This window comes from Nocardia sp. NPDC055029, assembly GCF_053608525.1.
Map to the genome: position 1 here is coordinate 1 of NZ_JBSGVQ010000042.1, position 57,671 is coordinate 57,671.

The window sequence follows — 57,671 nt, forward strand, 5'->3', positions numbered from 1 at the left end:
CGCGCCCCCCCGGTGTTTCTGGTGCGTTGTGTTCCGCTACCACGCACAAGCAACGGTGCCTGACCGACGGGACAGGAGGGGCCGCGAACTCGAGCACGCCAGTGCTCCAGTTGCACAGTATATTTCCCGCAATCGACCTACTCTGGATCTCATGCGCAGGTCGTCTCTTCCGGCGGTCGCATGCCGCGTCGCCGATACCCTCATCGCCCGCGGGCATCACGGCGTCATCGTTTCCCCCGAGACGCCAGCCCCCACCGCGGCCGATGCCGCTCGGGCCATGGGCGCCCACCCCACCGCGATCATCACTTCCCAGGTCTTCCTCCTCGACAACGACCCGGTCCTGATCCTGGTCGCCTGCCATCACCAGGTCGATCTGAGCCGCACCGGCAAACGCCTGGAAGGCACCCTGATCCCCGCCCCCACCGCCCTGGTGGAGCGCATCACCGGCCAGCACATCGACGGCACCGCCCCCGTCGGCCACCCGACGAACCTCCCCACCTGGGTCGACACCGCCCTCGCCGCCCACCCGGAGGTCTGGGCCGCAGGCGGCCACCCGAACACGGTGTTCCGCACCAACTTCCGCGAACTCGTCCGCATCACCGCCGGCCTGCCGATCGAGATCGACTGAGGTCGGCCGCGCGCGATGTGCGTCAACCGGGCAGAAGGGCCCCTGTGCGAGGCTGCGGCGCGGGCGTAGTTTGGGGCGGTGAGTGAAGTGCGACGAACCCCGGCCGAGCTGGTGGTCCCCGATGATCTGAGCGGGATCACCGCCGAGCAGTACCGGGAATCGATGCGGCACTATCCGGCCGGAGTCACCGTGGTGACCATCGGCGCCGAGACCGGCCCGGTGGGCTTCACGGCGACGTCGTTCGCCTCACTCTCCCTGGAACCACCCCTGGTGTCGTTCAACATCGCCCACACCTCGTCGAGCATCGACGCACTACGCGCCGCCGACTCGGTCGTCATCCACTTCCTCGGCGAACACCAGCACCACCTCGCCCACCGCTTCTCCCGCACCGCCGCCGACCGCTTCACCGACCGCTCCCTGTGGACCACCCTCGACACCGGCGAACCAGTCCTGCACGGCACCCCCCTCTGGCTCCGCACCACCCTCCACCAACTCATCGACATCGGCGACCACACCCTCGCGGTCGGCCTCGTCACCCGAGTCCACGACCAAACCCACGAAACCCCCACCGCCGCCCCCCTCCTCTACTACAACGGCAAATACCACCGCCCCACCGCCCTCGACACCTGATCGGACAACCCGTGACCATGAGCGAGTTCCGTGTGACCAACGTCTTTACCGTCAGCTACCAGCAGAACCCGCACGTTGTCGGCCATGTCACCGGCTCGTTCGACCTCGGTGATCCGGTCGAGCTCACACGAGCAGAAACCGTTGTCGCGCACGGCGTCGTGGAATCGATCGGATTCCACAGGTCGCCCGCCGGCGAGTTCTCGTTCACCTTCTCGAACAAGATCTCCGTGCACGTCCAGGCAGGCGATGCCATTCGCGCGATGGATACGACGGACTATCTTGTCGCCACACATGGTGGCCTGCGGCTGCTCGAGTCCGCCCGTGATGCGCGCGAAGGAAAGTTCGTAGCACAGAGCTCGGCGGGTGGGCACTTCGACGAGTAGCCCGCCGCAATGAGCGGGACGGCGCTCTATTCGCAGGCCACGCCGTCGTTGTCGCGGTCGAGATCTGAGCGGTAGCCGGGTTCGCCGCGGTGAAGAGGGGCTGCGCCGGCTGCGCGGGCGGCGGCGCAGTTCCTGTAATAGGCGCTGGGGGCGGGCGGCGCATCCGGTTCGGGGACCGCCTCGATACGCGGTGCTGGTACCGGCACTGTCGTCGTCGGTGCAGGGGCGACCACCGGCGGTGGAGGTGGCAGTTCGACCGTAGTCGTCGGGGCGATCGGGGCCGCCGGGATGTCGACGGTGGTGGTCGCCAGGGGCACGACGGTGGTTGTCGTAGCGGTAGGCGGCGGGGTTGTTGTCGTCGAAGTGATTGTAGTTGTGGATGTTTCGGCGATGCGGGTAGTCGAGGTAGCCGAGCTACGCACCTCGGGCGCAGACTCGTCCTCAGCAAGACCGCCGATCGCGGCTAGACCAAGCACTCCGACAACTCCGATCCCGGCCACCACGGGCCAGCGGCGCTTCTTGTCCTGTGGCCTGGGCGGACGAGCCCACGGATCAGGCGGCTGATTCGGTCGAGTCACTATTTCCCCTAAGGTGTCTGAGCACTTCTGCGGGGCTTCATCGCGACTGGCCAGAGGCCCGTTACCCAGTTCTGCGGCGCGTCAAACATTCTCGAGGACGGCGTGCCGAAGCGGGCGGGCCGTTGGGCCCGCCGCGACGGTGGCTCGGTTCAGCCGATGAGGCAGGGGGCGGCGCCTGCGGGGGAATCGGCGGTGAGGGGGCGGGTTTCGGGGGGGGGGTTCCAGAGGCCTTCGGTGGTGGCGTAGGTCCAGGTCGGGCCGGATTCGGTGAGGGTGGCGATGGCCGTGATCAGGCGGTCTACGTCGGTGGCGGTGGTGCCGAGGCCGATGCTGGCGCGGAGGGCGGCGTCGAGGCCGAGGCGGGTGAGGAGGGGGTGGGCGCAGAAGCGGCCGTCGCGGATGCCGATGGCGTGTTCGGCGGAGAGGTAGGCGGCGACCTGGCCGGGGGCGTAGCCGGCGACGGTGAAGGCGACGATGCCGACGCAGTCGGGGCTGTCGGACCAGATGCGGACGATGTCGACGCCGGGAATCGCGGCCAAACCGTCGCGCAGACGGTCGGCCAAAAAGCGTTCGCCGGCAACGAGTTCGGTGGGATCGATGGCGGCCAGCGCGTCACAGGCGGCGGCGATGGCGGCCGCGCCGAGCACGTTCGGCGAGCCCGCCTCGTGCCGCTGCGGTGCCGCGGCCCACTCGACCTGTTCCACACCGACTTCGCGCACCGCGCCACCACCGGCCAGGTACGGCTCGCCCGCGTCGAGCCAGTCCCGCCTGCCGACCAGCACACCGGCGCCGAACGGCGCGTACAGCTTGTGCCCGGAGAAGGCGAGATAGTCGATCCCGTTCTCACGCAGCGAAATCCGGCGATGCGGGGCCAACTGCGCCGCGTCGACGAGAATCCGCGCGCCGCACAGGTGGGCGATGGTGGCCAGCCGCTCCAGCGGCAGCACCTCACCGGTGACATTGGACGCCCCGGTCACCGCGAGCAATGCGGCGGGCTTGCTGCACAATTCGGCGACGACCCGCCGGATCGTCTCCTCGACGGTGTCGGCGGCCTGCACGACCCGACGACCGTGCGCGGTCCACGGCAGGAAGTTCGCGTGATGCTCGATATCGAGCACGACGGTCTCCCCGGGCACGCAGCCTGCCAGCAGGTTCAGCGAATCGGTGGTGTTGCGGGTGAACACGACGACCTGGTCGTCACACGCGTCGACGAACCGGGCGACGGCGCCACGCGAGGCCTCGTAGCACTCGGTGGAGATCCGCGAGGCGTAGCCCGCGCCGCGGTGCACGCTGGCGTAGTACGGCAGCAGCTGCGAGATCCGGTCGGTGACCTGCCGCAACGCGGGCGCGCTCGCCGCGTAGTCGAAGTTGGCGTAGGTGCTTGTGCCGCCCTGCACGAGCGGAACCTGCAGGTCGGCGCCGGACACGGCGGCCAGGGCACAGGTGGGGTCGATTACTGCGGTCATGACGAAATCCCGTCGGCTCAGGGACTCGTTCCCGAAAAGGGTGCTGCGAGTCCGCGCTTGCCGCGCCCACTGCGGACGGCGGCCTGGTCGTCACCCGGAGCACCCCACCGCGGAGGAGGGTTGCCGACCAGCTAGCCGGGGCTTGTCGCTGGTACTCGTGACCTGTTGACGAGAGTGACAGACGATCCAGGGAGCTGTCAACCACCACCATCGGCACGCCCGAACCGACAGGAATCGCCGACGCCGGGTCGCCACGCAACTAGCATCCGACGAAGGCGACGGCTACGCCGACGACTCGGCAGATCAACGTGGCGCTGCGGGTGGGTTCTGATGTCAAACCGGTACACAAGGGGTGAACTTTGCCCGCGATGGACGCCGTACGATCGAGTGAACCGAAATCAGTCCATGCCTTCGATCGGAAGAACACCATGTCACACGCCCTGAGCTCCACACCGGCGGACGTGAACGCCGATCTAGCAGACGAATTCGTCCACCTTGCTCGGTTGGCGATGGCAGGCCGCGAACAGGACGTCACGATGTTCGTCCGCCGCGCCGCGCGCCGGCATCGCACCGACTGCCCCGAGCTCGCCGAGGCCCTGATCGGACTGCTCAGGCAGAACCCGACGCGGGCCAATCCGCTACGCGCCGAACTCGATACGCCGATCCCCGTCGACGGCGACAGCCGCCTGCCGCTGCTGCGGGTCGTGCCGCCCGGCGCCACCGCGGAGGTGCCGATCCTGCCCGCCGAGACCTACCGGGTGCTCACCCAGATCGTCGACGAACGCAAGCAGGCCGACCGTCTCGCCGCCGCCGACCTCACCCCGGCGCGCAGCCTGCTCTTCGTCGGTCCGCCCGGCGTCGGAAAGACCATGGCCGCGGCCTGGCTCGCCCATCAGCTGGAGTTGCCGCTGGTGGTGCTCGACCTGGCCACGATCATGAGCAGCCTGCTCGGCAAGACCGGCACCAACCTGCGCCACGCCATCGACTACGCCAAGCAACGACCCTGCGTGCTGCTGCTCGACGAACTCGACGCGATCGCCAAGCGCCGCGACGACGACCGCGATGTGGGCGAACTCAAACGCCTGGTCACGGTGCTGCTGCAGCAGATCGACGACTGGCCGTCGGGCGCCGGTCTGGTGATCGGCGCGACCAACCACGCCGAGCTCCTCGACCCGGCCGTGTGGCGGCGCTTCGACGTCACCGTCTGCTTCGAGCTGCCGGAGACGACGCAGCGCGGTGAGGCGATCCGCCGCTTCGCCGGCCAACCGCTACCCGATGCCGCCGTTGACGCCGTCGCCATCGCGTCGAAAGGCTTGTCGTTCAACGATATCGAGCGCACGATGCTGCGGTTGCGGCGTCGTTGCGTGCTCGATGACCAGCCGCTGCCGGACTTGATGGCCGAGCATTCCGCGCGTCTGGTAGCTGAACTTTCGCGGACCGATCGGTTACAGCTGGCACAGACCCTGGTCGGCATGTCAGGCTTGTCTCAGCGCCAGATCAGCGCGCTGACGGGGGTGTCGCGCGATACCCTCCGTGGCTTCACGCACCGACGGCAATAACGTGCTCGCTGGGGGGATTTCGGGTGGCCGGACCGCGATTTCTGATCGGCTTCGGTGAGCGGCTGACCGCGCCGATCGTCCCCGGCAGAGGCGGTGATTCGCCGCAGCCGCCGTATACGGTCGCGCAGGCGCGGGTCCGGCTCGCGCCGATGGTGCGCGCGGCGAGCGAGAGCGCGGTGGCGCTGCCCAGGGTCGCTTGCCCGGACGACGAGACCGTCACCGCGGTCACTCTGCATCCGCAGTATGTGTCCACAAGCGGTTATCCCACCAGGCTTCTCGCGTCGATGGAGTTCGACCCGCTGGGCAGCAGGCCGGTGACGGTCGTGCCGGACGGCCATGCGCCGCGAGCCAGCACGCTGCTGTTCCTCGCGACGACCCGCGCCAACCTGCGGCTGCTCGCCACTCGCATCTGCGCCGAGACTCCGTTGCGCGCCGCCGAACACGGCATCGTCAGCTTGGCCGAGTTCCGCCTCAACTCCTCCACCGACCGGCTGAGACTGACTGCCGCCCAGCCGGATTCGGAGACCGTGGCCGAGCTGGTCCTGCACTCCGGCCGTGACATCGCCCTGCAGGGCCTGCTCGACTACTCCCGCGATCTGGATCTCGACGTCGCGATCGACCGCAGACTCGACAACGGCGGTCTCGCCTTCGTCCCGGTCACCGGCACCCACGCGGCCGTCGCCGAGCTGGCAGGCTATTCGTTCACCAGGGTGATCCGCCGCATGCCACGAATGCGGACCCAGCTCGGCCGCGATACCCGCTCCACCGCAACACTTTCGCGCTTCCGCCCTGACCTGCCGACCGCCGAGCCGACCGACCGCGAGCTCACCATCGCCGTGTTCGACGGCGGGTTGCCCGCGCGCACCCCGCTGACCCGCTGGGTCGACGCGCACACCTTCGCCGACAGCGCGGCGCCGCATCGCAACTACCTCGACCACGGCCACCGGGTCACCTCGGCACTGCTGTTCGGCAGCGTCGACCCCGCGCATCCGGTGCCGGTTCCCTACGGCTACATCGACCACTACCAGGTGCTCGACGAGGACACCGACGACGACCAGTGCGAGCTGTACGCGGCCATCGACCGCATCGACAGCGTCCTGCGCCAGCGCAAATACGAGTTCGTCAATGTCAGCATCGGCCCCGAACTGCCGATCGAGGATGACGAAGTGCACGCGTGGACCGCGTTCTGGGACGACTACCTCAGCGACGGCACCACCCTGGCCACCATCGCCGTCGGCAACAACGGGGAGGCTGATCGGCCCAGTGGCAATGCGCGCGTGCAGGTTCCGGCCGACAGCGTCAACGCGCTGGCGATCGGATCGTCGGATCGCAGTGGCGCGCTGTGGAATCGGGCGCCGTATTCGGCGATCGGGCCCGGTCGTGCGCCCGGCACGGTGAAACCCGATCTGCTCGCGTTCGGCGGCAGCGACGACGAACCGTTTCATGTCGTCGGCCCGGACGGCACGGCGATCCCCGATTCCGGGACCAGCTTCGCCGCGCCGATGGCCCTGCGCGCCGCATTGGGCGCGCGCACCCTGTTCGGCCCGAAGCTGGGCGCGCTCGACCTGAAGGCCCTGCTCGTACACACCGCCGAACGGCGAAGCAGCTCACCGGATTCCGATTCCGGACACGGCCGCATCGCCGCGACCCTGGCCCAGCTGGTGCTGTGCGGCGACGGCGAGGCGCGGGTCCTGTACCAGGGCGAACTGACCCCGGCGAAGTACCTGCGCGCCCAGATCCCGCTGCCCGCCGCACTGCCTGCGGGCATGGTGCGGATCAGGGCGACGCTGGTCTACGCGACACCGGTCGACCCCGCCGACCCTGGCAGCTACACCCGCAGCGGCCTCGACGTCACTTTCCGCCCGCACGACGAGAAGTTCGCCGAACCGACCAGGATCCATCCGGATTCGGCCCCGTTCTTCCGCGCCACCGACCTCGACACCGAGTCCGTCCTTCGCCGCACCGCGCACAAGTGGGACACGGTGCTGCACGCCGAGCGCAGCAAACGGGTCAACAGCCTGCGCAATCCGGTGTTCGACATCCACCACACCGCGCGCCGGTCGAGCCATGCCGCCACTGCGGCGCGGCCGATCCGGTACTCGATGGTGATCACGGTGCGCCACGCCAAGGTCGACGATCTGTACGAGCGGGTGCTCAGCGCGTACGTCACCCAGCTGGAGGCCTTGCGCCCGACCGTGGACATTCCGCTCGATGTCTGAGTTCCCTGCCGAGATCTTCGTCGACCCGATCGCGGCACGACGGCTGAGCTGCCAGAGCGTGTACCGGCTGCAACACCTCGGCGCACGGAAGTTCCCCTGGCAGGAGGAGACGTTCACCGAGATCCTGCTCGGGCACCTGACCGGCGTCGATTACCGCATCGACGCGGCCTGCCCCGATTGCGTGCCACCCCAGCGCTGTTCGACGTGGGGTTCCGCGACGCGCGCACCGGCGGGCTCGCGGCTGCTGACCCGGTCCGAGGAGGGCGGCGACCGATCCCGCGCCAGGCGTGGGGTCCGGCTGCTCACCCGGCCCGAGGAGGGCGGCAACCGGGCACGCGGTAGACGCGGCGTAGGCGCCGACTTCATCTACTGCGTGCAGGATCCCTCGGGCGCGCGCGAGGTACGGCTGCTCGTCCAGGCCAAGCGGGCCAGGCGCGGTCAGCCGATCAAAGCGGCAGCGCTACCCGCCGCGCAGCGGGCCGATCTACTCGACGCCGCAACACATTTCGGTGCGACGGCCTACTACTTGTTCTACGCCGAGTCGGTGTCGGCGCACGTCGGGCAGGTGACCCGCTGCGCGGAGCACACCAGCCCGTCCGACACCTCGATCGTGATCGTGCCCGCCCAAGTCTTGCGCCGCGTGTTCGACGAGGAAGGCGCGGGCTCGATCGCGGCGGCCGCGGTGTTCGAACAGGGCCGCACGCTGCTGTGCCTGGACGGCTGCACGCCCGAACCGGGGCTGTCCGCATTCGATCGTGCGCTCGAATTCGTGCGGGACGACAACCCCGCTTATCGGCCGGTCGACATCGCCGGCGGTCCGGCACGCAGCAGCTGGGCGTATGCCACGGGAGCCCATGCCGCGGAAGTGGCCACCAGCCCACCACCTCGACCCGCAACCCCCGACATCCCCACCGTCACCGTCCTCGGCAAACGCGCCAAACCCCCGCGCCGACCCCCGTCCGGCCGGGTGACCCGCGGTGGGCACCACGTGCGCGAAGGCGAGATCCTGTGGGTCGACCTGGGTGACTGGGTACCGGTCGAATCACCGGAACGCGCCGGATACGGCTGGTACCCGGGCATCACCGCGGACCGCCTGCGCGATTCCGCACGGAGGTACTGGCGACTCGCGGTCGGCCGCGCTGTCGACGTCCGATACGTCGCGGCCTGGGCGCACGGCGAGATCCGCGGCGTCTTCCAGGTGCTCGACGATTCACTCGTCATCCACCACGACCACGACGGCAAAGTCTCCTTCGACCTGGTCGAACTCGATCCGGAATCCAGCGCCTACGCCCAGGTCGTGCGCCGCACCGACGCCTACCTCGCAGCCCGAAATCCCCGCGCCCGCAACGTCGTCGGCTACCCGTAGCCGCCCTGCGCGATTGCCCACCGGTTGCCCCGCGAAGGCGCACCGCCCAACCATCTGCCAAATCCATGGTGGATACCCCAAATGATTGAGTCCCCCCACTATTTGTTAGAGTGGCCGTCATGTCCACGAACACGAACTCCGTCCGCGGCCTGCCGCGCTACCCGGTGTACGCGCTCGGACGGCTCACCAAGGCACTGCACGCCGAGATCGACGTGCCGCTGCGCGATCACTGGGTGCTCACCTTCATCGAGGAGAACGCCGACCTGACGCAGAAGAAAGTCGGCGACGCGCTCGGTATCGACCGCAGCGAAGTCGTCCGGCTGGTCGACGCGCTCGAACGCGCAGGCCTGGTAGAGCGCACTCGCGACGGCAAGGACCGCCGCAAGTACCGGCTGCGGATCACCGATGCCGGGCGCAAGCAGTGCAAGCGCACCGACCGCCTCATCGCCGACGCCACCGCGCGGGTGCTCGAGCGGCTCGACGCCGAGGAGCAGCGCACGCTGCACCGGCTGGTGCTCACCGCGCTCGGCGAGATCCCCGAATCGCCGTCGTGATCCGCGCCGCGGCACGCCTCGCGGTGGCCGTTGCGCCACTCCTTCTCCGAGTACCGTTGGCACCTGGTGACCATCCCGTTTGCCCTCCGGTAACCCGACCGTGAAACAACAGACGACACCGATGGGGGTCAACCGATGAGAGGTGGACTGAGCGCCATGCTCGAGCCACGCACTGAGGACCCGGCGAGCCGGTTGCGTGACCCACTGTTGCGCGCCGACCTGGCCGCGCCGCCGCGCACCCTGGTGGACATCCTGACCGACACCGCCCTGGCCCACCCCGACGCACCCGCCATCGACGACGGCATTGTCGTGCTCAGCTATATGGAGCTGATCGCCGCGATCGAGGCCAGGATGGCCGAGCTCACCGCGGCGGGCGTGCGACCGGGCGACCGGGTCGGCGTGCGGATGCCCTCGGGCAGCGCGGCGCTGTACGTGACGATCCTGGCCGTCCTCTACTGCGGCGCCGCCTACGTGCCCGTCGACGCCGACGACCCGGAGGAACGGGCCAGGCTGGTGTTCGGCGAGGCCAGGGTGAGCGCGCTGGCCACCGCCGAGGGCATCGAGTCGGCCACCGCCGCCGCGGGCCGCGCACCGGCCTCGGACTGGAACACCCTGCCGACCCCCGCCGACGACGCCTGGATCATCTTCACCTCCGGCTCCACCGGCACACCCAAGGGCGTCGCGGTCACCCACCGCAATGCCGCCGCCTTCGTCGACGCCGAGGCCAGGCTGTTCCTGCAGAACGCGCCGATCGGCCCCGGCGACCGCGTGCTGGCCGGCCTGTCGGTCGCCTTCGACGCCTCCTGCGAGGAGATGTGGCTGGCCTGGCGGCACGGCGCCTGCCTGGTCCCTGCCCCGCGCGATTTGGTCCGCACCGGCGCCGACCTCGGCCCGTGGCTCATGCGCCGGGAGATCAGCATCGTCTCCACCGTCCCGACCCTGGCCGCGACGTGGCCCGCCGTGGCCCTGGACTCGGTGCGGCTGCTCATCTTCGGCGGCGAGGCCGTCCCGCCGGAGCTGGCCGAACGACTCGCCGGCGGCGCCGACCGCGAGGTGTGGAACACCTACGGCCCCACCGAGGCCACGGTCGTCGCCTGTGCCGCGCTGCTCGACGGGAACATGCCGATCCGCATCGGCCTGCCGCTGGACGGCTGGGACCTCACCGTCGTCGACCCGCAGGGCAACCCGGTGCCCGAAGGCGAGACCGGCGAACTCGTCATCGGCGGCGTCGGCCTTGCCCGCTACCTCGACCCGGCCAAGGACGCCGAGAAGTACGCCCCGCTACCCTCGCTCGGCTGGGAACGCGCCTACCGCAGCGGTGACCTGGTCCGCAACGACCGCGACGGCCTGATCTTCCTCGGCCGCGCCGACGACCAGATCAAGATCGGCGGCAGGCGCATCGAACTCGGCGAGATCGACAACGCCCTGCAGCACCTGCCCGGCGTCAGCGGCGCGGCGGCCGCGATCCGGACGACCAAGGCGGGCAACAAGATCCTGGTCGGCTACCTCACCGGCGCCGGACCCGACTTCGACGTCAAGCAGGCCAGGAAGATACTGGCCGAACAACTTCCGGCCCCGCTGGTGCCGCGCCTCGCGGTCGTCCCCGACCTGCCGACGCGCACCTCCGGCAAGGTCGACCGCAATGCCCTGCCCTGGCCGCTGCCGAGCACCGACGAACCCACCGAATCCGGCGGCCTCGGCGGCACCGCGGCCTGGGTGGCCGGGCTGTGGGACGCCATTCTCGGCGCCGAAGCCACCGATCTCGATGCCGATTTCTTCGATCTGGGCGGCGGCTCGCTGGCGGCGGCCCAGCTGGTCGGCGCGCTGCGCGAGCGGTATCCGCACATCACCGTCGCCGACCTCTACGACCATCCGCGCCTCGGCTCGCTCGTCGAACTGCTCGACGGCAGCGCGCCGGTCGCCGCCGTCGACGCGCGAGTCGTCGCGCCGACTCCGCTGCGCGCGCAGATCACCCAGGTGCTGGCCACGATTCCGCTGACCACCCTCACCGGCCTGCAGTGGGTCACCTGGCTGGCCGTGGTGTCGGCGATCGCCGGCTGGTCCGGCTCGCTGCCGTGGCTGCCGCGGCTGTCCTGGTGGTGGATCGTGCTGGCGTTCGTGCTGTTCATCTCGCCGATCGGCCGGATGACGCTGTGCGTGGCGGGCGCGCGGGTTCTGCTGGCGGGACTGCGGCCGGGTACGTACCCACGCGGCTCGTCGGTCCACCTGCGACTGTGGGCGGCCGTGCGGCTGTCCGAGGCCAGCGGTGCCGAAAGCCTGTCCGGCGCACCGCTGATGGTGCCGTTCGCCCGTGCGCTCGGCGCGCGGATCGGCAAGGGCGTCGACCTGCACACCCTGCCGCCGGTGACCGGCATGCTCGATCTCGGCGACGGCGCCAGCGTCGAACCCGAGGTGGATCTGTCCGGCTACTGGGTCGACGGCGATGTCGTGCACATCGGCGGCATCACCGTCGGCGACGGCGCGGTGATCGGCGCCCGTTCGATCCTGCTGCCCGGCACCAAGATCGGTAAGAAGGCCGAGATCGCCCCCGGCTCCGCGGTATCGGGCAAGGTCAAGGCCGAACAGGAATGGGCGGGTTCGCCCGCGACGAAGACCGGCAAGGCGCCGCGCCGCTGGCCCGACCACGCACCGGAACGCGCCAGGCACTGGCTGCTGGTGTTCGGCCTGTCGTCGATGGCGCTGGCCGCCATGCCCGTCCTCGGTCTCGCGGTCGGCGGCACCTTCATCGCCTGGTGGGTCCGCGAGGAGACCACCATCGGCGCCGCCGCGCTGCGCGGCTTCGCGATCCTGCCGGTCGCGACCCTGCTCAGCCTCGGCGTGTACGCCGCGGCCACCGTGATCGCCGTGCGCCTGCTCGGCATCGGCCTGCGCGAGGGCTACCACCCGGTGCGCAGCCGGACCGGCTGGCAGGTGTGGGCGACCGAACGCCTGCTCGACTCGGCACGCACCTTCCTGTTCCCGCTCTACGCCAGCCTGCTCACCCCACTGTGGCTGCGCCTGCTCGGCGCGCGGATCGGCAAGAACGTCGAAGCCTCCACGGTGCTGTTGCTGCCCAAGTTCACCGTTGTCGCCGACGGCGCCTTCCTGGCCGACGACACCATGATCGCCAGTTACGAACTCGGCGGCGGCTGGCTGCGGATCGGCGAGGCCAAGGTCGGCAAGCGCGCCTTCCTCGGCAACTCCGGCATGACCGCGGTCGGGCGCCGGGTGCCCAAGAACGGCCTGGTCGCGGTGCTCTCGGCCGCGCCGAGCAAGGCCAAGGCCGGCTCGTCCTGGCTGGGCAGCCCGCCGGTGCGCCTGCGCCGCGCGGCCGAATCCAGCGACACCTCACGCACTTTCGATCCGCCGCTGCGGCTGAAGCTGGCCCGCGCCTTCGTCGAGACCTGCCGGTTGATCCCGGTGATGGTGACCTTCGCCATCGGCCTCGGCGTGCTGTTCGTGCTTGCCCTGATCGCCCAGCACTCCGACTACCTCGTCGCCGCCCTGCTCTCCGGCCTGGTCCTGATGGCGGCGGGCGCGCTGGCGGGGGCACTCGCGGTCGGCGCGAAGTGGTTGCTGGTCGGGCGGATTCGCGCCGTCGAGCACCCGCTGTGGAGCTCGTTCGTGTGGCGCAACGAGGTCTCCGACGCCTTCGTCGAGACCGTCGCCGCGCCCTGGTTCGCGCGCGCGGCGACGGGTACACCCGTGATGAATCTGTGGCTTCGCGGACTCGGTGCCAAGATCGGCCGCGGGGTATGGTGCGAGTCCTATTGGCTACCGGAGGCAGACCTCGTGACACTCGGTGACGGCGCGACCGTGGAACGCGGCTGCGTGGTGCAGACCCATCTGTTCCACGACCGCATCATGTCCATGGACACGGTGACGCTGGACGCGGGCGCCACCCTCGGCCCGCACTGTGTCGCCCTGCCCGCCGCCCACATCGGCGCGGGCGCCACCATCGGACCGGCGTCGCTGGTGATGCGCGGCGACGTGGTTCCGCCGTCGACCCGCTGGTGGGGCAACCCCATCTCACCGTGGACCGGCACCGCCTCGATGTCGGAGTCGAGGCAGCGCGGAGCCGCCTGATGCGGAGCAAGTTCTACGAGGATCCGATCGATACCTACCTGCCGCAGAACGGCAATCGCGGCTACCGCGTGTCCAGGTACGAGCTGGAGCTGAGCTACAAGCCCGCCAGCAACCGGCTGACCGGGCGCGCGGTGATCATCGCGGTCACCACCACGGTGCGGGCCTGGTTCACGCTCGATCTGTCGCAGGCGCTGACGGTGTCGAAGGTGTTCGTCAACGGGGCCAAGGCCGCGAAGTTCAGCCATCAGCAGAGCAAGCTCGCGGTCACCCCGCAGCAGAAGATCCCCGCGGGCGGTGTCCTGGAGATCACCGTCCACTACTCTGGTACTCCCAAACCGGTGCGCGGGCCGTGGGGCGAGGTCGGCTGGGAGGAGCTCACCGAGGGCGCGCTCGTTGCCAGTCAGCCCAACGGCGCGGCCTCCTGGTTCCCGTGCGACGACCACCCGAGTTCCAAAGCGTCCTACCGGATCTCGATCACCACCGACAGTCCGTTCTACGCCGTCGCCAACGGCACCCTGATGCGCAAGCAGGCCAAGGCCAGCCAGACGACGTGGGTGTACGAGGCGCCGGAGCCGATGGCCTGCTACCTGGCGACGATCCAGATCGGCAACTACCGCAAGCACCGGATCGGGGCGCCCGGCGAGCCGGTGCCGATGCAGGCCGTCGTGCCACCGCGGCTGCGCGTGAACTTCGACCACGACTTCGCCCGCCAACCCGAGATGATGGCGCTGTTCACCGAGAAGTTCGGTCCGTACCCGTTCGAGAACTACACCGTGGTCGTCACCGACGACGAGCTCGACATCCCGATCGAGGCGCAGGGCATATCGGTGTTCGGCGCCAATCACTGTGACGGCAAACGCGGTTCGGAACGGCTGGTCGCGCACGAGCTGGCCCACCAGTGGTTCGGCAACAGCCTGACCCTGAAGCAGTGGCGCGATATCTGGCTGCACGAGGGCTTCGCCTGCTACGCCGAGTGGATCTGGTCGGAGGCCTCCGGTGGCCCGACCGCCGACCAGCTGGCCAGGGCGGCGCGGGCCAATCTGGCCCGCCAGCCGCAGGACATCATCGTCGGCGACCCTGGCCCCAAGGACATGTTCGACGACCGGGTCTACAAGCGCGGCGCGCTCACCCTGCACACATTGCGCCTGGAATTGCGCGACCATCTGTTCTTCGAACTGATCCGGGAATGGACCGCGCGCTATCGCCACGCCTCGGTCACCACCGAGGAATTCGTGGATCTGGCAGGCCATTACAGCGTGGCGCCGCTGCGCGGGTTGTTCGCGGTCTGGCTCGGTACCAAGCCATTGCCGCAGCTACCGCCGCTGGGCGGACAGGGACATCAGAACACCAGGTAACGCTGCGCGAGTTCCTCGACGAGGGGATCGTCGGACGGCACCATCTCGAGCGCCTCGAGGTCATCGGCCACGGAGATGCTGCGTGCGTCGTCACGCTCGGGGTCGGGGCCGTCCTCGGCGAGCTGGCGCAACAACTTCTGTCGGACTCGATCCTTCAGTGAATCGCGCATGCCTCCAGATTGCCCGCACAACGGCGCGGACACCAGTATCAGACGGGCGTGAGCCAGGTTCCCCACGGCGTGTTGCGCAAAACGGTATAGACAGCGAGCAGGCCGAAGAACGACCACACGAGCACCGGGTTCAGCCCCGGCAGTCGCCAGCGTCGGCCACGCCGGGCGCGCACCAGCCAGTCGACGACGAACACCGCGAACGCGAGGACCAGCGGCACGACGAGCACATTGCTCTGCAGCGAATCGAGGATCCGGCCGTCGGTGAGATTGTGCATCGCCCGCATCCCGCCGCAGCCGGGGCAGTACACCCCGAACAGCGCGTACACCGGGCACAGTCCGTAGGAACCCTCGACGTGCGGGTCGCGGAAGTGCAGCACCGCCAGCGTGCCGACGCCGAGGCCGGCGGCGATCAGCGGCGGGGCCATCCGCTGCCACAACGGACGCGCCGGTTCCCGGTGCGGTGCGCCGGAGAATTCGGCCATGACGGGCGTGCTGTCCACGCTCCTACGGTAGCCGGGGCCGGTCGAGGCCGCCAGCACGCTCGCATCGCGGTGACTCGCTGTAATTTTCCGGCGATTTCGTGCGATTTCACAGTGTCCGCGCGTCAGGTAACCCAGTTCACAACAAATGGGACACTGTGACCCGCTAACACTAGCTAGCACCCGAGCTCGCACTGTACGGTGGCCTACGACACAAAGGAGTGCCGACATGCTTGCGAAGTCGATGATGACGGTAGGCGCACTGACAGCACAGTTCCGTGCCGGGCTGCGTACCCGCAGTTTCGCGACAGCGAAACTCAACACCCCCGCCGTCGAGCACCGGGTCGTCCCGGTGACCACCGCCGACGGCGCCGACCTCAGGGTCCACGTCTACGGTCCCGACACCGCCCCCGCCCTGGTTCTCATCCACGGCTGGGCGTGCAGCATCGAATACTGGAACCCGCAGATCAGCGCCTTCGCTGGCGAGTACCGCGTGGTCAGCTACGACCAGCGCGGACACGGCGAGTCCACCCTCGGCACCATCGCGCCCAGCGAACACACCCTGGCCGACGACCTCGCCACCGTCCTGGACGCGACGCTGCGCCCGGGCGAGAAGGCCGTCCTGGCCGGGCACAGCATGGGTGGTCTGACCATCCAGGCCTGGGCCAAGCACCACCCCGAGCAGGTATCCGAGCGCGCCGCCGCCGTGCTGCTCGCCAACACCGCCAACGGCGGCATCCGCGAGGAAACCGATCTGCTGCCGCTGTTGAACAAGCAGCTCACCCTCGCCGAATACCCGGTCACATTCCTCGGCGCTCCGATCCGGATGCCGCAGCCGGTCAGCGAGTCGCTGCTGTTCGCGCCGCTGCCGATCCCCGGCGGCTGGTTCACCGAGCAGGTGTTCCGCAACCGCATCATGACCCCGGAGGCCTCCGACGACGAGGTCGAATTCGCGGTCGGCATCATCCGCTCCTGCCGTCCGCTCGCCCGCGGCCGCCACGCCGCCGCGATGGCCGACATGGATCTGTCGGAAGGCACCGCCAACCTGACCGTGCCGACGACCGTGATCGCGGGCGCCCAGGACCGGTTGCTCCCGCAGCGCATGTCCCGCCCGATCGTCGATATCCTGCGCCGCACCGGCCACCTGGCCGATGTGCACGTGCTGCCGCACGGCCATCTCGGCAATATCGAGGACAGCGTCGCCTTCGACGCCATCCTGCACCAGATCCTGCTTTCCGCCACCAATTCTCGGGCCACCCGCCGCAACGTCGCCGCCCGCTGACCCGAGTCGGTTCTCCTGAGTCCGGTCAACGGCGATCGGCTCAGGAGCAACTCGAGGCCAGGCCCCCGACTACCCAGGTCGGGGGCCTTTCTCGTGCCTGGAGGGGCCCGTGGATCGGGTAGTCGACTACTCGGGACCTCGTTGATTCTTCGTGGAACAGTCGCAACCACGTTGATTCCGATGAGGAGGGTCCAATGGGTACACAAAAGCACAAAGGCGACGGCCACTACTCGGCGGCGGAGGCCGAGTCCGAGATAGACGCCCTCGTCGCTCCCCCCGCCGAGGACGCGGGCTGCGTCATCCCCTCGCTGCCGCCCCGGCTGTTGGCGCGCGCGGCAGAAGTCGCCTCGCGTCTCAATCCGGCGAATGCGCCACTCACGCAGAGCGCACCGACGGAAGGCGGCCTGCCGCAAGTGGCCGAGCTGGCGGTGCTGACTTCGAAGTACTGGGGCTTTCAGCGGCGCACGCTATCGGTCAGCTTCATGGAGGCAACTGGCGCCGACCTCAGGCAGCGCATTCTCAGCCACATGAACGCCTGGGGCATCGGCGTCACTTTCGCCCTGACGAACGGCACCGGCCAGGTGCGCATTTCCCGCGCCGGACAAGGCTATTGGTCCTATCTCGGAACGGACGTCCTACTGATCCCGACGAACCGCCCGACGATGAACCTGCAGGGGTTCACGATGAACACGAGGGAGTCCGAGTACAAGCGGGTCGTGCGCCATGAGACGGGCCACACACTCGGCTTCCCGCATGAGCATCTGCGCCGCGCTCTGGTCAATCGGCTCGATGTCGCCAAGACGATCGCCTACTTCCGGGACACCTTCGGGTGGAGCGAGCAACAGACACGATCGAACGTCTTGACGCCGTTGGAAGAACGCTCGATCACAGCGACGCCCAACGCTGATCAGGATTCGATCATGTGCTACCAGTTGCCCGGCCAGATCACCACGGACGGGCAGCCGATTCGCGGCGGCTCGGACATCAACGCCACCGACTTCGCCTTCGCACGTGCCATTTATCCGAGGTTCGGGCCCATTTGGACCCAGGGCGCGGACTGGGGCGAGGGCGAGGACGTCAGCGTGGACTCTGCGCTCGAGCTGGCAGATGCCACGGCTGGTTGATCTCCGCGCAGGTCCGGTCGGGGAGAGGCTGGAGCTGGCGCACGGTGACATCGTGCTGCTACCCGCCGCGGGAGCGCGGGTGACATCGGGCTCCGCGGTCGAGGTCGGCGTGTACCAGAACGCGACCCCGCTACCGAACGGACGTGCGCTCGCGCCCGAAGGCCCGCCGGACGTGGTGCTGCTCTCCGCGCTGACGCCCGGCACCTCGACGGTGCTGCTGATGACCGGCGACCCCTTTCATGGAGCGACGCCGCAGAACTTGTCGGTGATTGTGGAAGGTTTGACTCCCTGAACCAGTTCACCGGCAGTTCAGACCAGGCCCCCGACCATCAGGTCAGGGGCCTTCTCGTTTCTCATGGCAGCAGCAGACCCCAGTACAGCGCCCACAGCGTGAACCCGACGCCGCCGCAGACCACCAGCGCCCAGCGGGTTCGCGCCCCCGTGCCCGCTCCGGCGAGCATCCGGTCCCGACGGACTACGACGAAGCCGAGCGCGACCACCGCGCACACCGCGATCAGCTGCAACGCCACCCAGGACAGGGTGCGCCCGAACAGCAACGGGCCGAACGAGGTCGCCCGGGTCGAGGCCACGTAGAACAGCTGCGCGACCGTGCCGACGATGCCGATCCCCGCTGCCGCCAACAGAATTCGCGCGGGTAGGGCGTTCGGCAGGCGCCAGGCTCCGGCCACGCCGGTCAGCGCGTACCCGGCGAGGGCGAGCAGGGTTCCCGCCAGCAGTGCCAGCTGGGCGGCGGTCGACTCCCACCACGCCAGCGGGGTCAGGGGTGACACCGAATGCCCTTGCACCGCAGGTTCATCCGCCTGTCCGACAGCGGAGCCGGGCAGCCCGTTCACCCAATTGCCCATCAGCTGGGCGTAGCCGGGAGCCAGCTGCTCGCCCCTGTCGAATCCGTCGGTCGTCGTGAAGCCGCCGTGCTGGGCGTCCGGCAGGGTGCGCAGGGTGTAGTTCGTCTTGCCCGCGCGATCGAAGGTCTCCTGGAAGCCGCGCAGGCTGTCGCCCGGCGGAGTCAGCCGGTCCTTGTCACCCCAGATCGCGAGTACCGGTTGCTCGATCCGTGCCAGCACCGGCAGCGGATCGAAGTCGGCCTGCGCGAACTGACCCGCACCCGCGATCTGCCGGATTCCATTGCGCGCCAGCAGATCTATCATCGATCCGCGGACGCCCGCCGCCGCGAATCTGGTCTCGTTGGCCCAGGTCTGCTGCGCAGCGGGCGCACCGGAGTTGGCGCCGATGGTGATCAGGAAGGCGACATCGGCCGAGCGCGAGGTGGCGAGCGGGGCGACCCAGCCGCCTTCCGAGAGTCCCCAGAGACCGACCTGCGCGGGGTTCACCTCGGGCCGATTCCGCAGTGCGGCGATGCCCGCCAGCGCGTCGTCGGCGAGCAGGGAGAAGTCGCGGTGGGCGGGGGTGTAGTCCTCGGTGCGCTTCTCGTAGTGCAGCGCGACGATGCCCTGCCGAGCCAGCGCCTCCGCGACCTGGGCGTATTGGGGGCTGCGGGCGGTGCCCGAGCCGTGGACGAGCACGACGCCAGGTCTGCCGGTGGCGCCGGCGGGTGCGTGGATCGTGCCGGTTGTCGTCGTCCCGTCGGAACGGGTGAAGGTGATGTCGGTAGTGGTCAGGTCGTTCGCGTGCGCGAGCGGGGCGCAGATCAGCACTGCGGCGAATACGCTGGTGGCCAGGACAATTCGAAGAAGCATGATCTACTCGCTGTTCATCCCCGGCGCCGGGAAGGCGATGAATCGGGTGAGTACCCGGCGCGCCCCCGGCCTGCCCTCGGCGTGCGTGGCCTGGAAGCGTTTGAGCAGTGCGAGATAGTCCTCGCAGAAGGCGTCGAGTTCCTCCCGGGTCGCGTAGATCGCGCCGCGCGAGAACGGCATCACGTCGGCCCAATCACCCAGCTCGGCGCGCTCGGCCCGGTACCGCTGGAACATCTCGACGTCATCGGCGATGTGCTGCGCGACAAGACCTTCCAGCAGCTCACGCATTTCCGGCGACTGGTCCTTGTCCATCCGGTACCGCAGATCCTTCGGCGGCGACCGCCACCACCGCTCCTTCCCCTTGGCCAGCTCGGGCGCCTCCTCGATGAAGCCGTGCTCGGCGAGCTGGCGCAGGTGATAACTGGTCGCACCGGTGTTCTGGCCCAGTTGGGCACCCAGCGCCGTCGCCGTCGCCGGGCCCTTCTCGGCCAGTGCGCGCAGGATGCGCTGCCGGAGTGGATGCGCGAGCGCGCGGAGAGCGGCGGGATCGGTGATCTCCCTGGGCGGTACTTCGTCGGCCATACTTGCACAGTACCCTTTGCAAAGAGTTCCCTGCAAAGACAATTGTGCAACCTCCGACGGTAATGCTGGAGCCCGCTACGGACACCTCGCCACCCACCCTCCTCGACGGCCCCGCACAGAGCAAAGGCCCTTCCCGGAATCCTGGAAAGGGCCTGTCACGTTGTTGCCGGCCCCACTACCTGGCGGCGACCATCGACCAGCTGTAGTAATTAGCGATGCTGCGAGGCGCCACCGTCGCCACCGGCGTCCCCGTGCAGTCCGGTGTCGAGAACACCAGAAGCGTTCGGTCGCTTCGATTCTCGTAGGTCACCTCGCGCGGGAAACCACTCGCCCAGCATCGGTCCAGGTTCTCGATCATCCCTGTACCGTCGATGATCGCCCATTGACCCTCCGACGACCCGGTCGGCAGCGGCATCGACGACCCGGAAGGCACCGGAAGAGGAAAGGCAGCGGCCGAGGGGGCACCAACTACCGCGGCGGCGATGGCCACAGCGCCGACGAAAGACATGCTTCCACGCTTCATGAACCCGATGCTACAAAGATTCGCGAACACTGTCGTCCCCCAGAACTACCGTCACGGCCACGCAGGCATCTACTCCCCGCGAGACCGTCTGGCCCCTCCTCGGCGGCCCCCGCACAGAGCAAAGGCCCCTCCCGGAATCCGGAAAGGGCCTTTGACCTTGGAGCCGCCTGGGGGAATCGAACCCCCGACCTTTTCATTACAGAAATCACCTGCTACCAGAGGCAACTGAAGACCACAATCGACAACCCATAAATTGCTCCCCACCTGCACAAACAGGCAGCATAGACAACCATTGACAACTCAGACATACGTTCGACGACGACGTACAGCAGGCGAATAAGTTGGGAGATAGTTGGGGACCCCATGCCCACCCGGTCCGCGTGTCGGGGATGGGACACGCCGTCACCTTCTACCGGCTAGCTAACTCCCGGCAATGGGCCAGGGGGCAAACCCCGGAGGGGTGCGGCAGCTTCTCGAACGGGGGCGGCGAGGCGAGCGCACGCTAGAGGGCAGCGGTCGCAGTGCGCCGCATACCTCCGCATCGATATTTATCGTTTCCTGCTATATAACCGTCCAGGTGAGGCCGTGGAGTCCGCGTCGCCCGGGTGTCCCCGTAGCGCCAGCGGAGGGGGCACCCTAGGGCGGCGCGTTCGCGCTCTTGATGTTGTAGAGAGAAATTCGGCAAAGCTTCTCACCTGATACTCACAGAACTACCCAACTGGGTTACCGGCTACTTCTTCTTTTTTCTGTTCATCTCCGGGGACCCAGTTCCTTCCTTTCCCCGTATTCCCTTCCCTCTCAACAACCCATTCCCAAAGCTGCCCAGAACCCTCAGACCACACCAAAGGAATGCACACACTCACGCGTGACGCGCCCGGGCGACACCTCCCGCGACTCGCTGACCTCACTCGGCCTTCCAAACCTGGGCACGGAAACGGCCCGGCAGGAAATCCCTGCCGGGCCGTGCGCGTCACTGATCGTTCAGCCGATACCCAACTTCTCCATGGCCCAGTCCGCCGCGCCGCTGTCGTCGGTCGCAGCGAACTTGCGCGTGTAGTACAGCGGTGGTGTCACCCAGCGGATCGACCTCCACCCGCGATCGGGGCGGACCGCCCACCCTCCGTACTCGCGCCAGAGCGGAAAACCGGGCCGGTCACTGCGGTACAACCGCCGGTCCCGCACGGCGACGACCCGGCGGCGCAGCCACCGATACGAGCGGGTCGCAACGTGTTTCATCTCGCACGTCCTCAGCAGGTGATGATTCTGGGCGCTGACGGGAAATCGGTTTGCGTCGTCGTCCCATCCGGCGCAGTCTCCCATATCGTGGCGACACCCTTCCACGCTCCGTCCTCGCAGTCTGCGTATGCCGCGATATTGCGCCGAGGTGCAGGGGCCTGCTCCGAGGAATCGTGACCCCGCGTCACCCAGTCGCCGCCCCGCGACTTGTACCGCACGGTCAACAGGATCGAGAACACCGCCGGGGGCGTGGAGCATTCGGCGTATCCGCCGCCGATCACCGAGTCGTGCTGGGTGTAGACGGTGCCGGTGACGAACGTGAACGTGCACGACGGCGCGGCGGCGGCTGCGGTCCCGGTCCCTGGGCTGGTGATCAGTACGAGTGCGGTCGGTAGGGCGGCGGTGAGGGTCTTGAACTTCATCGTGTCTCCCCTGGTCGGTACTCGGGTGTGGGCTGTGTGGTCGCGTGAGCGGAGATCAGTGCGCGCAGAGTCGAGACGGTCGCGGGGTCGTCGGGGGTGAGGATGTGAGCGTCGAGCTGGGCGCGGGTGATCCATCCCGCGTCCAGCAACCGATCCACGAGTTGAGTCAGTTCTCGGGCCGACGACTCTCCCGTCTGCGATCTGCTCGGCTGTGCGTGGCCCGTCCGCCAGCGCGGCAAGGGCGGCGATCTGGGCGTGGGCGAATCCGCCATGAAGTCGTGAATACTGTTGCACCACAACCAGTTACGCTCCTTCTGCTTGGCGGGGTGCGGGCAGGGCGGGGCCCCCCGAAGGCTGCAGATGTGCTGGGTCCGAGCCTCCGGGGGCTCCCTCCTTCACTGCCGCGCCGTGCCGGTCCGGGGGTGTCGACCGGGTGCGGGCGGGTGAAAGGCATTCAGGTGGTTTATGGGGTGTTGCCCGTGGTGGTGGCTGTCAGGGCAACAGGTACAGCCGCTCGGTGGGCAAGCGCGGCAACCCTGCGCAGAGTCCGGACACCACCGCGACGGTGCAGGGTCGGCGCGCGCCGACTTCCTGAACGAACACGAGTGCAGCGGTGAGGCACGCGGCGAATTCGATTCGGACAGTGGCGAATTGGACGAGAAGCCGGATGTCGGGTTCCTCGGGGCACGGCGAGGCGGGCGGGGGTTTCATCGGGGTAGCGCTGCTCGTTCGGCGGTGGTGAGGCAGTGGCGTACGCAGTCGAGTACGGCGGTGCCCGAGGGGCGGTATTTGGTGGTCGGGGTCGAGACCCAGACTCGGGCCAGTTGGTGGTGTTCGGGTATCGGAGTCGGTTGCGGGGGTCGTGGTGAGGGCAACCCAATGTCGCCGTCTCGGATGACGACGACGCGCGCTCGGAACAGTCGGGCGAGGTCGGAGGGGTCGCGGCTGGCGCGCAGATCGCTGCGGATGAGAAACGTCCACATGTGGGCTCGGGGGTGTCCGATGATGGGCAGGGTGCCGCCGTGTCGGTCGCTCTCTGTGCGACGCTCGAGTTCGGTCCTGACTGCTAGGGCGAGGTCGGTCGGCATCATCACTGCCCCGATCATCGCCGCGCGCATGGTGATCCGGCCGGTCTCGGGGTCGATGACGGCGGGTAGCCCGCACTCGCGCCGGTAGAACAGGCATCGGGTGTGTGGTGTGTCCGCCTGCGGGGTGGGTTGTGTGTGGGTCACGGTGCCCCTTGGGGGTGCGGGTACTGCCGGGCGTTCGGGGTAGCTAGCCGGTGCCGGGCGTCAGGATTTGGCGATACTCGTTATGAGGGCGCGGCCGTCGATGTCACGGGTCGTGACGGTCTGGGCGAAGGTGTAGGCACCGGCGATGTGGGTGGGGTGGTACTCGGTGACCGTGACTTGCCAGCGGTGGGAATCCGCGGTGAGGTCCAGCCTTCTGATATGGACGCAATGCCGGGTGTCGGCCGGTACGGCGTCGATGCCGGTTTGGAGTCGGGCATCTGAATCGCCCCCTGCCTCTGGTGCGAGGAATCGGCGCGCAAGGGCTGCTGATCGCTGCACGTAGTAGACGTGCTGGAATCCCAAGATCGCGGCGGGGCCGTTGTCGGTGCTGCCGGGTCCTGATCCGGTGACCACCCCGGCAGTGTGCTCGTCGCGGCACATGAACTCGGTGGCGTGCGCGGGCGGGGAGGTCAACACCGCGACCGTCGCCACCGTCGCGGCCACTGCTGCGAGCGTGCACAACACGGTCAGTGCGGTCCACCGGGCACGGCTCGAGAGTGGTTGGCGGGAAGATGATTTGAAGGTGGCATACATGCGAGTTCGGTTCCTTGTTGAGGTGATTTCGGGAAGTGCGGGCAAGGCTGGGGTTGCCCCGGAGATCGCGACATCGCTGGGGAGTCGATCTCCGGGGCCGCCTTCGCGCGGCCGAGCCGGGTGAGGGGTCTCATGTCCTCACCGGGGGCAGGCGTGAAGGTCATTCAGTTGGTCGGGAGTCGCCTGCTGATTTACAGGTCAGGCAGGCGGGGCTGTACCGGGGCGCTCATAATGTCCGCCGCTTCGGTTCCCACCGATCGAGCGCGGCGAGCAGCCGCCGTATCACTTCGGGCGGCGCGACTTCTACCGGGTGTGGTCGTTTCGTGTGCGGCGTGCGCTGGGGCAGTGTCACGGGTCCCCCTGTGGGTGTCAGGTCAGAGCGCCCACCGCCGCAGAGCTTTCGCCATCGTCCCGCAGCTCGCTGCGCCCGATGTGCCGAGCAGCGTTGCCCGGCATACCCCGGCGGTGGGGCTGAGACCAAGCTTTCCGCCTACCAGTGCCAGGTAGAACCGTTCTTCGGCTACAGCGCGTCTACAACTCCATCGCACGGCTACCGTGTGTTGTATGGAATCCGGCCCACCCCCCGCAGTCGTCGGGGCACAGCTCCGCGCGGCCCGCGAAGCAGCGGGGTTCAGCCTGACCGAACTAGCCGACCGAGTGCATTTCAGCCGGGCAGCGCTAGGCCACTACGAGACCGGGCGGCGCGTCCCCACCGCCGATGTCCTGGCGGAGTACCGACGTGCATGCGGCCCGCTGGACGCGGTAACGACAGCCGAAGCACTAGGCCGCGCCGACCTGGACCGGCGGGGGTTTCTCCGCTCCGCTGCCTACAGCGCCTCACTCGCTGCCACCGCCCTACTGCCGATGCCCGAACACGCACGCCTGTCCGCCATCGGTGACGGCACCGGCACTGGCGCGGCAGACGTGGCGGCGGTACGCGGCGTGACCGATGCCCTGCTCCGATTTGATGAAGTACGCGGCGGCGGGTCCGGGCGTCTCGCCATGACGGCTTTTCTGTCGACCGACGTTTCCGCCCTGCTCCGGTCCCGATTCGCCGACGCTCACGTTCGTGCCGAAGCATTCAGCGCGGCATCGGAACTGGCCTACGCGATCGGGTTCAGTTCCCACGATGTCGGTGCGGACGGGGCAGCGCTGCGGTACTTCCTGACCGCGCTGCGATTGGCTGAGGAATCCGGCGTGCCCGGTCAGGATGGTTTCGTGCTGCGAATCATCGCCTTGCACGCGGGCGACGTGGGCATGCCGCAACACAGCATCGAGCTGGCCGAGCGCGCGGTATCGCGGGCACGCGGTCATGTCGACGTGGAGGCGATGGCGGTGTTTGATGTCGCGCTCGCTCGGATGTACGCCGAAGGCGGAGACCATCGCGCGGCGCGGGACACACTGCGCAGGATTGAACCGTGGCTCACTCCGACCACGGCGACCGAACTCCCGCGCTGGCTGTCGCTGTTCTGCCCGAACAAGGCATCGGTCAGCCGCCAGGCATCGAAGGCTTTCGCCGCACTCGGTGATCTCAATGAGTCCGAGCGGCAGTTACATATGAGCGCGGCTGCCTGGAACCCGGAGACACACACCAGGATTCGCGCGCTGAGCGAGATCGAAACTGGACTACTGCGCTGGAAACTGGGAAGGCACGAAGACGCGGCCCAACTGTGGCGGGCGGCGCTGCCTGTGGTGGCCGGTGTGGACTCGGACCGCACTCGCAAGGCGGTGGCGAAGGTCGCTGCGGTTGCCCCGGAGGTCACGATCACGGCCTGACCGCCCTTGCCAACAATGAAACTGATCAGTCCCCCTATCCATGCGGGCGCAGTTTAAACCGATCATTTTTGAGATATCAAAACTGGATCAGCTAAGGGCTTTGACCGAGCTGTGCCGTTGTGCATCGTCGTTGGGAATACTGGTCTGCGCGCGCATGTTTCGGCACTCGGCGTGCTCGAGTGGTGCTCCATACGTGTCGCGGAAAAGTTTTTGACGCAATTTGCGGCACCTGAGAAATGGCCGAATTCGGTTGCCCGCCAATAGATTTGGTACAACTTAACCATTCAACGGTCAACCCCGAGCCTTATGCACACTTGAGGTGTGCTTGACCTTGGCGGATGTGCCTGGATGATGGTAGTAGGCGTGATTCGCCGCGAAGGTTGGGGGCAACCTGACGAATCGCGCCGACTCGCTCTGAACGTGTAGCGGGAACACGGACAGAGCAGCGCGACCCTGAACCAGGGTGGCGTTTCGTTTCGGCCGTCGTGCCATTCTCCCGGTGCCTCGGCCTCTGACTAGACAGAGAGGCCACTGATGATCAACCAGACTCCGAGTTGCTGATTCGCGGCTGCCCCCTCGTGCGACCGAGGGGACAGCCTGAACGAAACAAACTCACGCGAAACCACGGGCTTCCGACCCATCGCGAGAGTCCCCATTCCATTCACGCAGAGACGGGCTCTGCCATGTCCAGAGTAGTCGAAAATTGGCTGTGGTACCGCCCCGTCGCGTGTTCTGACCTTGAAAGAGGGTGGCCGTGATGGCCGTCAAAGACACCAACGAGACGCCCGAGTTCCGGCGCAACTTCCGATTCCACCCGGCATTCGCCGACTTCTATGCCCGTGGGTTGTACCAGGTGGGACCGGTTGTGCCGGACACCGAATACACCGGTGATCCGTTGCGGCCTGGGCCTCAACGCCGTGATCCGGTGACTCACGAGCTGGTCTGGAAGATCGCGGTTCTCGATCCGGCGGAGAAAAATCCGCGCCGCAAGGCGTATGAGGTGATGTTGCTGTCCAACACCGAGCCGGTGCCGACAACCGGGGAGATCGGACCGGACATGCGTCCGATCGAGCTGACCGGGTTGATCGTCACACCGCGTGTGGCCGGACAGGGTGAGTTCAAGTACCTGTCCTGGGTTGTTCGCGCCACCGGGTACGCCCCGGGGCCGCGTACAGGGTCGGGTCCGGTCAAGTCCAGCGACTGACCACAACTCCCCTCAAGAGGTGCGGCGGTGACAGGTCCCCCCGGGCAGGTCACCGCCGCACCGCCTCTGAACCTACCGGCGCGGGCGTGCGCGGGTTTGACGACTATTCGATCGGACAAATTGTGATGGCTCGTTCTGATGACTTCTACCGAAACCAAAAACCTTCCACGGCCGGTGACGTACTCGGCTTGGACCTGATGGAACTGTTCGAGAAATCGGTGATGCTCGCCCTACGAATCATGTTGTGGGCGTTGCTATTTCCAATTCTGTCGGTGCCGATCGCTGGCGCGGTCGCTGCCGGGTACTGGTGGGGGTGGCCGGTCGGTGTCGCGGTCGGCGTAGTCGCGGTGTCGGGGTGGGGGGTGTGGGCGTGGGCCTGGCCGACCTCGTGGCAACGGTGGGTGAGCGGGCGGATACGGACCAAACATCGGGTGTGGTGGTCCTACCGGCGTCGTTGGTCGCAACTGGTCGCCATGCACGGACTGTCGAGCGTGCTCGATACCGAGGTGAAAACGCCGTACCTGACATCGGTGAAGTCCGGCCCGGCCGCCGACATCCTCGAAATCAAGATGCTCGACGGGCAGAGGCTCGAGGACTGGTCCCAGCAGGCCGACGCGCTCCGTCATGCCTTCGGCGCGGTCGGGGTCCGGATACGGCTGTTCAAACCGGGCTGGATACGGCTCGAGGTCGTACACCGTGACACCCTCGCCGAACCGATCCCGTTGCCGCGCGCCGATCCGAAAACGGTCGATCTCAACGCGTTGTCGGTCGGTGTGACCGAGCTGGGGCAACCGTGGACGGTGCGCCTTCTGGGCAACCAGGTGATGGTGGCCGGTGCGACCGGGTCGGGCAAGGGGTCGGTGGCGTGGTCGCTGCTGGCCGCGTTGGGTCCCGCGATTCGTGACGGGTCGGTGGTGGTGTGGGTCATTGATCCCAAAGGCGGACTCGAATTCGGTTATGCCCGTGACTGGTTCGCGCGATTCGCGTCCTCGAGTGGTGCGGAGGCGTTGGCGATTCTCGAGGACGCGGCGAAGCTGGTTCAGTCGCGGGGTGAGAAGTACATGACCGCTCGGGCGCGCACGATCACTCCGTCTGTGGATGAGCCGTTGGTGTTGCTGTTGATCGATGAGGCGGCGAGCTTGACCGCGTACTACACCGATCGCAAGATCCGTGACGCGATCACCCGGTGCCTGGGGGTGATCTTGACCCAGTCCCGCGCGGTCGCGGTTCCGGTGGTCGGGTGCTTGCAGGACCCCAGCAAAGAAGTACTCGAGTTGCGCCAGCTGTTCCCATACCGGGTGGGGTTGCGGCTGCGTGAGCACACCCAACCCGACATGGTGTTCGGCAAGGGCGGGCGCGACCGGGGCGCGTTGTGTGACGAGATCCCCGAGAACATGCCCGGTGTCGGGTTTGTCGAACACGAGACCTCGACCGAGATCACCCGTGTCCGTGCCTACTGGGCCACCGATGACGATATCGATTGGATCATGGCGACCTTCCCACCGTTGCCGCGTAATCCGGATGGAAAACCGTTGTACGGCAAGCAATTTGGTTCCGGTGACGGGTGGGCCGAGTTATGACCGGCAACGATGCGCGGTTGGTACTGGACTCCGGCCGCGCCGATGAGGCCGAAGCGGGGTTGCGGCTGCGGATGCCCTCGTTCGACGCTGTAGCGATCGCGGCAGCCGAACAGCACGGGGTGTGTGTGCGGCCGATGGTCCTCGAGCGCACCGACACCGAGACCGGGGCGCGGGAGCTGGTGCCGGTGCCGTGTGGGCACACCCTCGAGGTGGTGTGTGGTCCGTGCGCGCGCCAGGCCAAACGGGTGCGTGCCCAGCAGTGCCGGGTGGGTTGGCATCTGGACCGTGAACCGGAGATACCGCGTGCGCGACCGTCGTTGGATCATGTGTCGTTGATGGTGTACCGGGCTGATCTGATGGCGACGCTATCCGAAGGGGTCGACCATGAAGCCGCGGAGCTGGTCGCCGAAATCGGGTGGGCCGACAACCAACTCAAAGCGCTCGGCACCGCCGGGAAACCGCCGGCTGATTCGGAAGGCACCGATGCCGGCTGCGATCCCGCCGACAACGACAGCGGCGCCACTGAGACCGGCACCGGGTCTGGCACCGGGGTGGGGCGGGGTCGTTCTACCCGTCGCCGACAAGACATCCCGGACCTGCCGCGTCTGCCTGTTGATGACCGCACGATCGGTGGTGCCAACGCTGACGGGTCGGCGCGGGCGTCGATGTTCGTCACGATCACGATGGACTCCTACGGCAAGGTCCATCGCGAGGACTCCACCCCGATCGATCCCGAGAGCTACGACTACGCGCGGGCGGCATGGGATGCGATCTGGTGCGCGCGGGCGTTCTCGCGCTGGATTCAGAACCTGCGCCGTGCGATCGGCTGGAACATCCAGTACTTCGGGGTGGTCGAACCCCAGAAACGGGGTGCGCCGCACCTGCACATCGCGTTACGCGGTCTGGTCGATATCGAGCTGATCCGGCGGGTGACCGAGGCGACGTATCACCAGGTGTGGTGGCCGCGCCCGAAACACCTGCTCTACGGCGGTACTCATCTGCCGGTGTGGGATCGCGAGCAGAAGACCTTTGTCGATCCGGTCAGCCGGATGTCGTTGCAGTCGTGGGGCGAAGCGATGGAATCGACCTGGGCTGAGGATGCTCAGCCCGCGCACGTCGCTCGTTTCGGTCGGAAGGTGGACGCGCGCCGGTTGGTGGGTGGGTCGGACAAGGCCGAACGTGGCATCGGGTATCTGTGCAAGTACCTGACCAAATCGGTCTCCGACATCCTGGAGGCGAAAACCGCTCGGCAACGGGGCCATTACGCCCGCCTACACGCGACGCTGCGCCAGACTCCGTGCTCGGAGCGGTGTTCGGTGTGGCTGCTCTACGGCATCGTCCCCAAAGGCGCGACAGCGCGTACCCGGCCTGGGCAGTGCAAGGGGCGCGCGCATCGCCGCGAAAACCTTGGCTTGCCCGGCAATCGGGTGTTGACCTCGGAAAAGTGGACGGGCAAGACAATCGGGGACCACAAGGCCGATCGGATGGAGTTCGTGCGGGCGACGCTGGCCGCTGTCGGCATCGAGAAGCCACGACCGGACCTGCGCCGCTACACCTGGTCGAAGGTCAGTTCGGGTACCCGGATTCCTCAGCGCGGGTTCTTGCTGCTCAAAGCTGTTGCGCAACGGCGGGAATGGCGTGCGGAGTATGACCGGGCGGCGCTCGCGGTCGGGCTGCCACCTCCGCAGATGGAGAACAACCCCCCGCACATTCAGCAAACTATCAGCAACAATTCTGCTGTTGACCAGCGAGGAGACGGCCGTGTCTGCTGATCCGGCACCGCTGATGCCACCGGTTCGGCGGTGGGTGCCTACCAAGGATGCCGCCGCGCACATCTGCGTTCACCCAGAAGTCTTGCGGCGGTGGGCTCGTGAACCGGAGAAGCATCCGTGGCTTCCTCGGCCGAAGAAGATCGGAAAGGGTTTCCGTTGGGATCTAGACGCTTTGGACGCAGCACTGGAGGGCCTAGAGGACTGAATATCGGGGGGCGGTCGTGACTCGCGGCCGCCCTGCTCGCCCCCTGGGCGTCGCCGGGAAACCGATGCTTACCGTGTTGTCGCCTGGCCGCTGGTCCGCACGGGTTCTCGTGCGCGACGCTTCGGGGAAACGTCGCGACCTCGCCCGCATCTCACCCTTCAAAGTGGACGCGCGGGGCCGACCGGTGCCAGACCGCACCGGACAACGCGCGCTAGATGCCGTGCTGGCCGCTGCATCCGCCATCCGTATCGACCTGGGTGGCGAGCTGTCAGCATCGACAAAGGTTCGGCAACTGTGGGTCATCTACCGAAAGCACCTGGTAGAGCAGGATCGCGCGGGTAACACACTCGACCGGTACGACGACGTGGCGGAAATGTTCAACACCGCGTTTGGCGGGCGCGGCCTCCTGGAGGTCAGGACCTCCGCAGTTGAGGCGTTCTTGGCGGAGGTCGGCCACGCCAAGGGACCCGGCACGATGCGAATAGCGCGCAACGTCTTGTCCGGCATGTTCCGCTACGCGGTGCGCAAGGATGCGATGCCGGTCAATCCGGTCCGTGAGTCACAGATGCCCAAGAACATCGAGGCCAAGGGGCGCACCGGGGGCGCGGGCGACCTGAGCGTTGAGGATCTGCGGTTCATCCTGGCGGCGGTGCGCACATCCGCCCTCCCTTGCCCGCGCAAACTGTCAAAGGCCGAACGGAATCGCGCAAAACCGGTCAAGGCTTACACACCGCCTACCGTGGCCGAGTACTGCGAAAGCGCCGACCTGGCCGACCTTGTGACCTTGTTAGCCGGGTCGGCTCTTCGTCGTTCACAGGTCCTGGGCTTGCTGTGGTCTGACATCGACATTGACGGCCGAACACTGCGCACGACCGGGAAGATTGTGCGCCTTCCCGGGCAGGGTCTGGTCCGGGAAGAGAACGCCACCGCTGCGGACTCGAAGAACCGTGGCGGCAAGATCGCCTTGCCGCCCTTCGCGGTGGAGATGCTCAAACGGCGCAAAGCAGTCCTTGCAGCTCGCCGGTTGGCTTCACCGCCTGATCCTGATGCCGACACATTGGATCTGGTGTTTCCGTCGGCGGTGTGGACGATGCGAGATCCTCAGAATGTCGGGGCCGAGTGGAGAAGGGTCCGGGAGGCGCTCGGCATTCCGGATGACATCGTTCCGCACAGCTTCCGCCACGCGGTCGCGACCATCCTCGACGATGCCGGGCTGTCCGCTCGTGTCACCGCTGACGTGCTCGGGCATGTCGATCCGGCGATGACGCAACGGCACTACATGGCACGTGGGCGAACTCACGAAGCGGCTGCCGATGTGCTTCATCGCGCGGTGTCTGGCGACGACATTTAGTTGGGAATTAGTTGGGAAAACAGGTCAGAGCGGGCACCGGGTTCTTTCCCGATACCCGCCCTGACCTGGCGTTATGGAGCCGCCTGGGGGAATCGAACCCCCGACCTTTTCATTACGAGTGAAGCGCTCTACCGACTGAGCTAAGGCGGCGTGCCGTCAGGCGACGCGAGTCTATCGCGGGAATGGGCAGAACGCGAAAACGGGTGGTCAGGTGGACCGGGCGGCGATCAGGGTGGCGACCATGGCGGCGACGGCGAAGCGGGGTTTCACGTTGAGGTCCAGCGCTTCCCGGCATTCCAGGACGGCGTCGATGCTGCGGAGCAGGCCCTCGGGGCGGACATTGGACGCGAGTTCGGTGATCTCGTCGGCCATGTCGGGGTGGGTGAGGGTGATGGTGGCGCCGCGGCCGGCGAAGCGCATCGCGAGGGCGTCGCGGTACATGCCTGCGACGTCGATGAGGGCGCGGTCGAGCGCGTCGCGGCCGGTGCGGGTGGCGCGGGACTTCTGGCGGCGTTCGAGGTCTTTGAGCACTCCCGCCGAGCCGCGGGTGGCCGAAGCCGCGCCCTTGCCGGTGCCGCCTGCGCCGAGGGCGGTGGCGAGTTCGTCGCGTTCGCGGTCGTCGCGTTCGGCGCTCATCAGTTTGGCTTCGTCGTCGGCGGATTTCACCAGTTCGTCGGCGGCGGCGTAGGCGGCACCGGGCCGTTCCGTCGCGCTGACCAGGGCGAGTGCGCGCTGACGTCGCTTGCGCGCGTCCTCGTCGGTGGCCAGGCGACGCGCGCGGCCGACGTGGCCGCCGCTCACCGCGGCCGCCCAGTCGGCGGTTTTCGGGTCGAGCTGGTCGCGCTCGCGCAGCACCTGCGCGATGGCGGGGACGGTGGGTGTCACCAGGTGCACGTGCCTGCACCTGGAACGCAGAGTGACGGAGATGTCTTCGGGGTCGACCGTCGGCGCGCACAGCAGGAACACGGTGCGGTCCGGCGGCTCCTCGACCACCTTGAGCAGGGCGTTGGCCGCGCCCTCGGTGAGCCGGTCGGCGTCCTCGACCACCACGATCTGCCAGCGGCCGGTACTCGGCCGCCGGGAAGCGATCTGCACGATCGCGCGCATTTCCTTGGTGCTGATGCTCAGCCCCTCGGGGATGATGCGGCGCACGTCGCCGTGCGTACCGGCCATCGTGGTGGTGCAGGCGTGGCACCGACCGCAGCCGACGATGTCGGGGTCGGTGCATTGCAGGGCGGCGGCGAAGCAGAGCGCGGCGACCGACCGGCCGGAACCGGGTGGACCTGTGAACAGCCACGAATGCGTCATCGCCCCGGTGACGACGCCGGCCCGCGCCGCCGTGGCGGCAGCGGTCAGCTCGGTCTCGACCACGTCCTGGCCGACCAGTCGATCGAAGACACCTGCCACGGGAGACACCCTAGCCGCGCACTACGACAGCCTTGTCTGACGGGTTGGGCCTCCGACCCGGGCGATGTACTCACCCGGCTGCCCCGACGCCTACGCGCTCGACGAGCCGCGCCGCCACCACCCGACAGATCCCATCGGCCACCGCGGCGAAAGTTCACTATCCCGCCGATCGGTCGAAATCCGGACCATCGGAGCCTTCAGTGAATGCTCAGCGCATGCCGACGAGGCCGGTCGTCAGTCCTCGTCGCCGCCAACGCTTTTCGCTGCTGCCTTCTTCGCCGGAGCCTTCTTGGCCGGAGCCTTCTTCGCGGCGGTCTTCTTGGCAGCCGTCTTCGTGGCCGTCTTGGTCGCCGTCGACTTGGCCGCCGTCTTCTTCGCCGGCGCCTTCTTGGCCGCCTTCTTCGCGGGCGTCTTCTTGGCCGCCTTCTTCACCGGCCCACGTGCCCGGCGATCGGCCAGCAGCTCGGAGGCACGCTCGTCGGTGATCGACTCGACCTCGTCGCCCTTCCGCAGGCTCGCGTTGGTCTCACCGTCGGTGACGTACGGACCGAACCGGCCGTCCTTGATCACCATCGGCTTGTTCGTGGCCGAGTCGTTGCCCAGCTCGCGCAGCGGAGCCGCGCTGGCCGCCTGCCGCCCACGCCGCTTCGGCTCGGCGTAGAGCTTGAGCGCCTCGTCGAGGGTGACGGTGAACAACTGGTCCTCGGTCGCCAGCGACCGGGAGTCGGTGCCCTTCTTCAGGTACGGGCCGTAGCGGCCGTTCTGCGCGGTGATCTCCTCGCCCGAGGCCGGGTCGTTGCCGACCACGCGGGGCAGCGACAGCAGCTTGAGCGCGTCGTCGAGGGTGATCGTCGCCAGATCCATCGACTTGAACAGCGACCCGGTGCGCGGCTTGACCTCGGCCGCCTTCTTGGTCGTCTTCTTCGCGGGCGGCGCGGCCGGGTCGGGCGCGGGTGGCTCGGGCAGGATCTCGGTGACGTACGGGCCGAAACGTCCTTCCTTGGCGACGATTTCGTGCCCCGACACCGGATCGACGCCGAGCGCACGACCCTCCTGCGGCGTCGAGAACAGCTTCTCGGCGACCTCCGGCGTCAGCTCGTCCGGCGGCAGATCGTCGGGCAGGTTCGCCCGCTGCGACACCGGATCACCGTCCGGGTCATCGGGATTGACGACCATTCGCTCCAGGTACGGACCGAACCGGCCGACGCGGACCACGACATCGCGGCCCTCCTCGTCGACGAACATCTTGATCGAGTTCACTTCGCGGGCATCGATGTCGTCGAGCTGCTCGCCGACCATCTTCTTGAGGCCACCCGAGCGCGCCACCGAGCCCTCGGCGCCGTGATCGCCACCGAAGTAGAAGCTGGACAACCAGTTTCCGCGCTGCTCGCGTCCGCCCGCGATCGCGTCGAGGTCGTCCTCCATCGCGGCGGTGAAGTCGAAGTCGACCAGCCTGCCGAAGTACGCCTCGAGCAGACCGACCACCGCGAACGCCACCCACGACGGCACCAGCGCGCTACCGCGCTTGTAGACGTACCCGCGATCGAGAATCGTCTTGATGATCGACGAGTACGTCGACGGGCGGCCGATGCCGAGCTCTTCGAGCGTCTTGATCAGCGAGGCTTCGGTATAGCGCGCGGGTGGATTCGTGCTGTGTCCGTCCGGAGTCAGCTCGACGGCGGTGACGCCCTGTCCCTCTTCCAGTGCGGGCAAACGGGATTCGGCGTCGTCGGACTGACCGCCCGCTTCCTCGTCGACACTCTCGACGTAGGCCTTGAGGAAGCCCGGGAAGGTGATCGTGCGACCCGAGGAGGAGAACACGCACTCCTCGCCGGTCCGCGCGGTGCCGGTGATGCGCAGGGTCAGTGTGGTGCCACGCGCGTCGGCCATCTGCGAGGCGACGGTGCGCTGCCAGATCAGCTCGTAGAGCCGGAACTCGTCCTGGTCGACCTTGGCGGCCAGCTGACCGGGAGTGATGAAGGTGTCGCCCGACGGACGGATCGCCTCGTGTGCTTCCTGCGCGTTCTTGACCTTGCGCGTGTACTGCCGCGGCGTCGGCGAAACATACTCCGCGCCGTAGAGCTGCGTGGCCTGCGAACGCGCGGCGGCGATGGCCGACTCCGACAGCGTGGTCGAGTCGGTTCGCATGTAGGTGATGTAGCCGTTTTCGTACAGCCGCTGGGCGACCCGCATCGTGCGCTCGGAGGTGAAGCGCAGCTTGCGGCCCGCCTCCTGCTGCAGCGTCGAGGTCATGAACGGCGGATACGGCTTGCGCGAGTACGGCTTGGCCTCGGCGGAGGAGACCACCAGGTCGGCGCCGTCGAGCGCCTCGGCCAGCCTGCGGGCATAGGCCTCGTCCAGCACGACGACACCGGAGGCCGACTTGAGCTGACCGTCGGAGCCGAAGTCACGGCCGGACGCGACCCGGTCGCCCTGGACCTGGACCAGGCGCGCGCCGAACGTGCGCGGGTTGGTCGAATCGGAGTTCTCGTCGACGCCCGCGTCGAGCTTGGCGGCGATGTCCCAGTACTCGGCGGAACGGAACGCCATGCGCTCGCGCTCGCGCTGCACGATGACACGGGTGGCGACGGACTGCACGCGGCCCGCCGACAGCCGCGGCATGACCTTCTTCCACAGCACCGGGCTGACTTCGTAGCCGTAGAGGCGGTCCAGGATGCGGCGGGTTTCCTGGGCGTCGACCAGATCGTTGTCGAGTTCGCGCGTGTCGGCGGCGGCCGCGAGGATGGCAGGCTCGGTGATCTCGTGGAAGACCATCCGGCGAACCGGGACCTTCGGCTTGAGCGTCTCGAGCAGATGCCAGGCGATCGCCTCGCCCTCGCGGTCGGGGTCGGTGGCGAGATAGAGCTCGTCGGCGTCGGCCAGCAGGCTCTTGAGCTCGGAGACCTTGGCCTTCTTGTCCGGGCTGACGACATAGATCGGCTCGAAGTCGTGATCGACGTCGACGCCGAGGCGCGCCCAGGACTGTCCCTTGTACTTGGCAGGCACGTCGGCGGCGCCACGCGGCAAGTCGCGGATATGACCCACCGACGCCTCGACCGTGTAGTTGCGGCCCAGGTACGGCGCGATCTTGCGGGCCTTCGTCGGGGATTCGACGATCACGAGACGACGCAGGGGACGCCCCTGGTCGGCTGAACTGCGGTCTCGTGTTGCCACCGGCGAACACCTTCCTTCTAGATCCGCGCGTCGGGAGGTCCGCTCGGTGCGCGGCTGGGGCAGACGGCGCGACGTTCGGACATCGCCACCAGTGACGTTTATACCCTGCGCACTTGGGTAGCTGCGTTCATGGCAGCCGGCGACGCGGGTTCGCAACCCTCTCGAGCAGCGAAGTTCCGGGCGACTCTACCCGGAAATGGCTCGTCCCCCACCTCCGCGCAGGAGATGGGGGACGGGCGTTGATTCGATTCGCAGCTCAGGAGAGCGCGCGAACGCCGGTGGCCTGCGGGCCCTTAGTGCCCTGGCCGACCTCGAACTCGACCTTCTGGTTCTCCTCGAGGGTACGGAAGCCCGTGCCCTGGATCTCCGAGTAGTGGACGAAGACGTCAGCGGAGCCGTCCTCGGGCGCGATGAAGCCGAACCCCTTCTCCGCGTTGAACCACTTCACAGTTCCCTGTGCCATTCTGTTCCTTCTCTTTCTTACCGGAACGGCGGACAACTGGGTTCGTCCACCGGGTCCGTTCCGACCGCTGTACTGTGGGTCCCCCTGCAAGGAAAGCCTGAGCACGGCGTTCGCAACATCGATCCTGCTGATGGTTGGACTTTCGATCCGTCCCTCGAACACAGAAGCTTGCGACCAGGACCCAGTGAACCATGTCTCCGAGCAATTCAACAGTCGAGTTACCGACAATTTGCAAAATTCTTGATCTTGCGAATGCGCAGGCGAGGGACCGATTGGGTGAATCCGTACTTTCAGTCTGTTTGCTTCACGATAACCGGGAGGGCTTCCAGCAAACATGCTGTGACCCAGGTCGCTATTGGGTTACGAAATCGCAGGTAGCGCTTGCCGCACACACACGTTTCACACTTCCGGCGTGTCGCGAGAGGGCTATGAGATGAATCCGACCGAGCGGACCGAGGTCCGATCGCCGGTAGCGAGCGAGAGCTACGGTCGATCGTTGCTGAATCGTGTCCTGACAGAGGCGGCCGCAGGCGGCAACCCGTTGACCCATGTCGCCGAGCTCCCCGCCCAGCGAGCGCGCACCACAGAGTGGCCGGCGTGGGTGCCATCGGAGCTGGTCACAGCCCTGGGCGCGACGGGGATCGAGCGACCGTGGGAGCACCAGACCTCGACGGCGGGCCTCGCGGTCGCCGGGACGCACGTCGTCGTGAGCACCGGGACCGCGTCCGGCAAATCCCTTGGCTACCAATTGCCGGTGCTCACCGCCCTGCACGAGGATCAGCGCGCGACCGCGCTGTACCTGTCCCCCACCAAGGCGCTCGGCGCCGATCAGTTGCGCGCCGTCGGCGGGCTGATCCACGACAATCCCCTGCGTGAGGCCCATCCGGCCACCTATGACGGCGACACTCCCGCCGAGGTCAGGCAGTGGGTGCGGGCAAATGCGCGCTGGATATTCACCAATCCCGACATGCTGCACGTCGGGATGCTGCGGTCGCATCAGCGCTGGGCGCGGGTGCTGCGCAACCTTCGCTATGTGGTGGTCGACGAATGCCACTCCTACCGGGGAGTTTTCGGATCGCACGTCGCCCTCGTGCTGCGCAGGCTGCGCAGACTCGCCGCGTTCTACGGCGCCGACCCGGTGTTCATCCTCTGCTCGGCCACCAGCGCCGACCCCGCGGCCTCGGCGAGCAGGCTGATCGGCGCACCGGTCACCGCGGTCACCGCGGACGCGTCACCCCGCGGCGCAAGGACCGTCGCGCTGTGGGAGCCGCCGCTGAGCGCGGTGCTGACCGGGGAGAACGGCGCGCCCGTCCGCCGCACCGCGACCGGGGAGGCGGCCAAGATCATGGCCGGTCTGGTGGCCGAGGGTGCACGCACGCTGACCTTCGTCCGCTCCCGGCGCGGGGCCGAACTGATCGCGCTCGATGCCCGCCGCGTGCTCGCCGAAAGAGCACCTGAGCTGCAGGAACGGGTTGCCGCCTACCGCGCGGGGTACCTGGCGGAGGACCGCAGGGAGCTCGAACAGTCGCTGTCGGAGGGCACGCTGCTCGGCGCGGCCAGCACCAATGCCCTCGAACTCGGCGTCGACATCGCCGGTCTCGACGCCGTGGTCATCGCCGGTTTCCCTGGCACGGTCGCGTCCTTCTGGCAGCAGGCCGGGCGTGCGGGCAGACGGCTACAGGGCGCGCTCGTCGTGCTGGTGGCGACCGACGATCCGCTCGACACCTACCTGGTGCACCACCCCGCCGCGCTGCTCGACCGGCCGATCGAGGCCACCATCACCGACCCCTACAACCCCTATGTGCTGGGGCCGCAGCTGCTCTGCGCCGCCATGGAACTGCCGCTCACCGACGACGAGGTGAGCGAGCTCCGGGCCGGCGAAGTACTCGCCGACCTGGCCGGACAAGGCCTGATCCGGCGCAGGCCGGGCACGCGCGGTGCACCCGCACGCTGGCACGTCACCGCCCACACCCATCCCCACGACGCCGTCGACGTGCGTGGCGAGCTCGGAACGCCGGTCGCCATCGTCGACGCCGAATCCGGACGGCTGCTCGGCACAGCCGACGCGGGCCGGGCGCCCGCCACCCTGCACGAAGGAGCCGTGCACCTGCATCAGGGCGAGACCTATCTGGTCGACGAACTCGACCTCGACGGCGGCGTCGCCTTCGTCAACGAGGTGGACCCCGGCTTCACCACCAGCGCCCGTCAGGTCACTTCGATCACCATCGAAGCGGTGACCGAAGAGCGCGTCTTCGGGGCCGTCACCACCGCATCCGCGCAGGTCGCGGTCACCAACCAGGTCGTCGGCTACCTGCGCACCCTGGTCACCGGCGAGGTGCTCGACCAGGTCGAACTCGACCTGCCCGCCCAGACCCTGCACACCAAGGCCGTCCTCTACACCGTCACGCCCCGGCTGCTCGCCGCCGCGGGAATCTCCGAAGACGAGCTCCCCGGTGCTCTACATGCCGCCGAACACGCCGCGATCGGCATGCTGCCCCTGGTCGCCGGGTGCGACCGCTGGGACATCGGCGGCGTCTCCATCGCCGAGCATCCCGACACCGGCGCGCCGACCGTGTTCGTCTACGACGGCCAGCCAGGAGGCGCTGGGTTCGCCGAGCGCGGTTTCGCCCAGCTCGTGGAATGGCTGGCTGCCACTCTCAGCGTCATCCGCAGCTGTGGGTGCCAGGACGGCTGTCCCTCGTGCGTGCAGTCACCCAAGTGCGGAAACGGGAACAACCCCCTGGACAAGGACGCCGCAGGCCGGCTTCTGGTCGCCGTTCTGGGCGAGTTGCGTGCCCAGCCGAGCCCGGCGCCTGTTCCGTGATGCCGCAGCGGCGGTGACGTGTCCGGCGCTACACCTCACTGCGAGAATGCTGGTCGCTCGACCATATTTGCGTTGACCAGCACCGACGGGTCCGCGACCGGCTGGCCCGTGAATAAAAAGGACGACTCTTCTGTTAACTGACTCATTGCCAACGGGGCATACGAGTTGGCCACATCATTCTTTTCATTTAGTTCTCTCCTCCTAAAACAATGTTCAAGGAAATTCGGAGAATGAGTTCCAATGAATTCCGTATTAGTTCGGCGCGGAACATCCACCGACCAGTGATAACACTTCTGCGTCACGCACTATCCGCCACCGGGCCCGCGCGAGCAGCAGCGGAGACAGTGCGCACACCGAACACTCCGAATGACGCATTCGCCTCCACCGCGACCACGACGTCCCACTGCGCCACCGTGCACCGTCGCACCCGCTCGCCCATCCGCCGCGCGACCTCCACGGCCTCGGCGCACGCCGCCTCCGCCCCTTCGGCCAACACACTCGCGGCGCCAAGCGCGCCGAGGTCGGCCGCGGCCTGTGCCCGATGCCGGGCGACCACGACGACACCCATCTGCCCGATCACCATGGTCAGCGCGATCAGCCCGGCCAACGCCAAGCACGCGAACGCCGTCGCACCGCCTGCGTCCCGGGCGAGCCGCCGCGCCACCGAGCCGATCATCGACCGACCCCGGGCTCGGCGATCGCGACCGCCTCGGCACGCAACCTGAGTCCGGGAAGCAGCGGTGTGCCCGCGGCGACGGCGGCCACCACCCGATCGCCCTCGCTGCGAACATCGACCACTGCGCCGGGTGGCGCGATGGTCTTGGCCGCTGCCACCGCGTGCGCGGTGTCGCCCCGAGCGGCCAACCGGGCCGCCTCGCGAGCCGCGTCGACACAGCGCACCTGGGTCGACGCGGCCAGCAGCGCACCGATGCACAGCACCACCGCACATACCAGTGCGGCGAGGGCGATGGCGGCCTCGACCGTCACCGCACCCGCGTCGTCAGCGAGACTCCCTGCGCCGCACAGCTTTACACGCTCGTGTTGAGTGCCTTGTCGATGATCTGGGTCAGCGCGTTGACAATGCTGTCGCCCGTCACCACCCCGTAGAGCACCGCACCGAACGCCGCGGCCGCGATGGTGCCGATCGCGTACTCCGCGGTGGACATGCCGTCGTCGTCGATCAGCAAGCGCGTGATCCGCGTCTTCGCCCCTATATATACGGCGCGTACGAACGTCATCGTGATCCCCTCTCCTTCCACACCACGCGGCCGATCCGCGCGGTGACGATTCGCCTGCCTCGCCGAGGCCGGTCACAGCAGTCCGCCGTCGCCGAGGACCCGATCCGCCAGGCCGATCACGACCGGGACGATGCCGAGGCACACGAAGGCGGGCAGGAAGCACAGGCCGAGTGGCCCACCGATCAGCACGCCGGCGCGTTCGGCGCGCGCGACGGCCGCGTCTTCCACTGCTTCCCGACGCTGGTCCGCCAGTTCGCCGACGGCCGCGGCCAATGAGGAACCCGAGCGGGCAGAGCGCCGCGCCATCCTGGCCAGCGACTCGATCTCCTCGGCGCCCGCCGACCCGACCGCATCCGCCGCGGCACGCTCCCACGCCGTCGCCGCGTCAGCGCCGAGCGCCAGCAGATCGGCGGCCCGCAGCAGCGAGGCCCGCAACATCGGCGGCGCCGTCCCCGCACTTGCCCGCGCGGCCGCGGCCATCGGCAGCCCAGCCCGCAGACAAGCGGCCAGCAGATCGAACGCCGATGCCGACCCGAGCGGATCCGCCTTCGCCGACCCACTCCCTGCCTTCGCCGTGGCCGTCGGCGACCGGCCCAGCGCCCGCATCCGCCGACTCACCGCGACGCGCCCGGGCAGTAGCACCACAGCTATGGCCGCGACCAGCAGCGCGAAAGGTGACGACGTACTCACCATGTTCTGCACAGCAATCCCTCCCCATGACGTTTCGACCAATCCAGATCTTCGACCCCGGCGCCGGTCTCGCTGGCGCGCAGTGCATTGCGGTCTAGACCGCCGATCGGAAGCGTCCTCACCGACCGAAGACGCGAAACACTTCGTCACCAACCCGTACGGCCCCTATGAGCGCGCGTGTTCCGCTCCGGCGCTCTGGCCTATGCCCCTGGGGCCTGGACTTCTTGTGCCGCACCGATGTTCAGCTGGAGCGGCCTAGGTATCGAGCAGCCCGGCGATGTCGCTGCCTCGGCCTGTCTCCGCCTGCTCACCCGTATCTTCGCGGTCAGTAGTTGGCGGAGCCTCTGCCCTCCCGGAAGCGCCTCGAGGGCGTCGCCATCCCCGATCACCGCCCTGCGATAGGCATCGCGTCACACACCAGAATGCGAAATGCCTGCCGCAGCGCCGTCGGCCAGCCGATCGCAGCTACAGCTCGGCCGTGTGTGCCGTCTCGGCGCCTGTCCCATAGGTTGCGCACAGCATGGCCGGCAGCGTGCAGGCCGGGGCGCACCAGCCGATCGCAGCCACAGCTCGACCGTGTGTCCCGTCTCGACCCTGTCCCACCGGGGGTTGTGCACAGCATGGCCGGCAGCGTGCAGGCCGGGGCGCACCAGCCGATCGCAGCCAAAGCTCGACCGTGTGTCCCGTCTTTACCCTGTCCCACCGGGGTTGTGCACAGCCTGGCCGACAACGTGCAGGCCTGGGCGGAATCGAACGCCCACCGGTTCAGGCCGTTCCGCGGCGGGTGATCACATCTGTCCACAGCAGTCCACAGCAGGCGAGGGCCGCGCCGAGCGGTAGGAGAAGTTCGCCGGCGGGTGAGCCGAAGAGCACTGACAGGGGAGCTGCGCCCATGAGCTGGCCGAGGCCGATGCCTACCAGTGGGAGACCGGCCAAGACGGTGGCCGAGGCGCGGGCTCCCGCGAGAGCGGCTTCGGTTCGGTCGCGGAAGCGGATGCGGCCCAGTAGGTCGGTGCGGGCCGCGGCCAGCAGCTCGGCCAGGGCGAGGCCGTGTTCTTCGGCCACCCGCCAGGCGACGGCGATCCTCGACAACTCCTCGGCGACAATCGAATCCGGGTGGAGCCAGCCGTCGGCACCGGAACCCCCGAGCCTGCTGCGGCCCGCGCTGATCCCGAGTACCCGCGCCGCCTCTCCCCGCGACTCGGCTGCCGCGGCCTCCGCCGCCGCGCTCGGATGCGCACCCACCCGCAGTTCGCCGATGACGGCCTCGAGCCCGGCCAACAGGTGACCGCACTCCGCTCGACGGGCCCGCTCACCACGACAGCGCCGATTCCGCACCGCGACGGTGACGCCCACCATGAGCGCCGCCAGTCCCGTCCCGATCCCGAACGCGAAGGCCGTGCACGCCAGTCCGATTCCCGCACACCACTCCACAGGCATCCGCCTCGCCGCACCCACACCGCCCGCACCGAACAGCCGCCGAAAGCGCCGCCGATCGCCCGCAGCGGGAAGCATCAGCACCGCCACCGCGCAACAGAGCAGTCCGATCTCCATCGCCACCCCCGTGCCGTCTAGTAGTGGTGTGTCTCAGAATGTTTCGCGCTGATTCTGGAGCGGCTGTCGATGCGGGAGTCGGTACCACTGTCCGTGGACGGGAACCCGTCGGTGCCGCGGTCAGGACCGATTCCGCCACGAGCGCAAGGTCACTGGGTAGCGCCGCATCCACAGCAGCGAACGCCACATCGAAACCGGAACCCCCTGTACGATCTGGCGCGTCGCCCGCCGTGCCGAAGAACGACACCGGCACCGCGCTGCTGAACGGCGCCTCCCCGCCTCGCGAGCTCCCCTCGGCGAGCACCACAGTGCAAGCGCACTCGCTCGATCCCACCCATGACGATTGCCTTCGTCTGCCGCCCGACCGTCGACCATCGCTCGCCAACCTTGATCGCAGTCGCGCCCCGGTCGCCACCCGAACCACCCGTGCCAACCAGCTGCGCAGCCGAACCGATCGAATCCCACCCGCACCCGCACCGGCACCGGCACCGGCACCGGCACCTGCACCTGCACCTGCACCTGCACCTGCACCTGCACCGGGCGATCCTGCCACTGTGCGGATCTGAGCCGTGCGCCCGTAACCGCCCTGCGGCGACGCGCCGTCTCCGCCGCCCGGCATCACTCCGGTACCCACGGCAGGCTGCGCTGCCGGTGCACGGTTCCGCGTCGTGTACCGGTCGCCCGCCCGCGGTGACTCGCCATCTCGGCTGATCGGCCACACGCAAGCAGCCCGGTCACGCGACCCAGCGCCGAGGCTCCGCGCAAGGCCCCTGTCACCTAGTTGCGTGGACGCACGATTTCCGCCGACCGGCCATACACCGGCACCCCCGCGCGATACTGCCTGTGTGCGGCTCTTCGACGAGCCTCGAGCGTCGGCCTGCGGGAATGCACCCTCTCCGCGGATCGGCCATGCGCCTGCACCTGTTATTTTCATCCGAGTCGCACCTCGATCAGTCGCTCCAGCTCGGTGGCGCCGGGGGTGGGTAGGTCGTCGGAGCGCCAGGCGGGGGTGATCCGGATGCCGGCACCGTCGCGTTCGAGGAGGCCGATCTCGCGGAGGCCGCGGGTGCCGTCGGCTCGGCGGTGGACGTGGAGGACCACTTGGACGGCGGCGGCGAGTTGGCTGTGCAGGGCGGCACGGTCCATGCCGCCGAGGGCGGCGAGGGCTTCGAGGCGGGCGGGGACTTCCTGGGGGCAGTTGGCGTGGACGGTGCCCGCGCCGCCGTCGTGGCCGGTGTTGAGGGCGGTGAGCAGGTCGACGACCTCGGCGCCGCGGACCTCGCCGACGACGATGCGGTCGGGACGCATGCGCAGTGCCTGGCGGACCAGGTCGCGCACGGTGACCGCGCCGACGCCCTCGACGTTGGCGGTGCGTGCGACCAGCCGCACCACATGGGGATGAACGGGGGCGAGTTCGGCCGCGTCCTCGACGCAGATGATCCGTTCGGCCGGGTCTACGGCGGCGAGGAGCGCGGACAGCAGGGTGGTCTTGCCTGCGCCGGTACCACCGACGACGAGGAAGGCCAGCCGGGCGCGGACTATGTCGGTCAGCAGTCGGAGTGCCGCGGGAGGCACCGAACCGGCGGCGGCCAAGGCGATCAGGCCCTGGGTGGCCGGGCGAAGCACGCGCAGGGACAGGCAGGTCCCGTCGTGGGCGACCGGCGCGAGGACCGCGTGCAGGCGGACACCGAACGCATCGCCAAGTGTGGCCTCGGTGCCGATGAGCTTGCCGTCGACCCAGGGTTGGGCGTCGTCGAGCCTGCGTCCGGCGGCGAGAGCGAGTCGCTGGGCGAGCCTGCGGACCGCGGCCTCGTCGGCGAAGCGGACGTCGGTCTGTTCGAGGCCGTGACCACGGTCGATCCACACCGAGTCGGGGCCGGTGACGAGCACATCGGCGACCGCGGGATCGTGCAGTAGCGGCTCGAGCAGACCCGCCCCGGTCATCTCGGTCTGCAGCAGGCGCAGCGCCCGCAGCAGGTCGGTGTCGGCGAGCACGCCACCGGCTTCGGCCCGGATCGCGGCGGCCAGCTGCGCCGCATCGGGCACGCCCGCGTGCTCGGCGAGCCGTTCGCGGACCCGTTCGAGCAGGTCGACGGTGACGAACGTGGTCATCGCGCACCCACCATCGACAGCACCGCGTCGGCCGCGTCGCGCAGCGGCCCGCGCCTGCGGACGCTCAGCCCACCGCGTTCGAGTCGCGCCGCCAGCCCTGACTGCCCGCGCACCGCGGCCAACAGCGGCAGCCCGAGCACCTCGGCCACTTCCGCACCACGCAACCCGCCCGGCGCCGGGCCGCGAACAACCAGGCCCCGGTTGGGATTTCGCTCACCGAGATAGGCCGCCACCACCTCGGCGGCAGCGACAGCGCGCAGCCGGGCGGGGACGACCAGGACAACGAGATCAGCGGCGTCGACCATCGCATCGGCCGCGGGGCCGCGCTCCGCGGACACATCGCAGACGACCAGATCGCCTGCCGCCCTGCCGGATTCGATGACAGCACGGACAGCGGCGGGCGTCAGCTCGGCAGGTGATCGCCCCGCGCCGTGCCGCCCACAGGACAACACCGCGAGCCCGGCCGCCGCAGCGGGCAGTGCGTTGTGCAGTGCCGTCGCGGAAACCCGGCCGTCCTCGATGACCAGGTCCGGCCAGCGCAGCCCGGGGACATCCTCCATCCCGAGCACCAGGTCGATTCCACCGTCGAGCGGCGCACCGTCGATGAGCACGGTGTCGGGTCTCGACCGCCGCGCAGCCGCACGTAAGGCGATGGCGGCGGCGAGTGTCGACGCGCCGGCACCACCGCCCGCGCCCGCGACCGCGACGACCACGCCCTCCCCCGTCCGGGATTCGGCGTGCTCGGCGAACTGCTCGACCAGTTCGACCGCACAGGCAGGCAGCGCGACGACCCGCTCGGCGCCGACCGCGGTGGCAGCCTGCCAGTCGGGCACCGCGGGTTCCCCCTCGGTGACGAGCACGATCCCCGGACGCCGCGGACAGCCCTCCGCGGCCGCCGCCGTAGCGGCCGCCGTGTCGAGGATCACCATGCCCGCGCCCGACCACGCGTGCCTGCCGACCGGCATGGCCCGCTCGTCGGTGGCGCGTTCGGCGGCCGCCGCGACCCGGCGCACTTCGGCGCGCAGGCGATGGTCGCCCACGAGTACCAGCGCGGGAGCCAGTCCGACAGCGGGTGGTGCGGCGAGGAGGTTCATGCAGCTCAGCGTGGAGGAATTGCGAGCGAGCGGAAAGACGGCGAAAGCCGATTGTGGATAACTCGGGGGTGTGGAGAACTTTCTCGACCTACCCGGAAATAGAGGACGGCCCCAGCCGGGGGGGAGGAGGCTGGGGCCGTCGGGTTCAGCCCCGGGGGGTCGGGCTGAACGCGCCTGGACCATGTCCAGGTGCCAGCAATACTACACCCATCCCCCGGCGCAGGCGCAAGTAGCGTTCGCCACCATCTTTCGGCGATTCGCGGCCTCCGGCGTCCCCGGGGCAAACCCCGCGGAGGGGCCAGGACGGCCGCCTCCTGCACTCCGCGCGAGGCGTGCCTATCCTGTTGACGTGACGGCCGAACGTGACCAGACTCCGCTTCCGGACACAAGACTCGCCCATTCGGGCCGAGCGCCGGTGCCCGGCGGACGCGTCGCGGCGTTCTTCGATCTCGACAAAACGGTGATCGCGAAGTCGAGCGCGTTCGTGTTCAGCAAACCGTTCTACGCACAGGGTCTGCTCAACCGTCGCGCCGTGCTGGAGAGCAGCTACGCGCACTTTTTGTTCCTGCTTTCGGGGGCCGATCATGACCAGATGGAACGAATGCGGGCAAACCTCGCCAACATGTGCGCCGGCTGGGATGTGGAGCAGGTGAAATCCATTGTGGCCGAGACGCTTCACGATCTCGTCGACCCGCTGATCTACGCCGAGGCCGCCGATCTGATCGCCGATCACAAGATCCGCGGACACGACGTGGTGATCGTCTCGGCGTCCGGCGAGGAGATCGTCACCCCGATAGCTGAGGTACTCGGCGCTTCGCACACCGAGGCGACCAGGATGGTCGTCGAGGACGGCAAGTACACCGGCGACATCGAGTTCTACTGCTACGGCGAAGGCAAGGTCGCCGCGATCGAAAAGCTGGCCGCGGCAGAGGGTTACGACCTGTCCAGGTGCTACGCGTACTCCGATTCGATCACCGACCTGCCGATGCTGAGCGCGGTCGGCCACCCGACGGCGGTCAACCCCGACCGCGCGCTGCGCAAGGAGGCCGTCGCGCGCGGCTGGCCGGTGCTCACCTTCTCCAATCCGGTGTCGCTGTGGTCGCGATTCCAGGCGCCGTCGAGCACCACCGTCGCGGCAACGGCGGCGGTCGGATTGAGCGCGATCATCGCGGGCGCGATCAGTTACCGACTGCTGCGGAAACGTCGCTGACCTGCGACGGAGAAGCACGAATCGCCAGGCGACACGCCGAAAACAGCCGTATCCGGTGATGCCTTCGAAACCCTTGATGTGAATGCCATCACAGTGTAAGAATGGAGTTACGGAAGGACGGAAGGCCAAGACGGAGCCGGAAGAGAAGGCTTCGCCTCCCATCCCACCCTTCCCAGCACGGACGCCAGGTACCCACGCGGAGCGCGCCGCGACAAGGGCAGCAGAGTTGTGGGCCTGCGAAATTCGGGCAGTCGTCGGCGAACGCCTCGCACAGGTTGCGGGGATGAACCGGCGGGGTTCGGATGATCGCCGAGGCCACCGAACACAACCCATCGAGCACGCTTGGTAACCAGGTGTTCCGTGCTAGCGGGCGGCGAGACCGAGTAATCGGCACGCCGCCCGTTTCGATGTGTGGGGAAGCCTCAGCCCGCGGCGGCGTCGGCGATCGAGTTCGCTTCGCGGGCACCGTCTTCGAGCGCACCCGCGCAGAACAGCACCCAGCCGCCGACACCCTCGGCGGTGCCCATGCCGAACCCGGCGGCCGCGTCGAGGTAGGCCTGCCTGCGCCGGAGCCAGAACACCTCGGGCACGCCGAGGCACCGGGGATCCAGTCCGCTCGACACCGTGACCAGGCGCGACGCCGCCCGCGCGACGACACCGTCGGCGGTGCCGAACGGCCGCAGGGACAGCAACTCACCGTGCACGACCGCCGCGATGACGGGAGCGGGCGCCTTGCTCGTCTGGACGGTCTGCACCAGCAGATCCAGCCGTTCAGCGACACCGGGGGTCGATCGGGGGCGACCGAGCTCCTGTTCGTCGGAGACCAGGTCGGCGGCCGCGAGCAGATGCAGCCGGGCCAGCGCCTGCAGCGGCGCGCGCTGCCAGGTGCCGACCAGGTTCGTCAGTGCGTCACCGTCGAGCGCCTGACCCACCCGCAGCGCGCCGGCCAGGACCGGATCGCCGACCTGCCCGTCGACGGGCAGATCGGTGCTCGCGCCTTCGATGGCGGCCGAGGACCGCGCGGCGCGGACCGCCGCTTCGGCGGCGGTGGTCGCCCAGCCGCGCCGGTTCGACCTGTGCCGATGCACCGCGGCGAGCGCGTCGCGGGCCTTGTCGGCGGCTTCACGCACGCCGGGCAGGTCGACCAGGGGCTGCAGCGGATCAGTCACGGCATACGAGGCTACCGTTCGAACACCGTCTCCCCGACGGCCACGTCCAGCCCACGGATCCGCGGCCAGGTGCGGTCCGGCCACGGCACCTCGGCGAGCCGCTTCGCCGCCGGGGTCAGCGCCCGGCGCCTGCGCGATTCCAGCTCGGCCTGTCGTTCGGCATCGATCCGATCCATCGGCGTCTCCTGCCCCTGCGATCCCACCGCACCACCTCGGACGCGTCCACGGTACGCCGGTGAACTGCGCCTTCGCGGTGGATTCGGCGCGGTTATCCCGTGAGCAACTCCCGTCCGGGGATCGCTTCGAGGAGGGCCCGCGTGTAGTCCTCCCGCGGCGCGGCGAACACCTCGTCGGTCGTGGCCGATTCCACCACCCTGCCCTCCCGCATGACCAGCACGTTGTCCGCGATCTGCCGGACGACGGCCAGGTCATGGGTGATGAACAGATACGTCAGCCCCAGCTCGGCTTGCAGATCGTTGAGCAGGGTGAGGATCTGTGCCTGCACGAGGACGTCGAGCGCCGAGACCGCCTCGTCGCAGACCACCAGCTCGGGCGACAGGGCCAGCGCCCGCGCGATCGCGACCCGCTGACGCTGCCCGCCGGACAGCTCGTTGGGATAGCGCCGCAGCACCGACGACGGCAGCGACACCTTGTCGAGCAGGTCGCGCACCACCGCCTCCCGCTCCTTGGCGGTGCCGATCCTGTGCACCCGCAGCGGCTCCTCGATCGTGCGGAAGATCGAGTACATCGGGTCGAGCGAGCCGTACGGGTTCTGGAAGATCGGTTGCACCCGGCGACGGAAGGCGAACGCGCCCTTGCTGTCCAGCTTCGCGACGTCCTTGCCGTCGAAGGCCACGGTGCCCGAGGTCGGTTCCAGCAGAGCGAGCACCATCTGCGCGATGGTCGACTTGCCCGAGCCGGACTCGCCGACGATCGCGGTGGTCGTGCCGCGTTCGACGGTGAAGCTCACATCGTCGACGGCAACGAAGTCGGTGGACTGCCACGGCCGCTTGCCGCGAATCTTGAACGCCTTGGTCAGGTTCCGCGCTTCCAGGACGGTGTCACCGATCGAGTCTCCGGCCTCGGCCACCTCGACGGCCTGTGCGCGCACGGCGGCGCGCTCCCGCGAGGAGGACATCCGCTGCGCGGCCAGCGAGGGCGCCGAATTGACCAGCTTCTTGGTGTAGGCGTGTTGCGGATCGCGCAGGATCCGCAGTGCCGGCCCGGATTCCACGACCCGGCCGCGATACATCACCACCAGATGCTCGGCCCGTTCCGCGGCCAGGCCGAGGTCATGGGTGATCAGCAGCACCGCGGTGCCCAGCTCGGTGGTGAGCTGTTCGAGGTGGCCCAGGATCTGCCGCTGCACGGTGACGTCCAGCGCCGAGGTCGGTTCGTCGGCGATCAGCAGTTTCGGCCTGCACGCGAGCCCGATCGCGATGAGCGCGCGCTGGCGCATGCCGCCGGAGAACTCGTGCGGATACTGGTTCACCCGCCGCTGCGCATCCGACATCCCCGCTTCGGCCAGCAGCTCCACCGCGCGCTCGCGGGCCGCGTCACCGGTGGCGATGCCGTTGGCGATCAGCGTCTCCCTGATCTGGAAGCCGATCTTCCACACCGGGTTCAGATTCGACATGGGGTCCTGCGGCACCAGGCCGATGCCGCTGCCACGGATCGCGACGATCTCCTTGGCCGAGGCCTTGGTGAGGTCCTTGCCGTCGAAGAGGATCTGCCCGCCGGTCACCTTGCCGGTGCCGGGCAGCAGGTCGATGATCGCGTGCGCGGTCGTCGACTTGCCCGACCCCGACTCGCCGACGATGGCGACGGTCTGACCGGGAAAGACGGTGAGATTCACCCCGCGTACCGCGGGCACCGGCTTGCCGTCGGTGGTGAAGCCGACATCCAGATCGCGGATCTCCAGCAGCGGTGTGTCGTCGCTCATCGGGTGCGCTCCTTCGGATCGAGCGCGTCGCGCACCGCGTCGCCGAGCAGGATGAAGCTCAGCACGGTGACAGCCAGCGCGGCCGCCGGGTAGAACAGGATCGGCGAGGTACGGATCTCGTACTTCGCGCGGGCGATATCGGCGCCCCAGGACACGATGTCGGGCGGCAGGCCGACGCCGAGGAAGGACAACGTCGCCTCGGTGACGATGAAGACGCCGAGCCACAGCGTGGCGACCACGATCAACGGACCTGCCGCATTCGGCAGCACGTGCCGCACCAAGGTGCCCAACCGCGACACACCCAGAGCCTCGGCAGCGGTGACGTATTCGCTGTTCTTGGCCTCGATCACCGCGCCACGGGCGATGCGGGCAGCCTGCGGCCAGGTGAACGCGACGAGGATCAGGATCACCGTCAGCACCGTCGTCGGTCGCAGCAGCTGCAACAGCACGATCGCCGCCAGCACCATCGGGATGGCGAAGAAGATCTCGGCGATCCGCGAGACGATCGTGTCGAGCAGGCCGCCGAAGAAGCCGGACAGCGCCCCGAGCACCCCGCCGACCAGCAGGAACAGCATCGCCGCTCCGATGCCGACACTGACCGAGGCCCGCGCGCCGTAGATCGTGCGCGCGTAGATATCGCAGCCCTGCTTGTCGAACCCGAACGGGTGGCCGGGACGTGGGCTGTCCATGCCGAACTCGCCGAAGCACTGCTTCGGGTCCTGGCTGGTGAACAGCGACGGCCACACCACGACCAGCAGCACCAGCACGATCAGGACCACCGCGACCAGGAACACTGGATTGCGGCGCAACCGCCGCCACGCGTCGCCCCAGATGCTGGTCGGTGCGCCCTTGTCGACCACCCGGTCGGTGGCCAGCACCTCCACCTCGTCGGCGGGGGCCACGAAATGCTGTTGGCTCTCATGCATAACGGATCCTCGGGTCGAGCGCGGCGTAGAGCAGGTCGATGATCAGGTTCATCAGCAGGAACACCACCACGAGCACCGTCACGAACGACACCACCGTCGGCGGCTCGCCGCGGATGATCGCCTGGTACACGGTGCCGCCGACGCCGGGAATGTTGAAGATGCCCTCGGTGACGATGGCGCCCGCCATCAGCGCGCCGAGATCGGCGCCGAGAAAGGTGACCACCGGGATCATCGAATTCCGCAGGATATGCACGGTCACCACCCGGCGGCGACCGAGTCCCTTCGCGGTCGCCGTGCGCACATAGTCGGCGGATTTGTTCTCCGCCACGGAGTTACGGGTCAGCCGCAACACATACGCGAAGGACAGCGAGCCGAGCACGAAGGCCGGCACGAGCAACTCGCCGAGACTCCCCTTGCCCGTGACGGTGACCGGGGCGATCCCCCATTTCACGCCGAGGAAGTACTGCGCAAGATAACCGACGACGAACACCGGCAGCGCGATGATCACCAGGCTGGCGATCAGCATCGTCGAATCGAACAGCTTCCCCTTGCGCAGGCCCGCGATCAGGCCGAACACGATGCCGAAGAAGCCCTCGATGAGCACCGCGAGAAACGCCAGTTTGATGGTGATCGGAAAGGCGCGTGCGAGTTCATCGCGCACCGGCCTGCCCGAGAACGAGGTGCCGAAATCGAGGGTGAGAATTCCCTTCAGATAGTGCAGATACTGCACGATGAACGGCTGATCGAGGTGATATTGGGCGCGCAATGCGGCCTCGGCGGCGGGAGTCAGTGGTTTCTCACCGGCCAGCGCATCGATCGGGTCGCCGGGGATCAGGAAAACCATCGCGTAGATCAGCAGCGTCGCGCCTAGGAAGACCGGGATCATCTGGAGCAGGCGCCGAAGTATGTACCAAGCCATCATTCCTCCGAAAACGACTGGGGCCGAGCCACCTGACGTGGCCCGGCCCAGCTCCGAGTGCCTATTTCTCGATGTTCTCGAAGTCGAACAGACCGTTCCAGGCCAGTTCGGCCTTGGTCACCCTGTCGGACCGGCCCGCGGCGGCGACATAGTCGAACACCGGGATGTCGGCCATGTCCCTGATCATGATCGTCTGCGCCTGCGCGATCAGCTTGTAGGACTCCTCCTGGCTCGACGCGGCCATGGCCGCGTCGAAGAGGCGGTCCACCTCGGGGTTGTCGTAGTCGACATTGTTGGTCTCGGAGTAGCTGTAGTACTGCGAGGACAGGAACTGCATCATCGTGGGGTAGTCGCCCTGCCAGCCGTAGCGGAAGGCCGTGCCGATGGTCTTGGCGTTCACCGCGTCACGCACGTTCTTGAACGTCGGCACCGGGTTGGCGACCGCATCGATCCCGAGGGTGTTCTTGACGCTGTTGGCCACGGCCTCGATCCACGCCTGGTGGCCGCCGTCGGAGTTGTAGGTGATCGTGTACTTGCCCGACCACGGCGCGATCGCGTCGGCCTGCGCCCACAGCTTCTTGGCCTGGTCCGGGTTGTAGTCGAACACCTCCGAGCCAGGCAGGTTGCCGTTGAAACCGGGCAGCGTCGAGGCGGTGAAATCGCGGGCGGGAACGCGCAATCCGTTGAAGATCTTCTCGATGATCTGCGGGCGGTTGATCGCCATGGAGATCGCCTTGCGGCGCAGCACGCCTTCCTCACCGGCGAAATGCGGCACGGTGGTCTGGATGCCGATGTGCTGATTCTGCGCGGTCGGCTTGGTGATCGCGCGGTCGCCGAGATCACTCTTGTAGGAGGTCAGCGCGCTGTCGGGAATGGTGTCGAGGGTATCGAGATTGCCCGCCTGCAGATCGGCGTAGGCGGTCTCGTAGGACTGGTACATGACGAACCGCAGGCCCTTGTTCTTGGCCGGACGGCCACCGGGGTAATCCGGGTTGGGCTTCAAGTCGATCTTGACATTGTGTTCCCACGATTCGAAGGCGTAGGGGCCGTTGCCGACCGGGTTCTCGCCGAAGGCCTTCATGTCCTTGAAGGCGGAATCGGGCAGCGGATAGAACGGGGCGTAGCCGAGCGCGCTCTCGAAATCGATCGACGGGGATTTCAGCTCGACGGTGAAGGTGCGATCGTCGACCACCTTCAGGCCCGACATCGTCTGCGCCTTGGGCTGTTCGGCATTCACCTCGTCGAATCCGACGATGGGGGTGAACACGTAGCTCTGCAGCTGCGCGTTGGAGGCGAGCGCGCCGTAGTTCCACGCGTCGACGAACGACTTCGCGGTCACCGTGGTGCCGTCGGTGAATTTCCAGTTCGGCTTGATCGTGATCCGGTACGACTTGCGGTCGGCGGTTTCGATCTTCTCCGCCATCTCGTCGTGCGCCTCACCGGTGGCGTCGTAGTACTTCAGCCCGGCGAACAAACGGTCGACGACGCGACCACCCATGTTCTCGTTGGTGTTGGTCGGCACCAACGGATTCTGCGGTTCGCCCGCGTTGGTGGTGACAATGCTCGCGTCGGCACTGTCGTCGGACGAGCACGCAGTAAGGCTGAGGCTGGTGGCCGCCAGGCCCGCTGCGATCAGCGCAGTCGCTTTGATGAATCTCAACGCTCTCTCCCGGTTCGATTCCCGTGGCATAATGCGCTTTATGCTCGACAGAAAAGAATGAACAATTCTCGGAACCATCAGCTGAACGGTTGAGTTAAAACGATAGCCCGCGACCGCCCGGTCTGTCCGCGAAGTCATCGGATGAACTTGCCCGCGAAACCTCGCCGATACAACGCCCCCGACGGGGCACCCGGGTTGACTACTGTCGAGGTAGCAGGGGCGAGCCCCCGCGACCGACCCGACCGCACGAGGCATGTGAGGCTGATTCGACATGACCGAAACCGCTGCAGGACATCAGGACTCGTATCCGCCGAGCGCGGAGTTCGCCGCCTCCGCCAACGCGGGCGCCGCCCTCTACGACCGCGGCGAGACCGACCGCGACGGCTTCTGGACCGAACAGGCCAACCGGCTGCACTGGCACAAGCCCTTCACCCAGGTGCTGGACTGGGCCGATGCCCCGGTCGCGCGCTGGTTCGCCGACGGCGAGCTCAATGTCGCCTACAACTGCGTCGACCGGCACGTCGTCGACGGGCACGGCGATCAGGTCGCCATCCACTGGGAGGGCGAGCCGGGTGACTCCCGCGACATCACCTATCGCGAACTGCTCGACGAGGTCTCGCGCGCCGCGAACTACCTGACCGAACTCGGCCTCGCGGCGGGCGACCGCGTCGCGATCTACATGCCGATGGTGCCCGAGGCGATCGTGTCGATGCTGGCCTGCGCCCGCCTCGGCCTCACCCACTCGGTGGTGTTCGCCGGCTTCTCGCCCAGCGCGCTGCGGCAGCGGGTCGACGACGCCGAGGCCCGGCTGATCATCACCACCGACGGGCAGTGGCGGCGCGGCAAGCCCGCACCGCTCAAGGAGGCCGTCGACGAGGCACTCGCGGCCAAGGGCGACGTGCCGTCCTCGGTCGAGCACGTGCTGGTGGTGCGCCGGGTCGGCACCGAGGTGCCGTGGACGGATGGCCGCGACCTGTGGTGGCACGAAACCGTTTCCACCGCTTCGCCTTCGCACGAAGCACAGCCCTTCCCCGCCGAGCACCCCCTGTTCATCCTCTACACCTCCGGCACCACCGGAAAACCCAAGGGCATCCTGCACACCACCGGCGGCTACCTCACCCAGGCCGCCTACACCCACCACAACGTCTTCGACCACAAAGCAGGCGACGACGTCTACTGGTGCACCGCCGACATCGGCTGGGTCACCGGCCACAGCTACATCGTCTACGGACCACTGGCCAACCGCGCCACCCAGGTCGTCTACGAAGGCACCCCCAACTCCCCCACCGAACACCGCCACTTCGAGATCATCGAAAAATACGGCGTCACCATCTATTACACCGCGCCGACGCTGATCCGCACCTTCATGAAATGGGGCCGCGAGATCCCCGACGCCCACAACCTGTCCACCCTGCGACTGCTCGGCTCCGTCGGCGAACCCATCAACCCCGAAGCCTGGCGCTGGTACCGAGACGTCATCGGCGCCAACAAGACCCCCATCGTCGACACCTGGTGGCAGACCGAAACCGGCGCCATCATGATCTCCCCGCTGCCCGGCGTCACCGCCGCGAAGCCGGGCGCGGCCATGCGAGCGCTGCCCGGCATCTCGGCGACGGTCGTCGACGAGGAGGGCAAGCCGGTGCAGCTCGGCGAGACCGAGGCCAACGGCTATCTGGTGCTGGACAAGCCGTGGCCGTCGATGTTGCGCGGCATCTGGGGCGACATGGAGCGGTACCGGGCGACGTACTGGGAGCGCTACGCCGAGCAGGGCTGGTACTTCGCCGGTGACGGCGCCAAGCTCGACGCGGACGGCGACCTGTGGGTGCTCGGCCGGGTCGACGACGTCATGAACGTGTCGGGCCACCGCATCTCCACCGCCGAGGTCGAATCCGCGCTCGTCGGGCACCCGGCCGTGGCCGAGGCCGCCGTGGTCGGCGCGAGCGACGCGACGACCGGTCAGGGCATCGTCGCCTTCGTCATCCTCACCGGTGACTCGGCGGGCCGGGCCGGTGACGGCCTGGTCGACGAGCTGAAAGCCGAGGTGTCCAAGGAGATCAGCCCGATCGCCAAGCCGCGCGAGATCCACATCGTGCCCGAGCTGCCCAAGACCCGCAGCGGCAAGATCATGCGCAGGCTGCTGCGCGACGTGGCCGAGGGCCGCGAACTCGGCGACACCTCGACGCTGGTCGATCCTGGCGTTTTCGAGGCCATCCGCACCGGCGGGAACTGAGCGCGCAGCGCGCAGCGAACGCGCAGGATACGGCCGGTGACGTGCGATGTCACCGGCCGTGTCCGTTAGAATCGCGTTCAGGTGTGCCGGGAAGCCTGGTCGGCATGCGGTCGTGAATCCCCGACGGGATGAGCGCCCGCAGCGCCGTCAACCCTGCCGAAAGGCCCGCCCGTGATCACTCGTGTTCGTAATGAGCTGACCCGCTATCTGCGTATCGAAACCGTCGGTGGAGCATTGCTGCTCATCGCCGCGGCCATCGCGCTGATCTGGGTGAACTCACCGTGGGGCGCGAGCTATCAAACGATGGTCGACACCCACCTGAGTATCTCCGCGCTGCACCTCGATCTCACCCTGGCCGACTGGACCAAGGACGGGCTGCTCGCGATCTTCTTCTTCGTCGCCGGGCTCGAGCTCAAACGCGAATTCGTCGTCGGTGAGCTGGCCGACCCCAAACGGGCCGCGTTGCCCGTCATCGCCGCCGTCGGCGGCGTCGTCACCCCTGCCGTGATCGCGATCGTGGTCGGCCACGGCGTGCCAGGGATGGACAAGGGCTGGGCCATCCCGGTCGCCACCGACATCGCCTTCGCGCTCGCCGTACTCGCGATGACCGGCTCGCGGATCCCGGCCAGTGCGCGGGTGTTCCTGCTGAGCCTGGCCGTGGTCGACGACCTGCTCGCGATCATCCTCATCGCGGTCCTGTTCACCGCGTCGCTGTCGATGCTGTGGCTCGGCGTCGCCATCGCCTGCTGCGCGGCCTGGGCGCTGGCGCAACGGCAGCGGCTGCACACGCCGTTGTTCTACATTCCGGTCGCGCTGGTCTGCTGGTACGCGCTGCACGAAGCGGGCATCCATCCGACGCTGGCCGGTGTGGCGCTCGGGTTGGCGACCAGGGTGCGCAAGGACCCCGGCGAGAAGATCGCCCCGGCCACTCATCTCGAGCATGTCGTGCAGCCGATCTCGGCCGGTGTCTGCGTGCCGCTGTTCG

Annotated in this window: 49 protein-coding genes, 1 tRNA gene, 1 pseudogene and 1 riboswitch (1 of these 52 running past the window's edge); of the genes and pseudogenes, 22 read left to right on the top strand and 29 right to left on the bottom strand. The window is 68.0% G+C overall.

Annotated features, from left to right (window positions below; translation table 11 throughout):
• Positions 1–151: 151 nt before the first annotated feature.
• The 3 genes from ACWF9G_RS28425 (at position 152) to ACWF9G_RS28435 (ending at position 1,641) form a co-directional block, all read left to right on the top strand.
• Entirely contained in the window at positions 152–628 is a 477-nt protein-coding gene (locus tag ACWF9G_RS28425) for a YbaK/EbsC family protein (RefSeq protein WP_379308425.1), read from the top strand.
• A gap of 162 nt (positions 629–790) precedes the next feature.
• Positions 791–1,258, top strand: coding sequence for a flavin reductase family protein (locus ACWF9G_RS28430; RefSeq protein WP_452519109.1), 468 nt, complete (start codon positions 791–793; stop codon positions 1,256–1,258).
• Positions 1,259–1,290: 32 nt separating this feature from the next.
• Complete coding sequence (locus ACWF9G_RS28435) at positions 1,291–1,641, top strand: hypothetical protein (protein WP_452519040.1); 351 nt, start codon at positions 1,291–1,293, stop codon at positions 1,639–1,641.
• Positions 1,642–1,667: 26 nt separating this feature from the next.
• Here the strand turns inward: ACWF9G_RS28435 and ACWF9G_RS28440 are convergent, their stop codons facing one another.
• Positions 1,668–2,219: an excalibur calcium-binding domain-containing protein gene (locus ACWF9G_RS28440; RefSeq protein WP_452519042.1), complete on the bottom strand. Its 552-nt coding sequence runs from the start codon at positions 2,217–2,219 to the stop codon at positions 1,668–1,670.
• Between the two features lie 149 nt (positions 2,220–2,368).
• Positions 2,369–3,685, bottom strand: a complete 1,317-nt coding sequence (locus ACWF9G_RS28445) for an aminotransferase class V-fold PLP-dependent enzyme (RefSeq protein ID WP_452519044.1) — start codon at positions 3,683–3,685, stop codon at positions 2,369–2,371.
• Positions 3,686–3,733: 48 nt separating this feature from the next.
• Positions 3,734–3,848, bottom strand: a riboswitch (SAM riboswitch).
• A gap of 265 nt (positions 3,849–4,113) precedes the next feature.
• On the opposite strand from ACWF9G_RS28445, the gene ACWF9G_RS28450 reads away from it, so the two are divergent.
• From ACWF9G_RS28450 to ACWF9G_RS28475, 6 genes are all read left to right on the top strand, one after another.
• Positions 4,114–5,244, top strand: a complete 1,131-nt coding sequence (locus ACWF9G_RS28450; RefSeq protein ID WP_452519046.1) for an AAA family ATPase — start codon at positions 4,114–4,116, stop codon at positions 5,242–5,244.
• Between the two features lie 23 nt (positions 5,245–5,267).
• Positions 5,268–7,463 (top strand): S8 family peptidase, encoded by a 2,196-nt coding sequence (locus ACWF9G_RS28455; protein WP_452519048.1) that lies wholly within the window; start codon positions 5,268–5,270, stop codon positions 7,461–7,463.
• Positions 7,456–8,829, top strand: a complete 1,374-nt coding sequence (locus ACWF9G_RS28460) for a hypothetical protein (protein WP_379308421.1) — start codon at positions 7,456–7,458, stop codon at positions 8,827–8,829. Before ACWF9G_RS28455 ends, ACWF9G_RS28460 begins: the two co-directional genes overlap by 8 nt.
• A 119-nt stretch (positions 8,830–8,948) precedes the next feature.
• Positions 8,949–9,383 (top strand): MarR family winged helix-turn-helix transcriptional regulator, encoded by a 435-nt coding sequence (locus ACWF9G_RS28465; RefSeq protein WP_379308420.1) that lies wholly within the window; start codon positions 8,949–8,951, stop codon positions 9,381–9,383.
• 156 nt (positions 9,384–9,539) lie between these two features.
• The gene (locus ACWF9G_RS28470) at positions 9,540–13,469 is read left to right on the top strand and encodes a Pls/PosA family non-ribosomal peptide synthetase (protein ID WP_452519110.1); all 3,930 of its coding nucleotides are present in this window, start codon (positions 9,540–9,542) and stop codon (positions 13,467–13,469) included.
• Entirely contained in the window at positions 13,469–14,824 is a 1,356-nt protein-coding gene (locus tag ACWF9G_RS28475) for a M1 family metallopeptidase (protein WP_379308419.1), read from the top strand. Before ACWF9G_RS28470 ends, ACWF9G_RS28475 begins: the two co-directional genes overlap by 1 nt.
• Here the strand turns inward: ACWF9G_RS28475 and ACWF9G_RS28480 are convergent.
• Together ACWF9G_RS28480 and ACWF9G_RS28485 are read right to left on the bottom strand one after the other, a co-directional pair.
• The gene (locus tag ACWF9G_RS28480; RefSeq protein WP_379037232.1) at positions 14,809–14,994 is read right to left on the bottom strand and encodes a hypothetical protein; all 186 of its coding nucleotides are present in this window, start codon (positions 14,992–14,994) and stop codon (positions 14,809–14,811) included. The two genes, ACWF9G_RS28475 and ACWF9G_RS28480, sit on opposite strands and share 16 nt — an antisense overlap.
• A gap of 38 nt (positions 14,995–15,032) precedes the next feature.
• On the bottom strand, positions 15,033–15,494 hold the full coding sequence (locus ACWF9G_RS28485; RefSeq protein WP_452519051.1) for a DUF2752 domain-containing protein: 462 nt from the start codon (positions 15,492–15,494) through the stop codon (positions 15,033–15,035).
• 208 nt (positions 15,495–15,702) lie between these two features.
• On the opposite strand from ACWF9G_RS28485, the gene ACWF9G_RS28490 reads away from it, so the two are divergent.
• The 3 genes from ACWF9G_RS28490 (at position 15,703) to ACWF9G_RS28500 (ending at position 18,171) form a co-directional block, all read left to right on the top strand.
• The gene (locus ACWF9G_RS28490; RefSeq protein WP_452519053.1) at positions 15,703–16,755 is read left to right on the top strand and encodes an alpha/beta fold hydrolase; all 1,053 of its coding nucleotides are present in this window, start codon (positions 15,703–15,705) and stop codon (positions 16,753–16,755) included.
• A 194-nt stretch (positions 16,756–16,949) separates the two neighbouring features.
• Positions 16,950–17,879: a M12 family metallopeptidase gene (locus ACWF9G_RS28495; RefSeq protein ID WP_452519055.1), complete on the top strand. Its 930-nt coding sequence runs from the start codon at positions 16,950–16,952 to the stop codon at positions 17,877–17,879.
• The gene (locus ACWF9G_RS28500; RefSeq protein WP_452519057.1) at positions 17,863–18,171 is read left to right on the top strand and encodes a hypothetical protein; all 309 of its coding nucleotides are present in this window, start codon (positions 17,863–17,865) and stop codon (positions 18,169–18,171) included. Before ACWF9G_RS28495 ends, ACWF9G_RS28500 begins: the two co-directional genes overlap by 17 nt.
• Positions 18,172–18,232: 61 nt before the next feature.
• Here the strand turns inward: ACWF9G_RS28500 and ACWF9G_RS28505 are convergent, their stop codons facing one another.
• From ACWF9G_RS28505 to ACWF9G_RS28540, 8 genes are all read right to left on the bottom strand, one after another.
• Positions 18,233–19,597 carry an alpha/beta hydrolase family protein gene (locus ACWF9G_RS28505; RefSeq protein WP_452519059.1) on the bottom strand — a complete coding sequence of 455 codons (1,365 nt, stop codon included), beginning with the start codon at positions 19,595–19,597 and terminating at the stop codon, positions 18,233–18,235.
• 3 nt (positions 19,598–19,600) lie between these two features.
• Entirely contained in the window at positions 19,601–20,179 is a 579-nt protein-coding gene (locus ACWF9G_RS28510; protein WP_452519060.1) for an ArsR/SmtB family transcription factor, read from the bottom strand.
• A 175-nt stretch (positions 20,180–20,354) separates the two neighbouring features.
• The gene (locus ACWF9G_RS28515) at positions 20,355–20,669 is read right to left on the bottom strand and encodes a hypothetical protein (RefSeq protein WP_379308412.1); all 315 of its coding nucleotides are present in this window, start codon (positions 20,667–20,669) and stop codon (positions 20,355–20,357) included.
• Positions 20,670–21,683: 1,014 nt separating this feature from the next.
• A complete protein-coding gene (locus tag ACWF9G_RS28520) occupies positions 21,684–21,938 on the bottom strand; it encodes a hypothetical protein (protein WP_452519062.1) in 255 nt (84 codons plus the stop codon).
• Between the two features lie 11 nt (positions 21,939–21,949).
• Positions 21,950–22,360, bottom strand: coding sequence for a hypothetical protein (locus ACWF9G_RS28525; RefSeq protein WP_452519064.1), 411 nt, complete (start codon positions 22,358–22,360; stop codon positions 21,950–21,952).
• Positions 22,357–22,518 carry a hypothetical protein gene (locus tag ACWF9G_RS28530; protein WP_452519066.1) on the bottom strand — a complete coding sequence of 54 codons (162 nt, stop codon included), beginning with the start codon at positions 22,516–22,518 and terminating at the stop codon, positions 22,357–22,359. The genes ACWF9G_RS28525 and ACWF9G_RS28530 overlap by 4 nt, the downstream gene beginning before the upstream one ends.
• A 549-nt stretch (positions 22,519–23,067) precedes the next feature.
• A complete protein-coding gene (locus tag ACWF9G_RS28535; protein WP_452519068.1) occupies positions 23,068–23,592 on the bottom strand; it encodes a DNA-directed RNA polymerase subunit beta in 525 nt (174 codons plus the stop codon).
• 60 nt (positions 23,593–23,652) lie between these two features.
• A complete protein-coding gene (locus ACWF9G_RS28540; RefSeq protein ID WP_452519069.1) occupies positions 23,653–24,096 on the bottom strand; it encodes a hypothetical protein in 444 nt (147 codons plus the stop codon).
• 654 nt (positions 24,097–24,750) lie between these two features.
• On the opposite strand from ACWF9G_RS28540, the pseudogene ACWF9G_RS28545 reads away from it, so the two are divergent.
• The 6 genes and pseudogenes from ACWF9G_RS28545 to ACWF9G_RS28570 form a co-directional block, all read left to right on the top strand.
• A pseudogene (locus ACWF9G_RS28545) lies at positions 24,751–24,924 on the top strand (helix-turn-helix domain-containing protein); the annotation flags it as partial.
• Positions 24,925–25,128: 204 nt separating this feature from the next.
• Positions 25,129–25,962 carry a hypothetical protein gene (locus ACWF9G_RS28550; protein ID WP_452519118.1) on the top strand — a complete coding sequence of 278 codons (834 nt, stop codon included), beginning with the start codon at positions 25,129–25,131 and terminating at the stop codon, positions 25,960–25,962.
• A 757-nt stretch (positions 25,963–26,719) separates the two neighbouring features.
• On the top strand, positions 26,720–27,166 hold the full coding sequence (locus ACWF9G_RS28555; protein WP_452519070.1) for a hypothetical protein: 447 nt from the start codon (positions 26,720–26,722) through the stop codon (positions 27,164–27,166).
• A 272-nt stretch (positions 27,167–27,438) separates the two neighbouring features.
• On the top strand, positions 27,439–28,746 hold the full coding sequence (locus ACWF9G_RS28560; RefSeq protein ID WP_452519072.1) for an FtsK/SpoIIIE domain-containing protein: 1,308 nt from the start codon (positions 27,439–27,441) through the stop codon (positions 28,744–28,746).
• Positions 28,747–28,817: 71 nt separating this feature from the next.
• Positions 28,818–30,518: a replication initiator gene (locus ACWF9G_RS28565; RefSeq protein WP_452519112.1), complete on the top strand. Its 1,701-nt coding sequence runs from the start codon at positions 28,818–28,820 to the stop codon at positions 30,516–30,518.
• Between the two features lie 269 nt (positions 30,519–30,787).
• The gene (locus ACWF9G_RS28570; RefSeq protein ID WP_452519073.1) at positions 30,788–32,074 is read left to right on the top strand and encodes a site-specific integrase; all 1,287 of its coding nucleotides are present in this window, start codon (positions 30,788–30,790) and stop codon (positions 32,072–32,074) included.
• Between the two features lie 74 nt (positions 32,075–32,148).
• Here the strand turns inward: ACWF9G_RS28570 and ACWF9G_RS28575 are convergent.
• The 4 genes from ACWF9G_RS28575 to ACWF9G_RS28590 all read right to left on the bottom strand — a co-directional run bounded on the left by ACWF9G_RS28575 (position 32,149) and on the right by ACWF9G_RS28590 (position 37,118).
• A tRNA-Thr gene (locus tag ACWF9G_RS28575) sits at positions 32,149–32,224 on the bottom strand.
• Between the two features lie 57 nt (positions 32,225–32,281).
• Positions 32,282–33,481: a DNA polymerase III subunit delta' gene (locus tag ACWF9G_RS28580; protein ID WP_379308401.1), complete on the bottom strand. Its 1,200-nt coding sequence runs from the start codon at positions 33,479–33,481 to the stop codon at positions 32,282–32,284.
• Between the two features lie 234 nt (positions 33,482–33,715).
• The gene (gene topA, locus ACWF9G_RS28585) at positions 33,716–36,655 is read right to left on the bottom strand and encodes a type I DNA topoisomerase (protein ID WP_452519076.1); all 2,940 of its coding nucleotides are present in this window, start codon (positions 36,653–36,655) and stop codon (positions 33,716–33,718) included.
• Between the two features lie 256 nt (positions 36,656–36,911).
• Complete coding sequence (locus ACWF9G_RS28590) at positions 36,912–37,118, bottom strand: cold-shock protein (RefSeq protein ID WP_019044597.1); 207 nt, start codon at positions 37,116–37,118, stop codon at positions 36,912–36,914.
• Between the two features lie 433 nt (positions 37,119–37,551).
• On the opposite strand from ACWF9G_RS28590, the gene ACWF9G_RS28595 reads away from it, so the two are divergent.
• Positions 37,552–39,942 (top strand): DEAD/DEAH box helicase, encoded by a 2,391-nt coding sequence (locus ACWF9G_RS28595; RefSeq protein ID WP_452519114.1) that lies wholly within the window; start codon positions 37,552–37,554, stop codon positions 39,940–39,942.
• A 298-nt stretch (positions 39,943–40,240) separates the two neighbouring features.
• Here ACWF9G_RS28595 and ACWF9G_RS28600 read toward each other — a convergent pair whose 3' ends face one another.
• From ACWF9G_RS28600 to ssd, 7 genes are all read right to left on the bottom strand, one after another.
• Complete coding sequence (locus tag ACWF9G_RS28600) at positions 40,241–40,618, bottom strand: Rv3654c family TadE-like protein (RefSeq protein WP_452519077.1); 378 nt, start codon at positions 40,616–40,618, stop codon at positions 40,241–40,243.
• Positions 40,615–40,929, bottom strand: a complete 315-nt coding sequence (locus ACWF9G_RS28605; RefSeq protein WP_452519078.1) for a TadE family type IV pilus minor pilin — start codon at positions 40,927–40,929, stop codon at positions 40,615–40,617. The genes ACWF9G_RS28600 and ACWF9G_RS28605 overlap by 4 nt, the downstream gene beginning before the upstream one ends.
• A gap of 41 nt (positions 40,930–40,970) precedes the next feature.
• A complete protein-coding gene (locus ACWF9G_RS28610; protein ID WP_189031156.1) occupies positions 40,971–41,180 on the bottom strand; it encodes a DUF4244 domain-containing protein in 210 nt (69 codons plus the stop codon).
• A 72-nt stretch (positions 41,181–41,252) separates the two neighbouring features.
• Complete coding sequence (locus ACWF9G_RS28615) at positions 41,253–41,873, bottom strand: type II secretion system F family protein (RefSeq protein WP_452519080.1); 621 nt, start codon at positions 41,871–41,873, stop codon at positions 41,253–41,255.
• A gap of 762 nt (positions 41,874–42,635) precedes the next feature.
• Positions 42,636–43,424 (bottom strand): type II secretion system F family protein, encoded by a 789-nt coding sequence (locus ACWF9G_RS28620; protein WP_452519082.1) that lies wholly within the window; start codon positions 43,422–43,424, stop codon positions 42,636–42,638.
• A 930-nt stretch (positions 43,425–44,354) separates the two neighbouring features.
• Positions 44,355–45,536: a TadA family conjugal transfer-associated ATPase gene (locus ACWF9G_RS28625; RefSeq protein WP_452519084.1), complete on the bottom strand. Its 1,182-nt coding sequence runs from the start codon at positions 45,534–45,536 to the stop codon at positions 44,355–44,357.
• Positions 45,533–46,630 (bottom strand): septum site-determining protein Ssd, encoded by a 1,098-nt coding sequence (gene ssd, locus ACWF9G_RS28630; RefSeq protein ID WP_452519086.1) that lies wholly within the window; start codon positions 46,628–46,630, stop codon positions 45,533–45,535. The genes ACWF9G_RS28625 and ssd overlap by 4 nt, the downstream gene beginning before the upstream one ends.
• 415 nt (positions 46,631–47,045) lie before the next feature.
• On the opposite strand from ssd, the gene ACWF9G_RS28635 reads away from it, so the two are divergent.
• A complete protein-coding gene (locus ACWF9G_RS28635) occupies positions 47,046–47,840 on the top strand; it encodes an HAD family hydrolase (RefSeq protein ID WP_379308426.1) in 795 nt (264 codons plus the stop codon).
• 422 nt (positions 47,841–48,262) lie between these two features.
• On the opposite strand, the gene ACWF9G_RS28640 is transcribed toward ACWF9G_RS28635, so the two are convergent.
• The 6 genes from ACWF9G_RS28640 to ACWF9G_RS28665 form a co-directional block, all read right to left on the bottom strand.
• Complete coding sequence (locus tag ACWF9G_RS28640) at positions 48,263–49,009, bottom strand: oxidoreductase (RefSeq protein ID WP_452519088.1); 747 nt, start codon at positions 49,007–49,009, stop codon at positions 48,263–48,265.
• 11 nt (positions 49,010–49,020) lie between these two features.
• Positions 49,021–49,185 carry a hypothetical protein gene (locus ACWF9G_RS28645; RefSeq protein WP_379078752.1) on the bottom strand — a complete coding sequence of 55 codons (165 nt, stop codon included), beginning with the start codon at positions 49,183–49,185 and terminating at the stop codon, positions 49,021–49,023.
• A 92-nt stretch (positions 49,186–49,277) separates the two neighbouring features.
• A complete protein-coding gene (locus ACWF9G_RS28650; protein WP_452519089.1) occupies positions 49,278–50,951 on the bottom strand; it encodes an ABC transporter ATP-binding protein in 1,674 nt (557 codons plus the stop codon).
• Positions 50,948–51,877 (bottom strand): ABC transporter permease, encoded by a 930-nt coding sequence (locus ACWF9G_RS28655; RefSeq protein WP_452519091.1) that lies wholly within the window; start codon positions 51,875–51,877, stop codon positions 50,948–50,950. Before ACWF9G_RS28655 ends, ACWF9G_RS28650 begins: the two co-directional genes overlap by 4 nt.
• Positions 51,870–52,796, bottom strand: coding sequence for an ABC transporter permease (locus tag ACWF9G_RS28660; RefSeq protein ID WP_452519092.1), 927 nt, complete (start codon positions 52,794–52,796; stop codon positions 51,870–51,872). Before ACWF9G_RS28660 ends, ACWF9G_RS28655 begins: the two co-directional genes overlap by 8 nt.
• 61 nt (positions 52,797–52,857) lie before the next feature.
• The gene (locus tag ACWF9G_RS28665; RefSeq protein WP_452519094.1) at positions 52,858–54,486 is read right to left on the bottom strand and encodes a peptide ABC transporter substrate-binding protein; all 1,629 of its coding nucleotides are present in this window, start codon (positions 54,484–54,486) and stop codon (positions 52,858–52,860) included.
• 241 nt (positions 54,487–54,727) lie between these two features.
• Here ACWF9G_RS28665 and acs point away from each other — a divergent pair, with 241 nt between their 5' ends.
• Positions 54,728–56,686 (top strand): acetate--CoA ligase, encoded by a 1,959-nt coding sequence (gene acs, locus ACWF9G_RS28670; RefSeq protein WP_452519096.1) that lies wholly within the window; start codon positions 54,728–54,730, stop codon positions 56,684–56,686.
• Between the two features lie 171 nt (positions 56,687–56,857).
• Positions 56,858–57,671, top strand: partial view of a Na+/H+ antiporter NhaA gene (gene nhaA / locus ACWF9G_RS28675; protein WP_379311471.1) — the 5' portion only. Its footprint extends 410 nt past the window's final position; 814 of the gene's 1,224 nt are visible here — the first part of the coding sequence; the start codon lies at positions 56,858–56,860; the stop codon falls past the right edge of the window.

Coding starts and splice junctions, on each gene's coding strand:
- ACWF9G_RS28495 (WP_452519055.1), top strand. CDS start 16,950: ATGGGTACACAAAAGCACAAAGGCGACGGCCACTACTCGGCGGCGGAG.
- ACWF9G_RS28490 (WP_452519053.1), top strand. CDS start 15,703: ATGCTTGCGAAGTCGATGATGACGGTAGGCGCACTGACAGCACAGTTC.
- ACWF9G_RS28570 (WP_452519073.1), top strand. CDS start 30,788: ATGCTTACCGTGTTGTCGCCTGGCCGCTGGTCCGCACGGGTTCTCGTG.
- ACWF9G_RS28425 (WP_379308425.1), top strand. CDS start 152: ATGCGCAGGTCGTCTCTTCCGGCGGTCGCATGCCGCGTCGCCGATACC.
- ACWF9G_RS28450 (WP_452519046.1), top strand. CDS start 4,114: ATGTCACACGCCCTGAGCTCCACACCGGCGGACGTGAACGCCGATCTA.
- ACWF9G_RS28595 (WP_452519114.1), top strand. CDS start 37,552: ATGAATCCGACCGAGCGGACCGAGGTCCGATCGCCGGTAGCGAGCGAG.
- ACWF9G_RS28470 (WP_452519110.1), top strand. CDS start 9,540: ATGCTCGAGCCACGCACTGAGGACCCGGCGAGCCGGTTGCGTGACCCA.
- ACWF9G_RS28615 (WP_452519080.1), bottom strand. CDS start 41,873: ATGGTGAGTACGTCGTCACCTTTCGCGCTGCTGGTCGCGGCCATAGCT.
- ACWF9G_RS28510 (WP_452519060.1), bottom strand. CDS start 20,179: ATGGCCGACGAAGTACCGCCCAGGGAGATCACCGATCCCGCCGCTCTC.
- ACWF9G_RS28650 (WP_452519089.1), bottom strand. CDS start 50,951: ATGAGCGACGACACACCGCTGCTGGAGATCCGCGATCTGGATGTCGGC.
- ACWF9G_RS28525 (WP_452519064.1), bottom strand. CDS start 22,360: ATGAAGTTCAAGACCCTCACCGCCGCCCTACCGACCGCACTCGTACTG.
- ssd (WP_452519086.1), bottom strand. CDS start 46,630: ATGAACCTCCTCGCCGCACCACCCGCTGTCGGACTGGCTCCCGCGCTG.
- ACWF9G_RS28555 (WP_452519070.1), top strand. CDS start 26,720: ATGGCCGTCAAAGACACCAACGAGACGCCCGAGTTCCGGCGCAACTTC.
- ACWF9G_RS28655 (WP_452519091.1), bottom strand. CDS start 51,877: ATGCATGAGAGCCAACAGCATTTCGTGGCCCCCGCCGACGAGGTGGAG.
- ACWF9G_RS28430 (WP_452519109.1), top strand. CDS start 791: ATGCGGCACTATCCGGCCGGAGTCACCGTGGTGACCATCGGCGCCGAG.
- ACWF9G_RS28645 (WP_379078752.1), bottom strand. CDS start 49,185: ATGGATCGGATCGATGCCGAACGACAGGCCGAGCTGGAATCGCGCAGG.
- ACWF9G_RS28660 (WP_452519092.1), bottom strand. CDS start 52,796: ATGGCTTGGTACATACTTCGGCGCCTGCTCCAGATGATCCCGGTCTTC.
- ACWF9G_RS28445 (WP_452519044.1), bottom strand. CDS start 3,685: ATGACCGCAGTAATCGACCCCACCTGTGCCCTGGCCGCCGTGTCCGGC.
- ACWF9G_RS28665 (WP_452519094.1), bottom strand. CDS start 54,486: ATGCCACGGGAATCGAACCGGGAGAGAGCGTTGAGATTCATCAAAGCG.
- acs (WP_452519096.1), top strand. CDS start 54,728: ATGACCGAAACCGCTGCAGGACATCAGGACTCGTATCCGCCGAGCGCG.
- ACWF9G_RS28505 (WP_452519059.1), bottom strand. CDS start 19,597: ATGCTTCTTCGAATTGTCCTGGCCACCAGCGTATTCGCCGCAGTGCTG.
- ACWF9G_RS28600 (WP_452519077.1), bottom strand. CDS start 40,618: ATGATCGGCTCGGTGGCGCGGCGGCTCGCCCGGGACGCAGGCGGTGCG.
- ACWF9G_RS28480 (WP_379037232.1), bottom strand. CDS start 14,994: ATGCGCGATTCACTGAAGGATCGAGTCCGACAGAAGTTGTTGCGCCAG.
- ACWF9G_RS28610 (WP_189031156.1), bottom strand. CDS start 41,180: ATGACGTTCGTACGCGCCGTATATATAGGGGCGAAGACGCGGATCACG.
- ACWF9G_RS28520 (WP_452519062.1), bottom strand. CDS start 21,938: ATGAAACACGTTGCGACCCGCTCGTATCGGTGGCTGCGCCGCCGGGTC.
- ACWF9G_RS28500 (WP_452519057.1), top strand. CDS start 17,863: ATGCCACGGCTGGTTGATCTCCGCGCAGGTCCGGTCGGGGAGAGGCTG.
- ACWF9G_RS28590 (WP_019044597.1), bottom strand. CDS start 37,118: ATGGCACAGGGAACTGTGAAGTGGTTCAACGCGGAGAAGGGGTTCGGC.
- ACWF9G_RS28475 (WP_379308419.1), top strand. CDS start 13,469: ATGCGGAGCAAGTTCTACGAGGATCCGATCGATACCTACCTGCCGCAG.
- ACWF9G_RS28620 (WP_452519082.1), bottom strand. CDS start 43,424: ATGGAGATCGGACTGCTCTGTTGCGCGGTGGCGGTGCTGATGCTTCCC.
- ACWF9G_RS28460 (WP_379308421.1), top strand. CDS start 7,456: ATGTCTGAGTTCCCTGCCGAGATCTTCGTCGACCCGATCGCGGCACGA.
- ACWF9G_RS28625 (WP_452519084.1), bottom strand. CDS start 45,536: ATGACCACGTTCGTCACCGTCGACCTGCTCGAACGGGTCCGCGAACGG.
- ACWF9G_RS28465 (WP_379308420.1), top strand. CDS start 8,949: ATGTCCACGAACACGAACTCCGTCCGCGGCCTGCCGCGCTACCCGGTG.
- ACWF9G_RS28565 (WP_452519112.1), top strand. CDS start 28,818: ATGCCCTCGTTCGACGCTGTAGCGATCGCGGCAGCCGAACAGCACGGG.